Raw genomic sequence first — 57,358 nt, forward strand, 5'->3', positions numbered from 1 at the left:
ACGAAACGGGTTCCCGCATCGTGCCACAGCCGGGCGTCCGGGGTGCTCATTCGGCATCGCGGCCATCAGCGGTGTTCGGTCGGCAGGCGGCATCGTCCAGCACGCACGGTCGCGGCAGACCCCTGCGGACCGAACTCGATCGCCAGCAGCTCCAAGCGAGTACCGGCCAGTAACAACTTGAGATGTGGTCTGCGATCCGGAAGAGTCGTGACTTCCGACCACACGATGGACACCAGGGAGGACATCGCATGCAAGACGAAGAACCGAAGGCCGACGGCCCGCCGGGCGCCACCCCGGCAACGGCGATCACCGACGACGGCGCTGCGCCGGAGACGAAAACCACAGCCGCGCAGACGCCCGAGGAAGCGGCGCGCCACGAGAGCGAGTCGTCGGACCCTCTGCCCTCCGATCTGTTTGACGCCGCGCAGATCGCCGAGGACGACGACGACGAGGTCATCGCAGAGAAGTTGCGACGCCAGGGCGTGCGCCTCGGCAAGGGCGGAGTCGCGCCACGCGTCTTCTGGCCGGCACTCATCGTCATCCTCGCGGTGGCCGTGCTCGGCGTCGCCTTCCCCGACGGCACCGGTGAGGTGCTGACGAACATGCAGTCATGGATCGTCACGAACTTCGGCTGGTACTACATGCTCGTCATCGGCGGGTTCATCGCCTTCGCCGCCTTCATGGGTCTCAGCCGCTACGGCTCGATCAAGCTCGGCAACGACGACGAGAAGCCCGAGTTCGGGGTCTTCTCCTGGTTCGCCATGCTGTTCGCCGCGGGCATGGGCATCGGCCTGGTCTTCTACGGCGTCGGTGAGCCACTCACCTACGCGACGACGATGCCGAAGCCCGGCTGGCCCGAAGGCGAGGCCGAGCGTTCACAGCTCGCGATGGCGCAGACCTTCGTCCACTGGGGTCTGCACCCGTGGGCGATCTACGCCGTCATCGGGCTGGCCCTCGCGTACGCGATCCACCGTCGCGGCCGCCCCATCTCGATCCGGTGGGCTCTCGAGCCGATCCTGGGCGAGCGCGTCAAGGGTTGGATGGGCGACCTCGTCGACATCCTGGCCATCTTCGGCACCGTGTTCGGTGTCGCGACATCGCTGGGTCTCGGCGTGCAGCAGATCGCCTCCGGTCTGAAGTCCATCGGCATCCTCGACAGCACGGACAACACGACCCTCGTCATCCTCATCGTGTGCATCACGTTCCTGTCGACGCTGTCGTGTGTCTCCGGCCTCGGCAAGGGGATCAAGTGGCTGTCGAACATCAACCTCAGCCTCGCCGGTCTGCTGCTCATCTCGGTGCTGCTGCTCGGCCCGACGCTGTTCCTGTTCCAGAACCTCACCGAGGCGCTCGGTGCCTACCTCGCCAACGTGCTCGGCATGACCTTCGACGTCGGTGCCTACACGGGGGAGAAGGGCGCTGACTGGAACTCTGCGTGGACGATCTTCTACTGGGGGTGGTGGATCAGCTGGGCGCCGTTCGTCGGCGTCTTCATCGCCCGCATCTCCCGCGGGCGGACGATCCGCGAGTTCATCGCCGGCACGCTTCTCGTGCCCACGCTCGTCGGGTTCGTCTGGTTCGCCGTCATGGGCGGCGCCGGCATCCACCGTCAGCTCTTCGGCGACGGCGGTCTCGTCGACAAGACCGACGGTGTCGTCGCGGAGAAGGTGCTGTTCACGGTGCTGCAGGACATGCCGCTCGGGCAGGTGCTGTCCGTCATCGCGATCCTGCTCGTCGCCGTCTTCTTCATCACCTCCTCCGACTCGGGTTCACTCGTCGTCGACATGCTCGCCTCCGGGGGTCACCCCAACCCGCCGACGTGGTCGCGTGTGCTGTGGGCCCTCATGGAAGGTGCCATCGCCATCGGCCTGCTCCTCGCCGGCGGGCTCAAGGCGCTGCAGGCGGCGTCTCTCGCGACGGCATTGCCGTTCAGCGTCGTGCTCGTGCTCATGTGCGTCGCGACGTTCAAGGCGGTGCGCTACGACTACCGCCGTCGTGAGGAGAAGGAGTTCCTCGGTCGCGTCGAGTACGTGCGTCAAGAGTTGCAGTCGAACTTCGACGAGCACTTCGGCCGCCAGGTCGACCACCGCGTCGACAACCGCATCGACTACCGCATCCGTCGCACGACGGGCCCGTGGCGCGGCGGCAAGCACGCCAAGGATGACGGGCGCTCCTGAGCAGCGCGCCGTTCGGCCGAGGCCCCCCTGGAGTTCACCTCCACGGGGGCCTCGCGCCGTTCAGCCCCGCAATCATTCACCCGTTCAATCGGCGAGTGAGGGCCTGCGCGCTCGCTCGACACGCCGCGACGAACCGATCGTGTCGCTCGGCCGGATCCTCACCGTGGCGCGCGAGACGCCCCTCGTCCCACGTCACCGCGAGGCTCGCGGCCGGCAGCTCGTTGTGGTCGAGTACCGCGCACCCCACGGACGCGAAGCCCTCCGTCACCGAGCCGTTCTCCCAGGCATGGCCGCGTTGGCGCACCTGCGTGAGTTGTGAGCGCAGCTCCTTGAGCGTCCCCGGCGCATTGCCGCTCTCACGGCGTCGGACGAGGTCGTCGCTGCGCGGAAACAGCGCACGCACCTGCGCAGCGGGCAGGGCCGCGAGAATCGCAAGGCCACTCGCCGTCACGGTCGCGGGCAGCCGCACGCCGACGTCGGTGACGAGTGGCGGCACCCCGAGCGGTCGCTCCTCGAGCACGTACACGACGTCGCGCCCGTGCAGGACGGCCAGGTGCGCGCAGGCCCCCGTCCGCTCCGCGAGGTCGGTGACGATGCTCTGCGCGGCGCGCTGCAGCGGCGCCTGACGCCGGTAGGCCGAGCCGAGTTCGTGCGCGGCCGGCCCCAACCCCCAGCGTCGTGTCCCCTCGTCATGCGTGACGAACCCTGCGGCGCGCAGCACACCGAGCAGCTTGTAGACGGATGAGCGGGGCAGGTCGAGCTCGCGGGCGAGAGCCGCCGCCGGTGCGGGCGAGGGGCGCGCGGCGATGCGCTGCAACAGCGCGAGGACGTGCTCGGCGGCGGGGACGGACGACGACATGCGCCCAGTGTCTCGTACCCGAGACAAAAAGCGCGTCCTGGGTCACTCACGAGTGTGGTCACGGGCGAAGGTGGTGTCATGACGAACGCCTCGACGCCTCAGCACCATCACGACCCCGCCGCGACGCCCGGCGCCGACGTCACGCCCCCTGACATGAGCGCTGCCTGCGAGGTCGAGGTCGGCATCGGCGCCCTCAACATCGACGACGTCGTTGCCGTCGCCCGCCATGACGCGCGCATCGTGCTCAGCGAGGCGAGTCGCGCGGAGGTCGCGAAGAGCCGCGCGATCATCGACGCCCTCGCCAACGACCCGGTGCCGCGCTACGGCATCTCGACCGGTTTCGGTGCGCTCGCGACGCAGCACATCCCGCTCGAGAAGCGTCAGCAGCTGCAGCGCAGCCTCGTCGCCTCGCACGCCGCGGGCAGCGGTGAACCGGTCGAGCGCGAGGTCGTGCGCGCGCTCATGCTCCTGCGTATCTCGACGCTCGCGACCGGGCGCGCCGGCATCCGTCCCGAGACGCTCGACGCGTACGTCGCGATGCTCAACGCCGGCATCACCCCGGTCGTGCGCGAGTACGGCTCGCTCGGTTGCTCCGGCGATCTCGCGCCGCTCGCGCACTGCGCGCTCGCGCTCATGGGCGAGGACGAGGTGGTCGACGCCGCCGGCCACTTGACGAACGCCGAGAACGCGCTGCGCGCCGCCGGCATCGAGCCCGTCCAGCTGCAGGAGAAGGAGGGCCTGGCGCTCATCAACGGCACCGACGGCATGCTCGGCATGCTGTGCCTCGCAATCGCCGATCTACGCATGCTCTTGACGAGCGCCGACGTCGCCGCCGGCCTCAGCGTCGAGGGCCTGCTCGGCTCGGACGCCGTCTTCGCCGACGACCTGCAGCAGCTGCGCCCGCACCCCGGCCAGGCGCTCTCGGCGGCGAACTTGCGCAAGGTGCTCGCGGGCAGCGGCATCCGCGAATCCCACCGTGAACCGGGCGCCTGCACCCGCGTGCAGGACGCCTACTCGCTGCGCTGCTCGCCGCAGGTCATCGGCGCGGCCCGCGACACCCTCGAGCACGCGACGACCGTGGCGACCCGCGAGCTCGCGGCCGCCGTCGACAACCCCGTCGTGACGCTCGACGGCCGCGTCGAGTCGAACGGCAACTTCCACGGAGCACCCGTCGCGTACGTCCTCGACTTCCTCGCCATCGTCATCGCCGACGTAGCGTCGATGAGCGAGCGCCGCACCGACCGCTTCCTCGACGTCGCCCGCAACCACGGCCTGCCGCCGTTCCTCGCCGACGACCCGGGCACCGACTCGGGCCTCATGATCGCGCAGTACACGGCCGCGGGCATCGTCAGCGAACTCAAGCGGCTCGCGAGCCCCGCGAGCGTCGACTCGATCCCGAGCAGCGCGATGCAGGAGGATCACGTCTCGATGGGCTGGGCCGGCGCCCGCAAGCTGCGTCGGGCCGTCGACGGTCTCGCCCGCGTCCTCGCCATCGAGACGCTGACGGCGACGCGCGGCATCCAGCTGCGCGCACCGCTGACGCCCGGGCCGGTCGCGGCCGCCGTCATCGCCGCGCTGACGGACGAGGCCGGCCAGACCGCCGGCATGCCGGGGCGGGATCGCTACCTCTCGCCGGAGATCGAACGCGCCGTCGCGCTCGTCAAGAGTGGCGCCGTCCGTGACGCCGCCGCCCGCGCCGCGGGCTCGCTCGACTGACGCGTCCTGGACGGTTGCTCACGCACACCCGCGGTCGATCGTCCCTCCACCCTCCGCATCGACCCACCCGCAGTTCCGCCGAACCTGACCGAGGAGCACCCCATGGAAGGCGCCCGTCCCGTCCGCGCACCCCGCGGCACCCAGTTGAACGCTCGCAGCTGGGCCACCGAGGCCCCCTTGCGCATGCTCATGAACAACCTCGACCCGGAGGTCGCCGAGCGCCCCGACGACCTCGTCGTCTACGGCGGCACCGGCCGCGCCGCACGTGACTGGCGCAGCTTCGACGCGATGGTGCGCACACTCGAGACTTTGAAGGCCGACGAGACGATGCTCGTGCAATCGGGCCGGCCCGTCGGCGTCATGCAGACGCACGAGTGGGCGCCGCGCGTGCTCATCGCGAACTCGAACCTCGTCGGCGACTGGGCGACGTGGCCCGAGTTCCGCCGCCTCGAGCAGATGGGTCTCACGATGTACGGCCAGATGACGGCCGGGTCGTGGATCTACATCGGCACCCAGGGCATCCTGCAGGGCACGTACGAGTGCTTCGCGGCGATCGCCGAGCGCACGTTCGGTGGCACCCTCGCGGGCACGCTGACGCTCACCGGCGGCTGCGGTGGAATGGGCGGCGCCCAGCCCCTCGCCGTCACGCTGAACGGTGGCACGTGCCTCATCGTCGACGTCGACCCGGCGCGTCTGCACCGCCGCGTCGAGCACGGTTATCTCGACGAGATCGCCGACGATCTGGACGACGCCATCGACCGCGCCGTCGCTGCGAAGAACGCGAAGAAAGCCGTGTCGATCGGCGTCGTCGGCAACGCCGCCGAGGTCTTCCCGGAGCTGCTGCGCCGCGACGTGCCCATCGACATCGTCACCGACCAGACGAGCGCGCACGACCCGCTGAGCTACCTGCCGATCGGCATCGACGTCGCCGACTGGTTCGAGTACGCCGCGAAGAAGCCCGAGGAGTTCACCGAGCGAGCGCAGGAGTCGATGGCGCGTCACGTCGAGGCGATGGTCGGTTTCCAGGACAAGGGCGTCGAGGTGTTCGACTACGGCAACTCGATCCGCGACGAGGCGCGCCAGGGCGGTTACGACCGCGCGTTCGAGTTCGAGGGCTTCGTGCCGAAGTACATCCGCCCGCTGTTCTGCGAGGGCAAGGGCCCGTTCCGCTGGGTGGCGCTCTCGGGCGACCCGAAGGACATCTACGCGACGGACGAGGCGGTGCTCGACCTGTTCCCGGACAACGAGCGCCTGCACCGCTGGATCAAGGGCGCCCGCGAGAAGGTGCACTTCGAGGGCCTGCCGGCGCGCATCTGCTGGCTCGGCTACGGCGAACGCGACAAGGCCGGCCTGCGCTTCAACGACATGGTTGCGAACGGCGAGGTGAGCGCCCCTATCGTCATCGGGCGCGACCACCTCGACTGCGGCTCTGTCGCCTCGCCCTACCGCGAGACGGAGGCCATGCAGGATGGCTCCGACGCCATCGCCGACTGGCCGCTGCTCAACGCCCTCGTCAACACGGCGAGCGGCGCGAGCTGGGTCTCGCTGCACCACGGCGGCGGTGTCGGCATCGGACGCTCGATGCACGCGGGGCAGGTCTCCGTCGCGGACGGCACGCCGCTGGCCGCGCAGAAGCTCGCGCGTGTGCTGACGAACGACCCCGGCATGGGGGTCATCCGCCACGTCGACGCAGGCTACGACACCGCCGAGAACGTTGCCGCCGAGCGCGGCGTCCGCATCCCGATGAGCGAGGGCTGAGCGGGACGGCGTCGGACGCGGGGGCGTGGCGTGCTCGGCATGCCCCGCCCCGCTTCCGAGCCGGACATGTCCGATGACGACGAGGACCCGGAGGGTTTCGATGACCAAGCGCACGTTCGAGGGCCTGTGGGCCGACCTCGCCCCGGTGGGGCGCGACAAGCACAGTGGCGGATACCGCCGATTCGCTTGGAGCCGTGAGGATTCCATGCTCCGCGAATGGTTCGACGGCGAGTGTGAAGCGCTCGGTCTCGACGTCGTCGAGGACCGCGCAGGCAACCAGTGGGCGTGGTGGGGCGAGCCGGATCGGACGCCTGGCGTCGCCACCGGATCGCACCTTGACTCGGTGCCCGACGGTGGGGCGTTCGACGGACCCCTGGGCGTCGTCTCGTCGTTGCTCGCGGTGCGCCGACTCAAGGAGTCGGGGTTCGCGCCCGCGCGCCCGATCGGTGTCGTCAACTTCGTCGACGAGGAGGGCGCGCGCTTCGGCGTCGCCTGCGCGGGCTCGCGCCTCATCACCGGAGCGCTGACGGCCGAGCGCGCCCTCGGCCTGCGCGACACCGACGGTGTCACGATGGCACAGGCGTGGGAGCGCGCTGGGCGTCAGCCGTCGGATCTCGGGCGGGACGACGCGGCCCTCGCGCGCCTCGCGTGCTTCGTCGAGGTGCACGTCGAACAGGGGCGGGCCCTCGTCGACCTGCCCCGTGACGCAGCGGGCGATCCGTTCGGCGCCGCCGTCGCGGTCGGCACCGACATCTGGCCGCACGGACGGTTTCGCGCCGACCTGCCCGGGCGCGCCGACCACGCCGGGACGACGGCGCTCGGCGACCGCGACGACGCGCTGGTCAAGGCCGCCCGGTTCATCGGGCAGGTGCGGGCGGCGGCCACCTCGCGTGACGACGGTGCCGCGCGCCGCGTCGTCGCGACCGTCGGCAAGCTCGACGTCACGCCCGGCGGCATCAACGCCATCGCCTCCCACGTGACGGCGTGGGTCGACGCCCGCGGCGTCCGCGAGGACGACGTGCGCGCAGCGATCGACGAGATCGCAGGTCGCGCAGCGGAACTCGGTGGCGAATGGCGGGAGGAGTCATGGACGCCGACGACCCCGTTCGACGCCGACCTCGTCGCGCGCGTGCACCGCACGCTCGGTGAGGGTGTGCCGATGCTCGGCACCGGTGCCGGCCACGACGCCGGCATCCTCGCCAACCACGGCATCCCCAGCGTCATGTTGTTCGTGCGCAACCCGTCGGGCACGTCGCACTCGCCCGAGGAGTTCGCGCAGACCGACGACTGCCTGCGCGGCGTCGACGCACTCGTCCGCGTGCTCGAGGATCTCGCCTCATGACCATCTACCACGTGCCGTTCGTGCACCTGCCCGACGGCCTCGCGCGCGACGTCCGACTCGTCGAGGAGGACGGGCGATGGGTCGAGGTGACGGCGAATGCGTCACCGAGAGATGGGCTGTCGGGTGGATCGACGGGCGGGACGCCGAGTGGCGTGTCCTCTGACGACGCATCCTCGGACGACGTGATCAGGCTCGACGGGGTCGCACTGCCCGGTTTCGCGAACTGCCACAGCCATGCGTTCCACCGCGCATTGCGCGGGCGCACGCATGACGATGGCGGCACGTTCTGGACCTGGCGTGAACGTATGTACCGCGTTGCGGCGCAGCTCGATCCGTCGACATACCTCGCACTGGCGCGCGCCGTGTACGCCGAGATGGCGCTGGCCGGCGCCACGGCGGTGGGGGAGTTCCACTACGTCCACCACCGCCCCGACGGCACGCCCTACGACGACCCGAACGCCATGGGTTCTGCGCTGCGTCAAGCGGCCCGCGAGGCCGGCATCCGGCTCACGCTGCTCGACACGTGTTACCTCCACGGAGGCCTCGGCACCGACGGCCACGCCGCGATGAGTGCTGAGCAGCAGCGCTTCAGCGACGACTCCGTCGAAGCCTGGGCGCGGCGTCACGCGCAGTTGCGGGATGACGCACTCAGTGACGAGAACACCGTGGTCGGCGCGGCCATTCACTCGGTGCGCGCTGTCGCTCGCGACGAACTGGCGGACGTCGTCGCCGCGACGCCGGGGGAGATCCTCCACGCCCATGTCTCCGAACAGCCTGCGGAGAACGCCGCCGCACTGGCCCACTACCAGCGCACGCCCGTGGGTCTGCTCCACGAGTCCGGCGCACTGAGCGAGCGCTTCTCCGCCGTCCATGCGACGCATCTGAGCGACGACGACGTCTCGACGCTCGCCCGCGCGGGCGCGACGGCCTGCTTCTGCCCGACGACCGAACGCGACCTCGCCGACGGCATCGGGCCGGCCGTTGCACTGCACGACGCGGGCGCCCGGCTCAGCCTCGGCAGCGACCAGCACGCCGTCATCGACATGTTCGAAGAATCCCGCGGCCTCGAGATGCACGAGCGGCTGACGAGTAACGAGCGCGGTCGCCTGAGCCCGCGCGACCTGCTCGCCGCGGCGACGCGGCACGCGGGCATCGGCTGGCCCGACGCCGGCGAGATCGTCGTCGGAGCGCGCGCCGACCTCGTCGTCGTCAACGCCGAATCCCTGCGCACCGCAGGCTGTTCGCCTGACCAGATCCTGCTCACCGCGATTGCGCAGGACGTCACGGACGTCATCGTCGACGGACGCGTCGTCGTGCGCGGCGGGCGCCACCGCCTCGAAGAGACGCTCGCGCCCGGCGGCATCGGGCGGCTCCTGCACGACGCCATCGACCCCTTCTGGAGGCAGACATGACGACGACGCTCGTCACCGGCATCGCCGAACTCGTGACGAACGACCCGCAGCACGCCCGCGCTGGCGCGAGCGAGGACGAGCGCCTGCTCGGCCTCCTCACCGACGCGGCGATCGTCGTCGAAGACGACCGCATCGCCTGGGTCGGCGGGGCGCGCCGAGCGCCGGACGCCGACCGCCGCGTCGACGTCAACGGCGCCGCACTGATGCCCGGCTTCGTCGACAGCCACGCACACCTCGTCTTCGACGGCGACCGCTCGGCCGAGTTCGCCGCCCGCATGGCGGGCGAGCCCTACGACGGGGGCGGGATCGCCACCACGGTGGCCGCCACCCGCGACGCTGACGATGACCGCCTCACCGCGCTCGTCGCGCGGCGCATCGCCGAGATGCGCGCGCAGGGCACGACGTGCGTCGAGGTGAAGTCGGGCTACGGGCTGACGGTCGAGGACGAGGCGCGAGCGCTGCGCATCGCCCGCGAGTTCACGCCGGAGACGACTTATCTCGGTGCCCACGTCGTGCCGAGCGGCAGCGATCGTGCCGCCTACGTCGACCTCGTCTGCGGCGAGATGCTCGGGGCGTGCCACCCGTACGCTCGCTGGGCCGACGTGTTCTGCGAGCCGGGCAGTGCGCACGCCTTCGACGGCGACGAGAGCGCGACGATCCTGAGCGCCTGCCGAGACGCGGGGCTCGAACTGCGTGTGCACGGCGGCCAGCTCGGGGAGGGACCGGGCGTCCAACTCGCCGTCGAGCTCGGTGCGGCGAGCGTCGACCACTGCACCTATCTGTCGGCGAGTGACGTTGCGGCACTGGCCGATTCGTCGACCGTCGCGACGCTTCTGCCCGGCGTCGAGTTCTCGACCCGCTCGCCCTACCCGGATGCGCGGCGCCTCATCGACGCGGGCGTCAGCGTCGCCATCGCGACCGACTGCAACCCGGGCACGTGCTACTCCGACTCGATGCCGTTCATGATCGCCCTCGCCGTGCGCGAGATGGGCATGAGCGCCGCCGAAGCCGTGTGGGCTGCGACGGCCGGCGGCGCGCAGGCGCTGCGGCGCGACGACGTGGGCGTCATCCGCCCCGGTGCGCGCGCTGACCTCGCCGTTCTCGACGCGCCCAGCCACCGTCACCTCTGCTACCGACCGGGCGTGCCGATCGCGCGGACGCTGGAGGTCTGAGGAACGCCGAGCCCCAGACACGACGAAGCCCGCCCGGTACGCGACCGGGCGGGCTTCGTCGTGGCATGCCGCGCAGGCAGCCGTCGAGCATCAGTCCTGGAAGCTCGTGATGTCGGCGCCGAGGGCGTTGAGACGCTCGTCGAGCTCCTCGTAGCCACGGTTGATGACGTAGATGTTGCGCAGCGTCGAGGTGCCGGGGCAGGCGAGCATGCCGAGCAGGATGACGACGCCGGGGCGCAGCGCGGGCGGGCACATGACCTCGGCGGCGCGCCACTTGGCGGGGCCTTCGATCATGACCCGGTGCGGGTCCATGAGGTGCACCGTCGCACCGATCTTCGTCAGCTCGTTGAGGTAGATCGCGCGGTTCTCGTACACCCAGTCGTGGATGAGCGTCTTGCCCTCGGCGCACGCAGCGATGACGGCGAAGAACGGCAGGTTGTCGATGTTGAGGCCGGGGAAGGGCAGCGGGTGAATCTTGTCCGTCGGCGCCTTGAGCGGGCCCGGCTTCGTCGTGATGTCGACAAGGCGCGTGAAGCCGTTGTCCGAGGTGTACTCGTCGCTCATCTCGTACTGGAAGCCCATCTCCTCGAGGATGGCCAGTTCGATCTCCATGAACTCGATCGGCACGCGCTTGATCGTGATCTCGGACTTCGTGACGATGGCGGCTGCGATGAGGCTCATCGCCTCGATCGGGTCCTCGCTCGGGAAGTACTCGACGTCCTCGTTGATCTCGGCGACGCCGGTGATCTTGAGCGTCGTCGTGCCGATGCCCTCGATCGTCACGCCGAGCTTCTCGAGGAAGAAGCACAGATCCTGGACCATGTAGTTGCTCGAGGCGTTGCGGATGATCGTCGTGCCCTCGTAGCGGGCTGCGGCGAACAGGGCGTTCTCGGTGACGGTGTCGCCGCGCTCGATGAGGACGATCGGCTTCGACGGGCGGATCGAGTTGTCGACCTCGACGTTGTAGTACCCGTCCTTCGCGACGACCTCCATGCCGAACGCGCGCAGCGCGTGCAAGTGCGGCTCGACGGTGCGCGCACCGAGGTCGCACCCGCCGGCGTTGGGCAGCTCGAACGAGTCGAACTCGTGCATGAGCGGGCCGAGGAACATGAGGATCGTGCGGGTGCGGCGCGCCGCGACCTCGTCGATCGTCGACAGGTCGATCTTGGCCGGCGGCGTGATCTCGAGGTCGCTCGTGCCCGGCAGCCAGCGCGTCTGCACGCCGATGGAGTCGAGCACCTCGGTGATGCGGTTGACCTCTTCGATGCGCGCGAGGTTGCGCAGCGTCGTGCGCCCCTTGTTCAGCATCGCGGCGCACAGGCAGGCGACGGCGGCGTTCTTGCTCGTGCGCACGTCGATAGACCCGGACAGCTGCTTGCCGCCGATGATCCGAAGGTTCAGGGGCGCGTTGCTGGACACAGTGACAATCTCCGAATCAGTTGGTGCAGATGAACCCATCACGCCGAGGTGTGACGAGCGGCGACGCGACCCGGGGGCACGTCACGCGTCGGCGAGAAGAACACTGCGGTTCACCCCGTCATTCCCACGCGCACCGGTGCGAGCCGGCTGACCGGGCCGTGTGGCCGGTCGCGGTTCGCCGATGCGCAGCGGATTCAACGATGGTATGCCACCGCCGCGAGCGCCCCGAATCGTCGCGGTCGGCGTGTCGAGACGCGGGCGCGGGGCGCACCCCGTCAAGAGGTACGCCCCGCGTGGGCGGCTCACGCCGCCGTCAGGACCGCGATCAGCGGGCGACGCTCGCGGCGCCCTTCGGCAGGAAGCGCTGACCGGTGACCTTCTCGGCGATGCCGGTGCGGTCGAGCAGCGGCGTCACGCCACCGTTCCAGAACGGGAAGCCGGCGCCGGTGATCATCGCGAGGTCGATGTCCATCGGGGCCGCGACGACCTCCTCGTCGAGCATGCGACGGGTCTCGTCGGCCAGTGCCGACAGGGCCTGCTCGCGCACCTGCTCCTCGGTGAGCACCTTCGCGTCCGCCGGCTTGCTGAACTTCTCGAAGATCGAGTCGTCGAGCTTGCCGTCGGCGCCGTAGAAGCTCGGGATCCTCTCCTCGACGACCTTCGCGAGGTTCGGCGAGACGTAGAAGCGCTCCGGGAAAGCGCCGTGCAGCGTCTCCGAGTTGTGCAGCGCGATGGCGGGGCCGACGAGCGAGATGAGCATGAACGGCGGCATCGGGGTGACACCGGCGAACGCCTTCTCGACGACCTCGACGGGCGTGCCCTCATCGACGATCCTGCCCGCCTCGCCCATGAACCGGCCGAGGAGGCGGTTCACGACGAACGAGGGGGAGTTCTTCACGAGGATGCACGTCTTCTTCAGCGACTTGCCGGTGGCGAACGCCGTGGCGAGCGTCGCGTCGTCCGTCTTCTCGCCGCGGATGATCTCCAGCAGCGGCATGACGGCGACGGGGTTGAAGAAGTGGAACCCGACGACCCGCTCGGGGTGCTTCAGGTCCGCTGCCATCTCGGTGATCGACAGCGACGAGGTGTTCGTCGCGAGGACGCACTCGGGCGTGACGATCTGCTCGACCTCGGCCCAGACGCTCTTCTTGACACCCATCTCCTCGAAGACGGCCTCGATGACGAAGTCGGCGTCCGCGAAACCGTCCTTGCTCGTCGAACCCGTGATGAGGCCCTTGAGACGGTTGGCCTTGTCCTGCGAGACGCGGCCCTTGGCGAGCAGCTTGTCGATCTCGTCGTGGACGTAGCCGACACCCTTGTCGACGCGTGCCTGGTCGAGGTCCGTCATGATGACGGGCACGTCGAGGCGGCGGATGAACAGCAGCGCCATCTGGCTGGCCATGAGACCGGCGCCGACGACGCCGACCTTCGTCACCTTGCGCGCGAGCGCCTTGTCCGGCGCACCAGCGGGTCGCTTCGCACGCTTCTGGACGAGGTTGAACGCGTACAGACCGGCGCGCAGTTCGTCGCTCATGATGAGGTCGCCGAGCGCCTGGTCCTCACCGGCGAAGCCCTGCGCCCGCGTGTTCGTGCGGGCGGCCTCGACGAGGTCGATGGCGCGCAGCGGAGCGGGGGCGGCGCCACCGGTCTTCTGCATCGTGAAGGCGCGGGCCTTGTCGCACGCGGCCTTCCACGCGACCTCGTCCTTGTTGACCTCCGGGCGCTCGACCTTCTTCTCGCCGCTGATGACGGCGGCCGCGAAGCCGAGGGAGTCCTCGAGGAACGTGACGGGGGCGAGCAGCTCGTCGGCGACACCCAGCTTGAACGCCTGGGCGCCCGTCGCCATCTTGTTGTTGCTCAGCGGGTTCGTGATGATGAGCTGCAGCGCGTTCTCGACGCCGATGAGGTTAGGCAGCAGGTACGTGCCGCCCCAGCCGGGCACGAGGCCGAGGAAGCACTCGGGCAGCGAGTAGGCGGGCACGTCGGCGCTCATCGTGCGGTAGTCGCAGTAGAGACCGATCTCGACGCCACCACCCATGGATGCGCCGTTGACGAACGCGAACGTCGGCACGTCGAGGTCGGCGATCTTCGAGAAGACGCGGTGACCCTGCTCGGCGATGTCGACGGCCTGCTCACGGTCGGTGATCGACGGCAGCGCCATGAGGTCGGCGCCGACGGCCATGATGAACGGCTTGCCCGTCACACCGAAACCGACGATCTCGCCCTTCGCGGCGCGCTCGGCGGCGGCGTCGACGGCCTTCTCCAGCTCCGCGAGGCCCTGTGGGCCAAAGCTGTTCGGCTTCGTGTGGTCGAAGCCGTTGTCGAGGGTGACGAGCACGAACGTCCCGGCGCCCTTGCCGTCGGTCGACGGCAGCGTGATGTCCTGGCTGAGGGCGTGCGTGACGACCTCGGCGCGCGCGTTCTCGGCGCTCGACTGAGTCTGGTTGTCGCTCATCAGGCCGTCTTCTCCTTGCCGTAGTCAGGGTGGTTGGGGTTCTCCCAGATGACGCAGCCACCCATGCCGATGCCGATGCACATCGCGGTGACGCCGTAGCGCGCCTCGGGGTGCTCGGCGAACTGGCGCGACAGCTGCGTCATGAGACGCACGCCGGAGCTCGCGAGCGGGTGACCCGTCGCGATGGCGCCGCCGTAGGCGTTGACGCGCTCGTCGTCGGCGTCGATGCCGAAGTGGTCGAGGAAGGCCAGCACCTGCACGGCGAAGGCCTCGTTGAGTTCGAACAGGTCGATGTCGTCGATCGTCAGGCCCGCCTTGGCGAGGGCCTTCTCGGTGGCCGGGACGGGGCCGATGCCCATGACCTCGGGGTCGACGCCGACGAACGCGAAGTCGACCAGGCGCATGCCGACGGGCAGGCCGAGCTCCTTCGCGCTCTCCTCGGAGGCGAGGATGCACGCCGTCGCACCGTCGTTGAGACCGGCAGCGTTACCGGCCGTCACGTTGCCGTGGGCGCGGAACGGCGTCTTCAGCTTGGCCAGTTCCTCGACGGTCGTGCCGGGGCGCGGCGGCTCGTCGGCCGTGGCCAGGCCCCAGCCCTTCTCGACGCTGCGCGTTGCGACGGGCACGAGATCCTGCTGGATCTTGCCCTCCGCGTACGCCTTCGCGAGCTTGTTCTGGCTGGCGACGGCGAACGCGTCGCAGCGCTCCTTCGTGATCGCCGGGTAGCGGTCGTGCAGGTTCTCGGCCGTCTTGCCCATGACGAGCGCGCTCGGGTCGACGAGCTTCTCGGCGACGATGCGCGGGTTCGGGTCGGTGCCCTCACCCATGGGGTGACGGCCCATGTGCTCGACACCACCGGCGATGACGACGTCGTACGCGCCGAACGCGATGCCGGACGCGGACGTCGTCACGGCCGTCATCGCGCCCGCGCACATGCGGTCGATGGCGTAACCGGGCACCGACTTGGGCAGGCCCGACAGCAGGGCGGCCATGCGCCCGATCGTCAGACCCTGGTCGCCGATCTGCGTCGTGGCCGCGATGGCGACCTCGTCGACGCGCTCCGGCGGCAGGTTCGGCTGACGGCGCATGAGTTCACGAATGCACTTGATGACCAGGTCGTCGGCGCGGGTCTGGGCGTACATGCCCTTCTCACCGGCCTTGCCGAACGGCGTGCGAACACCGTCGACGAAGACGACCTCATGGAGCGTGCGGGGCACGATGCCTCCCGAAGCTAGACGAAGCTGACGTGCCCAGGCTAACGCGCTTTGTTACCGCTGAGTACGAAAGGGGGTGGATTCGTGCGCGGGAGGGGGGCTGGGTGGGTCACTCGGTGCTGCGTGCGTCAGTCACGCCTGACGCACGCAGCAGCACGTGACGCAGTTGCAGCGGGCGTTCGGTGGGCGTGCAGGCACGGCGGGGACCCGTGGGCCGGGCGTGCGGGGCGTCAGCGCGACGGGTGGTCGAGAGCCGCCTCGGCGAGCAGCGGAGCGACGATGTCGCACTGCCACGGGCGGGCTCCGCCGGCGCTCAGCGCCGCGCGCCAGCCGTCTTCGCTCGTGTCGGCGGGCGGTGACCAGATGACGCGGCGCAGCAGATCGGGCGTCACGAGATTCTCGACGGGTACGCGACGCTCCTCGCTGAAGCGCTGCAAGCCGTAACGGACGTCGTCGAGACGCCCGGCCGCTGCCGGGTTCTTGTCATGCCACGCACGGATCGGCGGGGGAGCCGAGGTTCGCTGCGTCGCCGTCGGCAGCTCGCGGTTCGGCAGGGCGTCGGCGGCCTTCAGCGCCGCGAGCCAACGCTCGCCGTAGCGCGCGAGACCCCGGTGCGCAGGACGCGGACGGCGGCGTCGCGCGGAACCGTCACCGACGCGCGGGCGGATGGCGGGCGGGCCGACGAGGCCGGAGGTGTCGTGCGGGTTGCGTCGTGCGAGGTCGATGATGAGGGCGTCGGGCAAAACGCGCCCGGGCGTCGTGTCGCGGCGTTGCGCGATGTCCTCGCGCGTCTGCCACAGGGCGCGCACGCGGGCGAGCTGACGCAGGTCACGCAGGGCGTGCAGGCCGGACGTGCGTCGCCACGGCTCTTTCTTCGGCGTCGGGCCCTCGAAGTCGAGCAGTGCCTCGAACTCCTGACGCGCCCACTCGGCCTTGCCCTGCGCCTCGAGGTCAGCGGCGAGCGCGTCACGCACCTGGACGAGCCGCTCCACGTCGAGCGCCGCATAGACGAGCCAATCGTGCGGCAGGGGGCGCGTCGACCAGTCGACCGCCGAGTGCTCCTTCGCGAGCGTCACACCGACGAAGTGCTCGGTGACGGCGGCGAGGCCGACGCGCGGCAGACCCGCGAGACGTGAGCCGAGTTCGGTGTCGAACAGCTTGCGCGGACGCAGGCCGAGGGCCTTGAGGCACGGCAGATCCTGCGTCGCGGCGTGCAGCACCCACTCCGCACTGCCGATCGCGGTGTTGAGGCTGCTCAGATCGTTGAGCGGGACGGGGTCGATGAGCCACGTACCCGAGCCCTCGCGGCGCAACTGCACGAGATAGGCGTCGTTGCCGTAGCGGAAACCCGAGGCGCGCTCGGCGTCGATGGCGACCGGGCCGTGGCCAGCACGAATGGCGGCGCAGCATTCCTTGAGTTGAGCAGCGGTCGTGATGACGTCCGGGACGCCGTCCGCCGGTGCTTCGAGGAGGGGGTACGCGGGCGTTTCCTGCGGTTCCGGGGATTCACTCGAGGAAGAGCGGGCCGATACAGGCTCGTCGCTCGCTCGCCGCGCTGGCGGGGCTTCGTCGCGGTGCGCCGCGGGTCGTGAGGTGGGGGAGTCGTTCATGGATCAGAAGCGCCCGGGAAGCGCCGTCACACCTTCCGGAACGGGGGGCAGACCGGCGACGGTGCACATGAGGTTCGACCAGCCGAGCAGGTGCGCGGCGATGTTCGACTCGTCGGGCGTCCATGACGCACGGACCTCGAGTTCGACGCTGGAGGGGCGCTCGCCGAGACCGCCGAAGCTCTCGTTGACGACACGGGTGACAGTGCCGGCCTCCGCGGAGTAGGTCGCGTCTGCGTCCTTGAGCGATTCGAGGAGCCAGTCCCAACCGACGGCGCCGAGCGCAGGGTCGGTCGCCATCTCGGATTCGAGTTCGGCGCGCGCGAACGTCACGATGCGCCAGGTACCGTGCCACGCCTCGGGGGAGGCGGGGTCGTGCAGCAGGACGAAACGGCCGGTGCCGAGGACGTCGTCAGCGTCCTTGGGGTCGACGACCTCCGCCGAGAACGCGACGGCGTGCGGGGCGATGCGACGCGGCGCGGGCGCCTCGGTGAGGTGCACCTGCGGGCGCACGGCGGCGGCCTTGACCGTTTCGACGACGTCGGCGAAATACGTCGCGTCATCGTGCCTCAACGTGTGCATGCCCATGGCGGTAACCCTAGGGGCGTTATCACGCGAAACCTGGGAGCCACGCCGCGCGGGTCGTCAAGGGCCCCGCCCGGACCCATCGGCGATTCCTGTCCCCATCTGCGATTTTCGTCCACGTGTACCAGGAGTGAATGTGGACCAAAATCGCAGATGGGGACAGGCGGTGCGCTGGGGTCTCGCCGGGCGTATGGCCTTAGAGTGGCGCGAATGGTGACGTTCGTGGCGCTGCTCTCCTCCGCCGTGTGGGGCACGGCCGACTTCGTGGGCGGGCTGTGGGCGAAACGCTTCCACCCCGTCAAGGTGGTGGCCCTGTCGCAGCTCGGGGGACTCGTCGCGGCACTGATCTTCTTCGGCGTCGTCTCCCTCGCCGGCACGCACGGCTCGTCCGACTGGACGTCGTGGGCGACGTGGGGCGTCGGCGCGGGGCTGAGCGGCGCCGTCGGGCTGATGTGTCTGTATGCGGCGCTGTCGAGCGGGACGATGGGTGTCGTCTCGCCGATCACGGCGCTGGGCGCGATCGTCCCCGTCGTCCTCGGCCTCGTGCGCGGGGACGCGTGGACGCCCTCGATCGGCATCGGGTTGCTCGTGGCGCTCGCCGGTGCGGTGCTCGCGAGCGGACCGGAACTGAGCGGCGACGTCGGACGACGCCCCGTCGTCCTCGCGTGCATCTCCGCGCTCGGGTTCGGGGTGTCGCTGTACTGCATGGACGGTGGTGCGCGGCACGACCTGTCGGGAGCCATGCTGGCGATGCGTTGCGGGTCGCTGACGCTGCTGCTGCCGACGCTGTTCGCCCTGCGCTCGAAGGGGCTCGCCCGTGAACCGCTGACGCGCCGCGACGTGCTCGTGCTGCCGCTGCTGGGCATGGGCGACCTGACGGCGAACCTGCTGTTCGCGGCGGCGTCCGCGCAGGGGCAGGTGTCGATCGTCGCCGTGCTCGGCTCGCTGTACCCCGTCGCGACGCTCCTTCTCGCCCGCGTCGTGCTCGCCGAGCGGCTGCGAATGGTGCAACTCGTCGGGGTAGCGCTGACGGTCGTCGGCGTGGTCCTCGTGACGCTGTGACGGGACGTCGGCTCGGCGCCGAGCGCGTCTCGGGGCTGCGCGAGTCCGTCGTCAGCTGACGAAGAACTCCAGTTCCTCGTCGTCATCGACGCGTGCGCGGCCGACGTGGTGCATGCCGATCCTGCGGGCCACCCGCTGCGAGGCGTGGTTGTCGAGATCGGTGACGGCGACGACGCGGCGCAGGCCGCCGGCGAGCGCTTCGTCGAGGATGGCGCGCGCAGCTCCGTCACCTAGCCGCGGCCGGTGTGAGCGGCGTCGACGTCGTCGTCATTCGTCCATCGACGCAGCGTCAGGCGCGGGGTGCGCAGTTCGTCAGCGGGACGTCGGGCGTCGTCGGCTTGCGGCGTCATGTCGGTCGTCATGGGGCCAGCGTGGGCAGGCGGCTGACGCGCCGCAGGAGCGGGACGGACTGGGAGCGACTTCGACAGGGCCCAACTCCATGTCGGACGAGACGTCACACCCTCGACGCGCGGATGACCGCGTCGCGGCAAGGGGCGCGTGAGAGAATCCACGACGTGACCGAAGTGAACGCAGACCCGCGCAACTCCGTCCTCATCAAGGCTGCCCGGGGCGAGGAGGTGCCGTACACGCCGGTGTGGTTCATGCGGCAGGCGGGGCGTTCGCTGCCCGAGTACCGCAAGGTGCGTGAAGGCGTCGGGATGCTCGAGTCGTGCCGCCGCCCCGACCTCGTCACCGAGATCACGCTGCAGCCCGTGCGCCGCCACGACGTGGATGCGGCCATCTTCTTCTCCGACATCGTCGTGCCGCTGGCTGCGGCCGGTGTCGACCTCGACATCGTCGCGGGCGTCGGCCCCGTCGTCGCCCAACCGTTCCGCACGCGCGCCGACCTCGCGCGTCTGCCCGAGCTGACGCCCGACATGGTCACCGACATCACCGAGTCGGTGCAGCTCATCACCGCCGAGCTCGGTGGCACGCCGCTCATCGGGTTCGCCGGCGCGCCGTTCACGCTCGCGTCGTACCTCATCGAGGGTGGGCCGTCGAAGAACCACGAGAACACCAAGGCGCTCATGTACGGCGATCCGCAGCTGTGGAACGACCTGTGCGCGCGCCTCGCGCAGATCTCGGGCGCCTTCCTGCGCGTTCAGGCAGCAGCGGGCGCGAGCGCCATCCAGCTGTTCGACTCGTGGGTCGGCAACCTGCCGCTCGACGACTATCTGCGCTTCGTCCAGCCCCACTCCCGCACGGCCCTCGCCGCCGTCGACGAGCTGCCCGGCATCGACGTGCCGAAGATCCACTTCGGCGTCGGCACGGGCGAGCTGCTCGGTGCGATGGGTGAGGCGGGCGCCGACGTCGTGGGCGTCGACTTCCGCGTCAGCCTCGACGCGGCCCGCGAGCGCACCGGCAACCAGTACGCGCTGCAGGGCAACCTCGACCCGGCGCTGCTGTTCGCGCCGTGGGAGCCGCTCGCGGCGCGTGTCGACGAGATCGTCGCAGCCGGGCGGCGCGCGAAGGGCCACATCTTCAACCTCGGTCACGGCGTCCTGCCGAGCACCGACCCCGACGTCGTCACCCGGGTCGTAGAGCGTGTCCACAGCGTTTCCGCGCGCTGAGCGCCCCGCCCAAGCGCTCACGACGAGCAAGGGGCTGACGGCGCGCGGCGTCGTCGGCTCCGCGCTCGCCATGCTCGGCGGGTTCATGACGAACGACCTGCCGCCGGGCCCGGTGCGCGACGTGCTCGCGCCGCTGCACTGGCTCTACCAGCAGCAGCTGGGGCGCGTCGCGGGCTGGATCATCGTCGCTGCCGGCATGCTGTTGCTCGCGTGGGCCTGGGTCGACCTCGTGCGCGCCACCCGGCACACGCCCCGCGACGGCGTCGCGCAACGCGCGGCGACGGCCGTCGTCCGGCGCCTGACGGCACTGTGGGCCTTGCCGTGGCTCATCGCGCCGCCGATGTTCTCCCACGACGGCTGGAGCTACCTCGCGCAGGGAGCACTGACGCAGTCGGGCCGCGACCCGTACGTCGTCTCCCCGGGGGAGATGCCCGAACTGCTCACCTCGATGGTCGACCCGATCTGGCGCTACACCCCGACGCCATACGGTCCGCTGCCCCTGACGTGGGGCGCCCTGTGCACCGAGGTCGTGAAGGAACCGACGGTTCTCGTGTGGCTGCAGCGCGTCCCGATCATCATCGGGCTCGTCCTCGCCGCCTGGGCCGTGCCGCGTCTCGCGCGTCGCCTCGACGTCAGCCCCGCGCTCGCGAGCGCCCTGACGCTGGCCTCCCCGCTCATGCTCGCCCACGGTTTCGGTGGCGAGCACAACGACGTGCTCCTCATGGGCCTCGTCACGGTCGCGCTCGTGTGGGCAGCGGCGGGGCGCTGGGTGTGGGCCACCGTCTTCGTCGGTGTCGCCGCAGGGGTCAAGTTCACCGCCATCGTGGCCGTCGTCCCCGTCGTGTTGTTGTCATTGCCGGTGGGCGTCGACCTGCGTCGACGCTTCGCCCGCCTCGCACAGGCGGGGCTGCTGGGGGCTCTCGTGACGGCGCTGTGCGGCATCCCGTATGGCCTCGGCGTCGGCTGGATCCGCGCGCTCAGCGTGCCGGGCGTCGTCGTCACGCCCGCCTCGATCCCCACGGCTCTCGGTTACCTGCCCCGCTACTTCTTCGGCTTCATCAGCGACGAGGCCGGCGACCTCGCGATGTCGCTCATCCGCGGCGCCGGCATGGGTCTCGCCGTCATCCTTGTCATCTGGGCGGCGCTGCGCCGGCCGACGGGCAAACTGCCGTCGGCGATGGTGACGAACGCGGGAGTGTTCGCCGCAGTCGTCCTGCTCGCGCCCGTCGTGCACTCCTGGTACGCGTTCACCGTGCTGCCGTGCGGTGTGCTGCTCGCGATGCGCACCCGCCGCATCCACCTCGTCATGACGCTCGGGGTGGCGTCCGCGCTCACCGTCATGTGGGACACGACGCTCGCCGGCGCGAGTCTGCTCGTTGCGGCCGTCGTCGTCGCGTCGCACCAGTTCGCGCTGACGCGCCGTCGCGACGACCTACCACCACGGGTGCGTCGCTGGCTGAGTGCCTGAGGTTCGGCGCTCGTTCTTGCGGTTGAGTCACTTCGTGCCACGTGAGTCAGTCCTGACTGACGCGGGTCGCACGAAGTGACTCAGCTGCGCTCGGGAGGCGGGCAGCGCGGTGAAGGTGGAGGGCGGCGGCAGTGGATCAGTGCGCTTCGGGGCCGACGTCTTCATGGGGCGTAGCAGCTCCACGGTGCAGGTCGACGATGAACCACGGCAGGAAGAACTGCACGAGCGGGCCGATGAGCAGGGCGTAGGCCACGGTGCCGAGCCCGACGACGCCGCCGAGCAGCCACCCGATGACGAGGACGCTCACCTCGATGCCGGTGCGGATGAGGCGCAGGCTCGCACCGGTGCGGTGGTGCAGGCCTGTCATCAACCCGTCCCGCGGGCCGGGGCCGAGCTGGCTGCCGATGTACATCGCACCGCCGATGCCGTTGAGGACCAGCCCGAGCGAGAAGACCGCCACCTGCCAGGCGACGCCGTGCACGTCGGGCGTGACGGCCAGCGTCGCGTTGAGGGCGAGCCCGATCCAGACGGAGTTCGCGATCGTCCCGAGCCCCGGCCATTGGCGCAGCGGCACCCACAACAGCAGCACTGCGAACGACGTGATGATCGTGACGGTGCCCATGTCGAGCCCCGTGTGTTCGCTGACGCCCATGTGGAACACGTCCCATGGGTCGAGGCCGACATGGCTGCGCACGAGCAGACCCATCGCGGCGCCGTACAGCGTCAGGCCGACGAACAACTGGGGCAGACGCAGCCCGAGACGCCCGGCGCGCAGTTGCTCGGCGGGCGTCAGGTTCGACAAGGTTCGGTGACGGCGCCGCACGCCGCCGGTCGAGGCCGCATCGGCAGGTGGCGGTGTGGGCATGCCCTGCTCTGGAACGTCGGCGGTCGGATGGGGCGTGCGCATGGCGTCACCCTAGGGGCGAGTCGAGTCTCGTGCGCGTCGTGTCCAGGGGCGCAGAGGCGGCGCAATGATGCCGGCGGGTACGCACGTAGGACCTTCGTCACCATCTGGGCCGCAGGCGCCCCTCGACGACGTGGCTGGGGATTCGAGGTGAAATGCTGGATCACATGAAGGTCGGCATCATCGGTGGTGGCATCTCAGGGCTCCTCGCAGCGTGGCACGTCAGCACGACGCACCCGGACACGCAGGTGACGGTGTTCGACGCGGACGAACGCGTCGGGGGCAAGCTGCGCCAAGAGGTGATCGCCGGGCACGCCGTCGACGTCGGCGCCGAGTCGGCGCTCTGGCGTCGGCCCGAAGTCGTCGCGCTGCTCGCCGAGCTCGGCGTCGATTCCGTTCACCCGCAACGCTTTCCAGCGATGCTGTGGTCGCGAGGCTCGCTCGAGGCGCTGCCCGCGGGCACGCTCATGGGCATCCCGTCCGACCCACACGCCGCCGCCGGTCTCCTCGACGACGCCGAGGTCGCGCGCGCCGCCGACGAACGGGCCGTCAGCCTCACCCTCGACGATGCTGAAGCCGACATCAGCGTCGGTGACGCCGTCGAGCAGGCACTTGGCTCGGCCGTCGTCGACCGCATGGTCGAACCGCTGCTCGGTGGCGTGTACGCCGGCCACGCGCGCGAGCTGTCGACGCGCGCCTGCGTCCCCGCCCTTTACGCCGCGCTGCGCGCCGGCACCCCGCTGACGCAGGCTGCTGCGGCGGCGTCGTCGGCCGTTTCGTCGAACGACGCCCGCCAGGTGTTCGGCGCACCCGCCGGGGGCATGGGGTCGTTGCCCGAGAAACTTCGCGAAGCCCTCGACGCCAGGGGAGTGGCGATCCGCACCGGGGCCACCGTCACAGACCTGCGTCGCGCCCTCGCGCACCGCGCCGGCTGGCACGTCGAGGTCGACGTCGAGGGCCTGCCCGAGCCGCATACGTTCGACGCCGTCGTCCTCGCGACGCCGGCGCCCGTCACAGCCCGATTGCTCGCCGACCTCGCGCCCGAGGCGGCCGACGCGCTCGCCGAGATCGAGTACGCCTCGATGGCCATCGTCACCTACGCGTTCGATTCGGCTGTCGCACAGCAGCTTCCGCAGGGTACGGGCTTCCTCGTCCCGCCCGTCGACGGCCGCACGATCAAGGCGTCGACGTTCTCGTCGATCAAGTGGCCGTGGCTCGCTGAGGCTGCCCCCGACGTCACGTACGTGCGGGTCTCGCTCGGGCGTCACCGCGACGACGCGATCCTCGAGGAGGGCGACGACGCCCTCGCCGCAGCGGGCTTGGCCGACCTCGAGCACGCCCTCGGCCACCCGCTGCCGACGCCGCGCGATCAGCACGTGCAGCGCTGGCAGGACGGGCTGCCTCAGTACGCCCTGGGCCACCTGGCGCGCATCGAACGGGCTGAGGACGCGCTCGCCGACCTGCCCGGACTCGCTGTCGCAGGGGCCGCGATGCACGGTGTCGGCATCCCCGCGTGCGTCGCGACGGCCCGCGCGGCCGCCGATCGCGCCGTCACCTCGAGCGCGCCCCGCGCCTAGACTCTCCACCAGAATCCGAAGAAGTGCCACGACAAGGAGGCGGACGATGACGTCCGAGACGAACACCCCCGCAGACACCGCGAGCAAGGCCGAACCGAAGCACGTCATGGTCGATCGCATCAACGGTTCGCTCGTGTACGCGATGTGGTCGGTCTTCTCCGTCTCCAAGGAGATCGACGGCGACCGCGACGCCATCGCCACCGAGGCGCAGGCTTTCCTGGACTCGCTCGCCGACAAGGGCGTCACCGTCCGCGGCGCTTATGACCTCGCCGGCCTGCGCGCCGAGGCCGACCTCATGCTGTGGATGCACAGCGAATCCGTCGACGAACTGCAGAGCGCCTACCGCGGATTCCTCGCGACGCAGCTCGGGCGTCACCTCACGCCGTTCTGGTCGAACATGGCGATGCACCGTGTCGCCGAGTTCAACCGCGGGCACATCCCCGCGTTCATGGCCGACGAGCGTGCCCGCGAGTACATCTGCGTCTACCCGTTCGTGCGCAGCTACGACTGGTACCTGCTGCCCGACGAGGAGCGCAAGAAGATGCTCCACGACCACGGCATGGCCGCGCGCGAGTACCCCGACGTGCGCGCCAACACGATCGCCTCGTTCGGTCTCGGCGACTACGAGTGGATCCTCGCGTTCGAGGCCGACGACCTGCACCGCATCCTCGACCTCATGCGCGAGATGCGCTACACCGAGGCGCGCCGTCACGTGCGTCACGAGACCCCGTTCTTCACCGGCCCGATGACGACGATGGACAAGTTCGTCTCGCGTCTGCGCTGACGCTCTCGCGTGGCCGCGCGGGGCGAGGCAATCGTCGCCCGGTCATGACGAAGGCCCGGTTCGAGTTCTCACTCGAACCGGGCCTTCGTCATGCGGCCTCACCGCGCGTCCCGTCACGTCAGCACGTCAACGACGCGGGGGAGGCTGCGTCAGCGGGCGGCCTCCGTCGCGACGGCGTCGACGGAGCCGACCCACCACTGGTAGTGATCGAGCACGTCGTGCGCGATCTGTTCCTTCGTGTACGTGTCGATCTCGTACGTGCCGCCGCCGGGCACGACGACCTCGAGCTGGCACGAGGTGTCGTCGGCCTCCACCATGCGCGATCCGTACGAGGCGACCTTCACCCGTCGGATGTGCGTGAAGTAGTGGAAGTCGTCGAAACCGGGCCCCTGCGCGTGGACGGTGAGCGTCACCGTCCGCGCGACGTGACGGCTCGGATCCGCGTTCGTCTCGACGACGGCGTCGACGCCGCTGTTGCGCAGTTCGGCCGCGACCTCCTCGAGGGCCGGTTCGACGACACTCGTCATGCGCGTCTCGAGCGTGCGCAGCGAGACGGTGCCGAACTGGCGTGCCAGCCGGTTGCGCCACGAACCCTGCGTCGGCGCGGGTGGCGCCGACACGATCGACGAGCGCAGCGAAGCGCGCAGCGCGTCGCTCTGACGCCGCTCGCCCTCGAGCGCGCGATGCAACCCGATCATGACGAGCACCATGACGACCGCGAACGGCAACCCCATGACGACGGTCGCCGACTGCAGCGCCTTGATGCCGCCGACGACGAGCATCGCCACCGTCAGCAGACCGGTCGCGGCGGCCCACAGGATGCGAACCCACGGCTTCGCGTCCGTCTCCGGGTCGGGCAGCGTCGACGAGAGGTTCGCCATGACGAGCGCGCCGGAGTCGGCCGAGGTCACGTAGAACAGCAGGCCGACGAACGTCGCGAGCCCGATGATGAACGTCGCGGCCGGGTACTGCTGGAGCAGGTCGAAGAACCCCGTCTCCGGCGCGTTGACGGCCGATTCGCCGAACGCCGCGTCCCCGCCCCGGATGCGCTCGATCGCGCTGTTGCCGAACATCGTCACCCACATGACGATGTAGAGGAACGGGATCGTCAGCGTGCCGGTGACGAACTGCCCGATCGTGCGCCCCTTCGAGATGCGCGCGAGGAACATGCCGACGAAGCTCGCCCAGGCGATCCACCAGGCCCAGAAGAACAGCGTCCAGCCGTTCATCCAGTCGGCGGGGTAGTCGTAGGCCATCGTGTCCATCGTCATGCCGGGGAACATCGAGACGAAGTCGCCGACGTTCATGACGGCGGCGCGCAGCAGGAACGACGTGTCGCCGAACACGAGCACCCAACCCGCGAGCAGCAGCGCCAGGATGACGTTGAGCTGGCTGAGGATGCGGATGCCCTTGTCGACGCCGGACGTCGCCGAGATCGTCGCCATGACGACAGCGAGGACGACGAGGCCGATCTGCACCGGCAGGCCCTGCGGCGCGCCGAACAGCACGTCGAGGCCGACGTTGAGCATGACGACACCGATACCCAGGCTCGTCGCGACACCGAAGATCGTGCCGAGGACGGTGGCGATGTCGACTGCGTTGCCGATGCCACCCTTGATGCGCTTGCCGAAAAGCGGATACAGCGCTGAACGGACCGCGAGCGGCAGCCCCTTGCGGTGGGCGAAGTAGCCGAGGGCGAGGCCCATCAGCGTGTACATGCCCCACCCGGTGATGCCGTAGTGGAACAGCGTCCACACCGTCGCCTCACGCGCTGATTCGACGGTGCCGCCCTTGCCGGTCGGCGGGTTGAGGTACTGCGTCGCCGGTTCGGCCACCGCGAAGAACATGAGGTCGGTGCCGATGCCGGCGGCGAACAGCATGCACGCCCACGAGAACGTCGAGTACTCGGGCCGGTCCGAGTCGGCGCCCATGCGCACCTTCGAGTGACGCAGCGCGATGTACGCGACGAAGACGAGCGTCGCCGTCGCGAGCAGGATGTAGAACCAGCCGAACCAGTCGCCCATCCACGCCGTCAGATCACCGAGCTGCTTCTCGGCGGTCTTGGGCGCGACGAGGCACCATCCGGCGACGAGGACGATGAAGACGGCCGTGCCGCCGAGGACGACAGGCTTGACCTTGGGGTCGACGACCTGTTCGTCCTCGGCGGTGACGGTGGCGGGGCTGCTCACGGCTGCTCCGCCATCACCTTCGCGGCGCTCGGGATCTCGTCCTTGGCGTCCCAGGCGTCGTTGCGGGGGTCACCCTGGGGCCACAGCGGCATCCCGGCCTTCGCGCGGTAGACCGGCGGGTCCTGCGGCTCGAGCATCGTGTTGCCGGCGATGAGGTCGGCGGCGCGCTCGGCGACCATCATGACGGGCGCGTAGATGTTGCCGTTCGTGATGCTCGGGAAGACCGAGGCGTCGGCGACGCGCAGGCCCTCGGTGCCGTGCACCTTCATCGAGTTCGGGTCGACGCACGACATCTCGTCGGTGCCCATCTTGACCGAGCAGCTCGGGTGCAGGGCCGTCTCCGCGTCCTTCGCGATCCAGTCGATGATCTCCTGGTCGGTGGCGCAGTCGGGCCCGGGGCTGATCTCGCCGCCGTCGAACGAGGCGAACGCGGGCTGCGACAGGATGTGACGCGCGGTGCGCACGACCTCGACCCACTCGCGACGGTCGTTCTCCGTCGACAGGTAGTTGAACAGGATGCTCGGGTGCTGCTTCGGGTCGGCGTTCTTGATGCGCACGTGACCGCGCACGTCAGAGTTCATCGGGCCGATGTGCACCTGGTAGCCGTGCTCGTGGTCACCGCCGGTGCCGTCGTAGCGGACGGCGACGGGCAGGAAGTGGAACATCAGGTTGGGGTACTGGACGTCCTCGTTCGTGCGGAGGAAGCCGCCGGCCTCGAAGTGGTTGGAGGCGCCGACACCGGAGTTGAGGAACAGCCACTGCGCACCGATGTACGGGGCCTTCCACTTCTTCAGCCACGGCTGGATGGAGACGGGCTGCTTCGACTCGTGCTGCAGGTACACCTCGAGGTGGTCCTGGAGGTTCTCACCGACTCCGGGCAGTTCGACGCGCGGCGTGACGCCGGCCTCGCGCAGGTACTCGGGGTTGCCGACGCCCGAAAGCTACAGCAGCTGCGGGGTGTTGAACGCTCCACCGCACAGGATGACCTCGCCGGCGTCGACGCTGTGGTGACGACGGCCGCCGCGCACGAAGTCGACACCCGTGACGCGGTTGCCGTCCCAGCGCAGCTTCGTGACGAACGACAGCGTCGCGATGTCGAGGTTCTTGCGGTTCTTGATCGGCCACAGGTACGAGCGCGACGCGCTCATGCGCGAGCCGTTGAACGTGTTGTGGTCGAAGGGCGCGAAGCCCTCCTGGCGGTAGCCGTTGACGTCGTCGGTCAGCGCGTAGCCGGCCTGCTGCGTCGCCTCGAAGAAGGCCTGGAACAGCGGCGACGACGCGGGGCCGCGCTCGAGCACGAGGGGGCCGGAGCCGCCGCGCCAGGCGTCAGCGCCGGCGAGCGTCGTCTCCATGCGCTTGAAGTACGGCAGGCAGTGCTTGTAGTCCCAGTCCTGCATGCCCTCGAAGGACGCCCACTTCTCGTAGTCGCCGGGGTTGCCGCGCTGGAAGATCATGCCGTTGATCGAGCTCGAGCCACCGAGCACCTTGCCGCGCGTGTGCGCGACGCGGCGGCCGCCCATGTAGGGCTCCGGGTCGGTCTCGTACTTGTAGTCGTACAGCGGGTTGCCCGAGGGGAACATGAGCGCGGCGGGCATGTGGATGAGCGGGTCGAACTTGAAGTCGGCGCGCCCGGCCTCGAGGACGAGGACGCTCGTGCCGGCGTCCGCCGAGAGGCGGTTGGCGAGGGCGGAACCGGCGGATCCACCGCCGACGATGACGTAGTCGTAACGCTTCTTCATGGTGTCTCTCCTGATCGTTCGATCGGTCTCGGTGTCGTGGGTGCGCTCAGGCCTGCTCGCGACCGGAGAACCAGTCGGCGGGCGCGGGGCGCGTGTTGTGCCAGATGTGCTTGGTCTCGACGTACTCGCCGAGGCCGGCCTCACCGAGTTCGCGGCCGATGCCGCTCTGCTTCATGCCGCCCCACTCGGCCTGCGGGACGTAGGGGTGGTAGTCGTTGATCCAGATCGTGCCGTGACGCAGACGCTTCGCGACGCGCTCCGCGCGGCCGGCGTTCTCCGTCCACACCGCGCCGGCGAGGCCGTAGATCGTGTCGTTCGCGATGGCGACGGCGGCGTCCTCAGCCTCCTCGCGCGTGGCGCCGGAGAACGTCTCGACCGTGAGGACGGGGCCGAACGACTCGTCGTGGACGCACGCCATCGAGGCGTCGCACGCGTCGAGGATCGTCGGGAGGTAGTAGGAGCCCTTCGCGAGCTCACCCTCGCCGCGCTTGCCTCCGGTGCGCAGCACGGCGCCGTCGGCGACGGCCCGCTGCACGTAGGCGTCGACCTTCTCGAGGTGGGCCTCGCTGATGAGCGGGCCCGTCTCGGCGTCGTCGTCGAACGGGCCGCCGAGGCGGATCAGCTCGCAGCGACGCACGAGTTCGTCGACGACCTCGTCGTGGATCGACTCCTCGACGATCAGACGCGCACCGGCGGAGCACACCTGGCCCGAGTCGAGCATGATCGCGGTCAGGGCGTTGTCGATGGCGGCGGGCAGGTCGGCGTCGGCGAAGACGACGTTGGGGTTCTTGCCGCCGAGTTCGAGAGCGACCCGCTTGACCGTCGGGGCGGCCGCGGCCATGATCGCGCGGCCGGTGACGACGCCACCGGTGAAGGAGACGAGGTCGACCTCCACGTTCTCCGTCATCTCGACGCCGACGCTCGAGCCCGGGCCGAGGACGAGGTTCGCGACGCCCGCGGGCAGGCCGGCCTCGGCGAGGGCGTCCATGAGCCACATCGCGCTCTGCGGCGTCAGTTCGGCGGGCTTGAGGACGAACGTGTTGCCCGCCGCGAGCGCCGGTGCGACCTTCCACGCCGTCTGCAGCAGCGGGTAGTTCCACGGCGTGATGAGCGAGCACACACCCACGGGCTCGGTGACGACGCGGCTCGACACGTCCGGCATGCCCGTCTCGACGACGCGGCCGGCGTGCTGCGTCGTCAGCGCCGAGAAGTGGCGGAAGACACCGATGATGTCGTCCATGTCGATGAGCGACTCCGCGTAGCGCTTGCCCGTGTCCTGCGACTCCATGCGCGCGACCTTCTCCTTGTCCCGCTCCAGCAGGTCGGCGAGTTTCGCGAGCAGGGCGGCGCGCTCGGGGGCGGGCGTGTTCGGCCACTCACCCGAGTCGAACGCGCGACGTGCGGCGGCGATGGCCTTCGCCGCGTCCTCGGCCCCGGCCTCGTCGACGACGATGACCTCGCTGCCGTCGGCCGGGCAGGTGATGGTGCGCTTCTCGCCGGACGCTGCGGCGACCCATTCGCCGTCGATGTACAGGGTGTTCATTCGGCCTCCTCGTGCTCGGTGCGTGACGCAGGCGACGAGCCGGCCGCCCTGGGTGCGGGTGTCTCGTGACGTGCGCGACGCGGGTCTGGCCTGCCCGTGCGACGGGACGGGCGGGTGGCCAGAGGGAATATAACGTGCGTTATCGACACCAGGATAACGCACGTTATATTCTGGTGATGTGAACACCCGAACACCCGTGCGCGAACGGCTGCTGGACGCGGCCGATTCGCTCCTCTTCATCGAAGGTGCCTTCGCGACGCCCGTCGACACGATCCTCAAGCGCGCGGGCGCATCGCCGCCCAGCCTCTACGCCCACTTCGGCAACAAGGAGGGGCTGATCGCCGCGGCGCTGCGACGTCGCCTGAACATCTGGACCCAGGTGTGGGACGACGCGATCGCCGCCGCCGCCGATGATGAGGAACGCCTGCTCGCGCTGTGGCCGGCGCTCGCGACCTACCAGGCGGAGCGCCTGCCCGAGCGGTGGTGCGCGTTCAGCGGGACGAGCGCCGCCATCGTCAACCCTGGCCCAGATCTGCGCGCCGTGCTCGAGGAGGAAACGGCGCTACTGCGCGACAGGCTGCTGGCGTACAGCGAACCCGTTGCAGGGGCGGCGGCGGCGCACCTGGCGTCAGCGCTCATGACGATCTACGCCGGGACGCTCGCGCTCATGCTTCGCGAACCGTACGAGGACGCCCTCGAGGAGGGGCGACGTGCCGCCGAGATGCTGGTGCGCTCGTATCGCGTCGCGCGGGAGCGGGCGGTCTGAGATTGGAGCGCCGCTCGTGCTCGCGCGTGGGCCGGCGGACAGGGCGCGGTGACGCAGACTGCACGAGAAATGCGCATCTGCACGAGGAATGTGCGGCACATTCCTCGTGCAGATGCGTAATTCTCGAGCAGATCCTCCGCGGCAGGGTGGGGCTACGTCAGGATCGGGTGTGGCGACCGTCAGTTCGTGGCGGGCCGCAACGTCATGCTGATCGAGTTGATGCAGTAGCGCTCGTCGGTCGGCGTCAAAAAACCTTCACCGCGGAAGACGTGGCCGAGGTGGCTGTCGCACTTCGCGCAGCGCACCTCGGTGCGTACCATGCCGTGGCTGCGATCCTCGATCAGACGGACGTTGTCAGCATCGGCGGGCGCGAAGAACGCGGGCCAGCCGCATCCGCTGTGGAACTTCTCGCGGCTCGTGAACAGTTCGGCGCCGCAGGCGCGGCACGCGTAGACGCCCTCTGTCTCGGTGTCGGTGTACTCGCCACGGAAGGCCGGCTCGGTGCCGCCCTCGCGCAGGACGGCGTACTCGGCGGGGGAGAGCGTGGCTCGCCAGTCCTGCTCGGACGTCGGGGTGGTCGGGTCGCTCATCGAAGAACCTCCTGGACGAGGGCGTCGGCGCCGCCGAGTGGCGGGCCGTGGGGTGTCGAGTCATGGTTGGTGGAGCGGTGAGCCCTTTCGCACGGCTGGCAGCGTCCCCCGAGCAGGGGGCGGCCTGACATACGGTTCGGGCCCACGTCAGCGTCAACCATGTTGGGCGCCGGTTCGTTCCCGCAGGACGCAGTCGCCGCAGACCACGTCGCGTGAGTTGCCCGGCAGTCGATAGAGCTGACAGCAGCTGTGACGGCGAAAGCTCACCGTCCCGATGCGGCCGTCGGTCAGCGGTCGGCCCCGGGCTGCGGTCAGTGCCGTGAGGCAGGCGTCGGCGATCTGTCTCACCGCCGTCGACTGGCCGGGATCGACCCTGACAACGGTGCGCGCCGCGCCATGGAGCGCCGACGCCACGTTGCCCCAGGCAATCGAAGCTGACGGCGTCAGCGCGGTCGACGTCAGGGGAATCGCCAGTCGATCGACGAGGGCGCGGGCGAAGTGATCGACCCTCGTGTTGACGGTGGCGCTCGCGTCGCTGGCGGCGTGCGCGACGGGGGTGGCGGCCACCGGCCGGGCACTCCATTCGGGGGAGAGCGCCAGCGGAAACGTGGTCGTGCCGTCGTCCTGCCAGAACAGTTGGTCGAGCGTGGGGACGCAGGCACCTCTCGAGCCCCCGGAGGATGTATTCCGCAGCGCTGACGCGATCCACGGCGACAGCACCCGCGCGCACACCCCGAGGTGCAACACGGCGCGGAGCGCACGGACGTCGACATCATCGGAGTGAGGAGAACCGGCAGCGGCCGTCCGCTCGCGAGCTCGGTCGATCCACGCGCCCAGGGCGCCACGGGACGCGAGGTCGGCGCCGAGGAGCCGCCAATCCGCCCCCGGCGTCATGGCATCCACGCGGAAGAACGGGCCCAGGTCGGGCTCGCTCACGCGGGAGGCGGAGGGGGACGGCATGCCTCAACCCTGCCAAGGCGAGTGGGGCGAGGCAACGCGGGGCGGGCATCCGTCGCCTACGCTTCGAGCATGGCGTCCACCGCAGTGACCCTCGAGATTCCCGGCCCCGACGGCGAGGAGCGCACCGTCAGGGTGTCGAGTCCCGACCGCGTCGTCTATCCCGACGACGGGGTGACGAAGCTCGACCTCGTCGAGTATGTGCTCGCCGTGGCCGAGCCGTTTCTGCGCTGGAGCGGCGATCGGCCTGTCGCGTTGGAGCGTTACCCGAAGGGGCTGGCGGACAAGCCGTTCTTCAGCAAGAACCCGCCCAAGGGTGCGCCGAGTTACGCGCGCAGTGTGATGTGCACGTACCCGAGCGCCCGGGCGCACGAGCAGCTCGTCCTCGACGAGCCTGCGATGCTCGCCTGGTGCGTGCAGATGAACACGGTGACGTTTCATCCGTGGCCCGTGCGCGCCGAGAACAACGACAATCCTGACGAGCTGCGCATCGACCTCGACCCGCAGCCGGGGCGCGATTTCGCTGATGCGGTCGAGGCGGCGTTCGCGCTCAAGGAGCTCATGGAGTCGCTGGGGTTCACGCCGTTCGTCAAGACGTCCGGCAACCGTGGCGTCCATGTGTATGCACGCATCGCGCCGACGCGGGAGTTCCTCGACGTGCGTCACGGTGTCATCGGCATTGCGCGCGAGTTGGAGCGTCGGCTGCCCGATCTGGTGACGACGGAGTGGTGGAAGGAGCTGCGCGGCGAGAAGGTGTTCGTCGACTTCAACCAGGCGAACCGCGACCGGACGATCGCCGCGGCGTATTCGCCGCGGCCGCTGCCGGGTGCGCCGGTCTCGATGCCGGTGGCGTGGACGCAGCTGCGTGACGTCACGCCGCCCGACTTCACGGTGCGCACCGTGCCCGGCATCGTCGCTGCGGACGGTGACGAATGGGCGCCGGCGCCGGGGGAGTCGATGAACGACCATGTCGGTGACGTCGACGCGGCCATCGCGCTGTGGGACGCCGACGTCGAACGCGGCCTGCCCGAGCTGCCGTTTCCGCCCGATTACCCGAAAATGCCCGGTGAGCCGCCGCGCGTGCAGCCGAGCCGCGCCAAGAAAGACGCGCCGTGACGCCGTGGCTCGAGACCGAGCGGCTCGTGCTGCGCGAACCGTCGGACGCCGACGTCGAAGCGTGCTGCGCGAACCGCCGGACGCCGACGTCGACGCGTGCTGGCGCATCCACGGGGATCCGCGGACGTATGCCCATCTGCCGTCGGGGCACATGAAGGAGGCCTCCGAGGCCGTCGACCTCATCGCGTCGTGGCGCGCGCCCTGGCGTCAGCACAGGTTTGGGTACGCAGCGGTCGTCGACGACACGGGCGAGGTCGTCGGTTTCTGAGGCGTAGAGCTGCGTGACCTCGGTGGCGAGCCCGTGCTCAACCTCTACTACCGCTTCGACGCCGACCACTGGGGCCCGGGTTACGCGACCCAGGCCACCAGCGCCGTCGTCGAATGGGCGCTGCGCCAGGGGCCTGACGCGCCGCGCGTCGCCGTCATGGCGACGAACAACCCGGCGTCAGCGCGGGTGGCGGAGCGCGTGGGGCTGTAGCTCAGCGACCGCCAGCACGATCGCGACCCCGTCGAACACGTCATCTGGGAGGCGCCGCGAGCGACGTAGTCGTGCGACGCGTGCGTTGCCACGTCGAGCCCAGCGGCGAGGTTGCTCGCGGTCGCGCGACGCGATGGGCGACAGCCGTAGGGGTGCGTGGAGTATTCGATGGGGTGCGGCTCTGTGACCCAGTCAACTCTAATTGACACGCCCTGCTGCGCGACCTAGCCTCAAGGCATGCCCAAGATCAGTAAGCCCCTGCCCCAGGAACTGCGCGGAATCTCCGAGAAGTCCGTCGAAGAGGCGGCCGCGCGCATCATGGAGGGCTTCCGGGTGCAGACGCACCTGTTCACCAAGGACGAGCTCGAGGGGCTCGCCATGCTCAACAACCTCATGTCCGACACGATCAAGTGGGTCGTCGCCGAGCGTCGCGCCAAGGGCGACTCGTGGGCCCAGATCGGCGAGAGCCTCGGCATCAGCAAGCAGGCGGCGCAGCAGCGCTTCGGCAAGAAGGCCGACAAGCCCGTCGTCGACGAGAACATCGCGCTGGCGGGCTGACGCGCTCGCCTGTGCACATCTGCGATCTTCGTCCATATTCACGCCGGCGTCCGTTGGGGCCTGCTGGCTTGCGAATGTGGACGAAGATCGCAGATGTGGACGCAAATCGCGAAAGGAAACGGGATTCGCGAAGGGGACAGGAATCGCAGAACGGTCGTCGTCGGGGGAGTAGGGACGACGGGGGAACGATGACGACGGGGATGCCGGGGCGCTGGGCGTGACGACGAACGGGCGTGACGGCGAACCAGGCGCGGCGTGGTCAGCCGCGTCGCAGCACCTCTCCGAGGTCGTAGTCGGGGGCGCGTTCGACCTGCTCGAGAGTGCAGGAAGTCGGCTCGCGGTCGGGGCGCCAGCGCAGGAACGTCACGGCATGACGGAAGCGGTTGCCCTCCAACTGATCGAACGCGACCTCGACGACGCGTTCGGGGCGAAGGGGCACGAACGAGACGTCCTTCGAGCTGCTGAAGCGTGAGCGATCCGTCTCACCGTGCGCGGCGTTGCCGTCGGCGTCGCGCACGACGAGCGGGGCGAGTTCGTCGACGAGTTCGCGCCGTCGCGCCGCCGTGAACGCGCTGATGCCCCCGACGTTGTGCAACTCGCCGTCCGCGTCGGCGAGCGCGAGCAGCAGCGATCCGACGCCATCGCCGCTCTTGTGCACGCGATAACCGACGACGACGGCTTCGGCCGTGCGCTTGTGCTTGATCTTGAGCATCGTGCGCTTGCCCGGCTCGTAGACGTCGGAGCGACGCTTCGCGACGACGCCGTCGAGCCCCGCGCCCTCGAACTGCTCGAACCAGCGACGTGCCTCGTCGGCGTCGCGCGTCGTGCGCGTCAGGTAGACCGAATCGCTCGTCGGCCACTGCGCGAACAGCGCCTCCAGACGCGCGCGACGTTTCTCGAACGGCTCGCCCATGACGTCGTCGTCGCCCTCGGCGAGCAGATCGAACGCGACGAACTGCGCCGGCGTCTCGGCGGCCAACTTCTCGATGCGCGACGCGGCGGGGTGGATACGTGCGCTGAGCGCGTCCCAACTGAGCCGCTCATGCCCGGGCGAGCCCTGACGCAGCACGATCTCACCGTCGAGGACGACACGCTCGGGCAGCGCCAACTTCAGCGCCTCGACGAGTTCCGGGAAGTAGCGCGTCAGCAACTTCGAGCCGCGTGAGTGCAACTCGACGTCGTCGCCGTCCCGCGCGACGATGCAGCGGAAACCGTCCCACTTCGGTTCGTAGGTGAACTCGTCACCCTCCGGCACGCTCGTGACGGCCTTCGCGAGCATCGGTTGGACGGGCAGTGTGATGGGCAAGCTCATGCCACCCATTGTCGCCCCATCCGTGTCGCCGCGGCCCGTGCTTCGGCGCTGCGCCGATCCGAGATGAGGCGTCGCTCATGACCAGCACGACCGGAACGCGCGCAGCGGCACACCCCCGGCCACGGGCGAGCGAGCGAGCGGTCGCCGAAGCCGGAAGCGTCCCGACAGCGGGGTGGTCGGCGCGACGAACACCGTCGATCACCGATGAACGAACGGGGCGCTCGAGGCAGCTGAAGGCGCCCGACGGCGTGAGGCCGCCGCGATGAAACAATGGGGGAGTGAAGCGTTTCAGTAGCCGCCAGTCCGTCGTGCTCGGTCTCGGAACGGGCGCGGCGCTCGCCGCGATGACGAGCGCGGCGTCCGTCACCATCGCGGCGGTCTTCGCGCGCAAGCTCGTCACACCTGAGAAGGAAAAACCGAACGACGCGAACGTCGTGACCGTCCGTCACGGCCTCGACGGGGTGGCCACGAGCGCAGTCTTCGCGCCGAGCGTCGAATCCCTCGCGCCCGGCCGCTACGGGCTGTACTGGGACGACGAACGCGGCCACGCTCGCATCGGCGAGATCCTCGGTCACACCGACGCGGGCTGCGTCATCCGGGCCGTCGACGCCGTCACGCGTGGCGAGCTCCTCCCGGGCCCCGCCCGCTGGAGCGGCTGGTACGTCGACGGTTCGCCCCAGGACGCGTACGGCATCCGAACCGAAGAACTCGCGCTTCCCACCGTCAACGGCCGCGCGCCGGCGTGGGTGACGCGCGCCGGCGACGGCACCCGCTGGGCGGTTCTCGTCCACGGCCGCGGCGCCCGTCGCGGGGAGACGTTGCGCGCCGTCCCGGTGCTCACCGACCTCGGCATCTCGTGCATCATCCCGAGCTACCGCAACGACTCCGACGGGCCCGCCAGCAGCGACGGCAAGTACGCCCTCGGACTCACCGAGTGGGAAGACGTCGATCTCGCCCTCGAGTTCGCGCTGCGGGAGGGCGCGCGCAGCATCGACCTGCTCGGCTGGTCGATGGGCGGCGCGATCGTCATGCAGGTACTCGCGCGCAGCGGCCACGCGGGGGCGGTGCGTCGCGTCGTCCTCGACGGGCCGGTGCTCGACTGGGCCGACGTCATGGCTCACCATGCGCGCGCCAATCGGCTGCACCCGCGCCTCGCCGACCTCGCGGCACGTCTGTTGGGCGGCAACCGATCGAGCCGGCGGATGACGGGGCTCGCGCAGGCGATCGACGTCACGCTGACGAACTGGGTCGCGCGCGCCGACGAGCTGACGAAGCCGATGCTCGTCATCCACTCCGTCGACGACGAGTTCGTGCCCTACGGACCGAGCGCGGAGCTCGCACGACTGCGCCCTGACATCGTCACCTGGCGGCCCTGGGAGCAGGCCCGACATGTGCGCGAGTGGAACACCGACCCGGCCCGTTGGGAGCGATACGTCCGCGAGTTTCTCGCTCGCTGAGGGCCGTTCGTACGCCTGATCGCTGCGGAACGTGCGGGTGGTGGTCGCTCTGTCGCCGACGAGCGTTGAATCGGCGTCCTTCGAAAGCGTTGCGCCCCAACGGATCACCGTGATCTCGCCGAATCGCTTGTCCGTGCGGAAGCGAAGTGCATGACAACGCCGGTCGCGTCTGCCACGATGACTGGTATGTCCAAGAAGGCCAAGAGCGAGTCGCCCGAGGCGCCCGAGAAGGCAGCGAAGAGCGCCTCCGCGTCGTCGAAGGCCGCCACCAAGAGCGACACGACCAAGTCGGCGAAGGAGGCGGGTACGTCGTCGAAGACGTCCGCCAAGACTACGGCCGTCGGGGGAGCGTCCACGAAGACCACGACGTCTGACGCGCAGCCGAAGAAGAAGTCCGCTGACAAGGCGTCGAAGAAGTCGTCCTCGAGCAAGAAGTCGGCTGACACGACGGCGAAGTCCGACGCGACGAAGAAGTCCGAGGCGACGAAGAAGTCCGAGGCGAGCGCGGCCAAGACGGCGGCCACGTCGAAGACCGCCGAGACGGAGGCACCGACGGCGAAGGGCGAGAAGAAGGCGGAGAAGTCGGCGTCCGACGCCACGTCCGAGGCGAAGAACGTCGACACGTCGACGAGCACGGCTCGCCTTGCGCCCGCCAAGGTGGCTCGTCTCAAGCAGGCCGAGGAGGTCATCGCCAACGTCGGCCGTGACAAGGCGACGCGCAAGGAGACGAAGAAGTTCAAGGCCGTCAAGAGCGACTTCGCCTCGGCGCTGCGCGTCGGTGAGGGGTTCGTCCTCGCCGACCTGGACGCGTCGTCGACGCCCGCGTTCGACGGCGGGCCCAAGAAGGCCGAGAAGGTCATGCGCAAGACGGGCGACGAGCTCGCTGACCTGCAGGAGCGGCTCTACGCGAGCGAGCGTCACCCCGGCGGGCGCAGCGTCCTGCTGCTCGTGCAGGGCATGGACACCTCCGGCAAGGGCGGCATCATGCGTCACGTCGTCGGCACGATGGACCCACAGGGCGTCGAGCTGACGGCCTTCAAGACGCCGACGAAGGAAGAGCAAGCGCATCCGTTCCTGTGGCGCATCCGCAATGCGCTGCCCAAGCCCGGTTATGTCGGGGTGTTCGACCGTAGCCAGTACGAGGACGTCCTCGTCGTGCGTGTCCACGACCTCGTCTCGCGACCGGTGTGGATGCGTCGCTACGGCCAGATCAACGCGTTCGAGGAGTCGGTCGTCGCGAATGGCACGACGATCATCAAGGTGATGCTCCACATCTCCGCCGACGAGCAGAAGGCGCGCCTTGCCGAGCGTCTCGAGGACCCGGAGAAGTTCTACAAGTTCAACCCGGGCGACCTCGTCGAACGCTCCTACTGGAGTGAGTACCAGGAGGCCTACCAGGCGCTGCTGGAGAAGACGTCGACGGACGTCGCGCCGTGGTTCGTCGTCCCGGCCGACAACAAGTGGTATGCGCGTCTTGCCGTGCAGCAGCTCGTCCTCGAGCACCTGCGCGCCCTCGCCCTCGAGTGGCCGGAGGCGACGTTCGACGTCCCCGAGCAGCGCGCTCGCCTCGAGAAGCTCTGACGTCCACGCCGCGGGCCGGGTCCGTACGAGCACGGCCGGCGGCGCGCCAGGCACGAGAAGACGAACATGACGAGGGGCTGACCGGTTCGATCGAACCGGTCAGCCCCTCGTCATGCGTTCGTCAGCTCTCTGTGCGCGGCGCCTGCAGCACCGCGAGGGTGCGCGGGGGCAGCTTGACGGTGTCGCCGCCGCTCAGTTCGACGCCTTCCTCGGCGTCCTCGGGCAGGCTGGAGATGGCGAAGCTCCACTCCGAACCCTTCTTGACGACCTCGGGGATGACGAAGTGCGTCTCTTCGTGGCCGGGGTTGAACAGCAGCAGGAAGTGGTCGTCGACGACCGACTGGCCCTTCGCATCCTGCGCGTGGATCGCGTCACCGTTGAGGTAGACCATGATCGTGCCGGCTCCGGAGGCCCAGTCGCCGTCCTGCATCTCCTCACCGTTCGCGCCGAACCAGACGATGTCGCCCCAGTCGCTGCGCCCACCGTGCTCGGCGTCGCCGGCGAAGAAGCGTCGACGCTGGAACGCCGGGTGCGTGCGACGCAACGCGATGAGCTGCTGCGTGAACTCCAGCAATGAACGGCGACGGTCGTCGAGATCCCAGTCGATCCAGGAGATCTCGTTGTCCTGGCAGTACGTGTTGTTGTTGCCGCCTTGCGTGCGTCCCAGCTCGTCACCGTGCAGCAGCATCGGCACGCCCTGGCTCAGCATGAGCGTCGCGAGGTGGTTGCGAATCTGACGATCCCGCAGCGCGAGCACGCTCGCGTCGTCGGTCTCGCCCTCGACGCCGCAGTTCCAGCTGCGGTTGTGCGATTCGCCGTCGTTGTTGCCCTCGCCGTTGGCGTCGTTGTGCTTCTCGTTGTAGCTGACGAGGTCGCGCATCGTGAAGCCGTCGTGCGCGGTGACGAAGTTGATCGACGCGATCGGTCGACGCCCCGAGTGCGCGTACAGGTCGCTCGAACCCGTGAGACGGGAGGCGAACTCGCCGAGCGAACCCGGCTCACCACGCCAGTAGTCGCGCACGGTGTCGCGGTACTTGCCGTTCCACTCCGTCCACAGCGGCGGGAAGTTGCCGACCTGGTAGCCGCCGTCACCGACGTCCCAGGGCTCGGCAATGAGCTTGACCTGGCTGATCACCGGATCCTGCTGGATGATGTCGAAGAAGGCGCTCAACCGGTCGACCTCGTGGAACTGACGCGCGAGCGTCGCAGCGAGGTCGAAGCGGAAACCGTCGACGTGCATCTCGTTGACCCAGTACCGCAGCGAATCCATGATGAGCTGCAGCACGTGCGGGCTGCGCATGAGCAACGAGTTGCCCGTGCCCGTCGTGTCGAAGTAGTGCGCCTTGTTGTCGTCGACGAGGCGGTAGTAGTTCTCGTTGTCGAGGCCGCGGAAGCTCAGCGTCGGGCCGTTCTCGTTGCCCTCGGCGGTGTGGTTGTAGACGACGTCGAGGATGACCTCGATGCCCGCCTCGTGCAGCGCCTTGACCATCGCCTTGAACTCGGTGACCTGCTGACCGCGTTCACCACTCGCCGAGTACGCGTTGTGCGGCGCGAGGAAGCCGATCGTGTTGTAACCCCAGTAGTTCGTCAGGCCCTTCTCGACGAGCGTCGTGTCCTGAACGAACTGGTGCACCGGCATGAGCTCGATCGCCGTCACGCCGAGGTCGACGAGGTGCTGCACGATCGCGGGGTGACCGATCGCGGCGTACGTGCCACGGATCTCCTCCGGCACGTCCGGGTGCGTCATCGTCAGACCCTTGACGTGCGCCTCGTAGATGACGCTCTGGTGGTACTCGTGCTGCGGCGGGTGGTCGTGACCCCAGTCGAAGTAGGGGTTGATGACGACGCTCAGCATCGTGTGAGCGAGCGAGTCCTCGTCGTTGCGCTTGTCCTGCTCGAGGAAGTAGTAGCTGAACAAAGACTCGTCGCCGTCGATCTGACCCTCGATCGCCTTCGCGTACGGGTCGAGCAACAGCTTGTTGACGTTGCAGCGCTGCCCGTTCTCGGGGTCGTACGGGCCCTCGACGCGGTAGCCGTACCGCTGACCGGGCTGCACGCTCGGCACGTAACCATGCCAGACGTGACCGTCGACCTCCGTCAGCTCGATGCGCGTCTCGACCATGTCGTCGTCGACCAAACAGAGGAAGACCTTCTCGGCCGCTTCCGAGAAGATTGCGAAGTTGACGCCGGTGCCGTCGAACGTGGCACCGAGGGGGTAGGGCTTGCCCGGCCAGATATCCATGGCGTCTACCTAACCATGAAGTAGGACGCGCTCGTCGCACGCCGGTTCGGGCGTGGACACGGCTGCGGCGAGCCTCCCCGCCTTCCGCGACGAACGCCGCTAACGTGCTCGGGTGAGCGAGCAGGCGGAGCAGGATCAACCGTCGATGCTGCGTACCCGCGCCCGCCGCGTGGCGCGCCGCGTGCCCGGCCTCTACGCCGTGTGCCGCCTCGTGCTCGAGACGCTGCGTCAGTGCATGAGCTACCGCGTCACCGGCCTCGCCTCCGAGGCGGGTTTCTTCGCGTTGCTGTCCTTCCCGCCGCTCGTCTACGGCCTGCTCGGCGTCATGGGCTACGTCGGCGGCGCCCTCGGAGGACGTGCCGTCGACGACATTGTCCGCTCGATCGAGCGCTACCTCGAGGGGATCCTGTCGGGGGAGGCGCTGCAGAACGTCGTCATGCCGACGCTGCACGACGCGCTCGAGGGCGGACGCCCCGACGTCGTCTCCATCGGCTTCCTGCTGTCGCTGTGGTCCGGTTCGCGGATGATCAACGTCATCGTCGACACCATCTCGATCATGTACGGCCAGGGCGGCGTGCGCGGCATCGTGCGCGCCCGTGCGCTGTCGGTGACGTTGTACTTCGTCTCGTTGCTGTTCATCGGCGCCGTGCTGCCACTCATCGTCATCGGCCCGGATCTGCTCGGACGCATGCTGCCGCCCGGTCTGCTGTTCCTGCTGACGCTGTACTGGCCCGTCGTCGGCGCCATCACGATCGTCGGGTTCGCGACGCTCTACTACATCGCGACACCTGTGCGCACGCCATGGGTGCGCGACCTGCCCGGCGCCGGATTCACCCTCATCGCCTGGGTCATCATCTCGCTGTTCCTGCGCAGTTGGTTGTCGGCGTCCGTCGGCGGCATCTCGATCTACGGCCCGCTGGCGGCAGCGATCATCGCGCTGATCTGGCTGTACTCGTTGTCGATCGCCGTGCTCATCGGTGCCGCGCTCAACAGTGCCGTCGCGCGGCTGTGGCCCGTCGCCGCCGCGCCCGTCGGAGTGCGTGCGCGGACGCGTGGGCTCATCGAGGAACAGGTGGCCAAGGTGCGTTCACGGGCGGGCGACGACGCCCCGTACGACCAGGAGAACGAGACGTCGGCCGGCGCCAGGCATGGGCGCCCGTACGGCGAGCGAGCTGCCGTGGTGGATCGTGGGGCGCGGCCCGACGGTGGCGTGGTGACGCAGGGCGAAGCCGCCGCCGAGTCTGCTCGCCCCGACGACATGGCGCAGCGTCGCAGCGCGTGACGCGGCGTCCGCGCCGCCCACGTTGCGCGTGAACGTGAGCATCGGTTAGTGTGTCCTCTCGTTGCAGCGCGACAGCGCCGTAGCAGGCGGACATAGCTCAGTTGGTAGAGCGCAACCTTGCCAAGGTTGAGGTCGCCGGTTCGAGCCCGGTTGTCCGCTCTGTGTCTTCTTGGACACGCACGGTGCGAACCGTGTTCGGTGGAGTGGCCGAGAGGCGAGGCAACGGCCTGCAAAGCCGTCTACACGGGTTCAAATCCCGTCTCCACCTCGGGCGATTGGCGCAGCGGTAGCGCGCTTCCTTGACACGGAAGAGGTCACTGGTTCAAACCCAGTATCGCCCACCAGAACCGAACACAGCCACGATGCTCCCACGGCCCGGCCGTCGGGAGCATCGTGGCTGTTCCGCTGCAGGCTGCCAGCTGCCGGCTGGGCGAGAGATCCCGGGCCGGTGTGCGGGGGACGCCGTGGGCACGGGGCCCGGCGGCCATCGCCCGGAAAAGCGTCATGGATGACGCGTTGTGGGGCAATGTCGAGCGGCGCAGGCGGGCGGCGGCCATCGACCGACGTGCAGCGGGCCGGCCGGCTTTCCTTGGTGCGGCTCATGTGCGCATGATGGCGTCATGACGAATGAATCGAACTTCGACCTCGGCCCCATGGACGGCTACGCGGATCAGGCCCAGGCCGCCGACGACGTCACGGGCGAGGCGTACGAGAACATGCTCGACCAGGGGTTCACGACGCCGGAGCGCGAGCCGAACGTCGAGCGCTGGGAGAACGAGCATGAGACCCTCGACGAGCGCCTCGAGGAGGAGGTGCCCGACGTCGACCCCGACTCGGCGTACGGCAACCCCGACGGCGTTCCGTCACCTGACGACGAGTTCGACGACACGCGCGTCGGCCGCGTCGTCGCCCCCGACGAGGGCCTGGCGGAGGATCGCGAATCCGAACTCCTCGCCGAGGACGACGGTTTCGCGGGTGGCGCCTCGAGCGCTGAAGAGGCTGCGCTGCACTTCACGGACGGTCGCGACGCGGCGGGTTTCGACGACGGCATCGTCGACGAGCCCGGCGCCTGATCGAGCGGACGCAGAGTGCGAGGCCGCCGGAGCGTCGCGGTGCGCCGCCGTCAGCGGGATCCGAGCGTGAGGATGAGGTCGGCCATGCGCTGAGGGCGGTCGAGCATGACGAAATGGCCGGATCGCTCGAGGACGGCCTTCCGCACGTCTGCATCGGCGGCGATTTCGCGCGCCTGGCGCAGCACGGCGCGCACCCAACGGGTTGGCGTGCGTCGCTGCAGGCGCCCGTTGGCGGCGACGACGAGCGTCGGCAACTGCGGCGTCAGCGGTGACGTCGTGCGCAGCGCATGCAGCTGACGAACGCAGGACGAATATGCCGACAATTCGTGAAGACAGGTCTCGAGCACGCTGATCGACGCCATCTCGTCGCGCAGGCCGGGGACCGATCGCGCGAGTGAACGACGCGCGGGCACCGTCAGCGTGAGAATCGTGGGGCCGCAGACCCGCCAGGCAGCGACGGCCGGGCGGCTTCGCAGGGCCGCCACCAGGAGTCGTGCGCGTCGGCCCGATCGAGGCGTCTCGGGCTCGGCGGAGCCGTCCTCGGCGAGTGACCCGTCGAGCAGGACGAGGGCCGCGGCCCGCTCCGGGGCCATGCGTGCCGCGGCTTCCGCCACGACAGCCCCGAATGACCGACGAATGTGACAGGGCCCGTCACGCCCAGCGCGTCGAGCGCGTTCAGCAGGTGCGCTGCGTCGTCCTCGAGCATGGTCGGCGCGCCGGCCGTCGCCTCGGGCCGGTCGGCGTCCGCGCGTTCGACATCGGGACGTGCGGCCGCGCCAGGGTGCTCGACATCAAGGCGTTCGGCGTCAAGGTGCCCGGTGGCAAGTCGCTCGTCGGCGGGACGTTCGACGACGATGACGCGATGGGTGGCCGACAAGCATTGCGCGACAGGCGCCCAGTCCCACACGAACGACGCGATGCCGGGGGAACAGGCGAGCGCGGGCCCGTCGCCTGCGTCGAGAACGCGCGTCGCGCGCCCGGCCACGCTGATCATCGGGAAGCGCGCCGCGAAACGGCTCAGCAGGGGAGGCCGAGGATGACTCGGGACGCCCAGCGGTGCCCGGCCCGGCGAGTCGACGCGGCCCGCACCGTGGCGGCGCACCACGTCCGCACGGCGACGCGTTCGCGACGGCGGGTCGAGACGTGACCGACGGCCGCTGCGGCGTCGTGGTCGAGGCGCAGCCCCCGCCACACGATGCGCAGGCGGGCGTAGGACAGCGCGGAGATGACGACGAGCAGCACTCCCGAGAGGCCGTCGGTGGTGCGCAGGAGCGTCGCGGCTGGGCGTCCGGAGACGAAGTACGCCGAGGCGTACGACGGTCCACGGATGCAGCTGCGGATCGAGCGGCGGCGCGATGAGCCAGGTCAAGTACGCACGGCCGTGATGAGGCACAGTCGGCGTGAAGCCAGCGACATCCGTCGTCGCGATCGCGCACTCGTCGATCGGCGTGGGCGGGCCGCCGATCCCCGTCGACGCCATCGCTGCAGCCCATCGAGGGAGCGTCGGCGCGCAGGTCTGATCCTCGGATTCCGCGCGGGCGACCAGCGGACCGGCCGTCGGGCCGGACTCGAAGCGCCCGTCGTACCGGCCGTCGGGCCAACCTTGATCCGCCCGGATGCACCCCGGAGGCACGCACACGGGCAGTCCGCCGTCGACCCGGCCATGCCGATTTGGTGAACGCGCGATGAACCGGGTAACGTTCTCGTCGTTGCCGAGGGCGGAAAGCCCGAGGAAACAGGCGGACATAGCTCAGTTGGTAGAGCGCAACCTTGCCAAGGTTGAGGTCGCCGGTTCGAGCCCGGTTGTCCGCTCCATTCCCATATCTGGGGCGATTGGCGCAGCGGTAGCGCGCTTCCTTGACACGGAAGAGGTCACTGGTTCAAACCCAGTATCGCCCACCATCACATCAAGGCCTTCGGCGTGTCGCCGGAGGCCTTGATGCACATTCGGCCAAGACTGATCGAGACTCGCTCTCGCAGGAACCGTCTCCCTCAGGCAAGGGCCGAGCACGCAGCGTCCGTGACCGCCGCACGATCCAAGGGGAGCGCATGAGCGCCGAAGCCACGCACCGACCAGGAATCGCCCAGTGGACGACGTGGGCTCCGATCCTCGGAGCCGTCGTCCTCGCGGCCACATGGGAACGCAGCCTGCCGGGCGTCGTCGCCGTCCTCGTCACCGCGGCGTTGTTCGGAGCTGTTCTCGCCGCCGTCCACCACGCCGAGGTCATCGCCGCGAAGGTGGGCGAGCCGCTGGGGTCGATCGTCCTCGCGGTCGCCGTCACCGTCATCGAGGTGGGGCTTATCGTCACCCTCATGGCCTCCGGCAAGGACGGCGTCGAGACGCTTGCGCGCGACACGGTGTTCGCGGCGCTCATGATCACGATCAACGGCATCGCCGGTCTGTGCATCTTCCTCGGCGCGGGGCGCCGCGGCTTGGCACGCTTCAACCCGGAAGGGTCGGCGGCCGCGCTGGCGGGCGTCGTCACCGTCGCGGGGCTGTGCCTCGTGCTGCCGACGTTCACCTCGGCCCGCAGCGGGCCGGAGTTCTCGCCGTCGCAGCTCGCGTTCGCCGCGATCAGCTCGATCGGTGTGTACGCGATGTTCGTCCTCACCCAGACGGTGCGTCACCGCGACTTCTTCGTGCCCGTCGACCGCGCCGGCAAGCCGCTCGACGACGAGGGAGACGAGGACGCCCACGGCCCGGCCCCGTCGACGCGCGCCGCGCTCGTCAGCCTGGGCCTGCTCGTCGTGGCGCTCGTCGCTGTCGTCGGTCTGGCGAAGGTGCTGTCGCCGTCGATCGAACAGGCCGTCGACGCCGCGGGCTTCCCTCAGAGCTTCGTCGGCGTCGTCATCGCCCTCGTCGTGCTGCTGCCGGAGACGCTCGCCGCCGCGAAGTACGCGCGCGCTGGACGCGTTCAGAACAGCCTCAATCTCGCGTACGGCTCGGCGATGGCGAGCATCGGCCTGACGATCCCGACGCTCGCGGCGCTGTCGCCGTTCCTGTCGTCACCGCTCGAACTGGGCCTCGGCAGCATGCACATCGTGCTGCTCGTGCTCAGCCTCGTCGTCGGCATCCTGACGATCGTCCAGGGCCGCGCGACGCGGTTCTCCGGGTGGATCCTGCTCGTGCTGCTGTTCGCGTACGTTTTCCTCGCCGCGAATCCGTGACCCGCGTCGGGATAGCGCGCGACGGCGTGCGTCCTCGGTAGGTCGCCACGTGGCCGGGCTCATCCGCTGCGGCGCATCCGCCTGCGCGTGACGCGGCCGGACTACTGTGGCCTCTCGTGATCGACGCTCTCGCCGCCAGCACGGATCGTGCGCTCTTTCGCGACGTCACGGCGTGGGACGTCGAGGCGGTGACGTCGGATCCAGACGATCTCGAGCACGGTTTCCACGTCGTCGTGCAGATGTTCGAGGGCGAGCTGCTGGCCGCGCGCATGCGATCGGTGGTGTGGCACCCGACGCAGCCGTGGCGGGGGAGTGCGGCCCTGGCCGAGCCGCAGTCAAGGCCCGCGGAACGTGACGTCGAATGGCGATCGTCGCTGTCGCGCGACGCCTACTGCGACGGCGTCGAACGGATCCGCGAGCACATCGCGGCCGGCGACGTGTACCAGGTGAACCTCTGTCGGACGCTGACGACGGACGCCGCGCTCGACCTCGACGTCCTGTTCCGCGGCGTGCTCGCCCACAACCCGGCGCGTCACGCCGCGCGTATCGACATCGCGGGCCTGCCGCAGATCGTCAGCGCCTCGCCGGAGATGTACCTGGCGCGCGAGGGCGCCGTCATCAGTTCCGCGCCGATCAAGGGCACGTCGACGTGTCCGGAGACGATGCTCGCGAAGGACGTGACGGAGAACGTCATGATCACCGACCTCGTGCGCAACGACCTGCAACGTGTCTGTGTGCCCGGTTCGGTGCGCGTCGATCCGCTGCTCGAGATGCAACAGCACCCCGGCCTCGTCCACCTCGTCTCGACGGTGTGGGGCGAGGTCTGTGACGACGTGACGTGGGCGCGGCTGCTCAGCGCGACGGGGCCGCCCGGCTCGGTGTCGGGCACCCCCAAACGGCGGGCTCTCGACGTCATCGAATCACTCGAGGTGGGGGCGCGCGGGCCGTACTGCGGCGCCATCGGGTGGATCGACGCCGATCGGGGCGCCGCGGAGCTGGCCGTCGGCATCCGTACGTTCTGGCAGAAACCCGCCGGGGGTGGGGCTGCGGCCGCGAACGGGCACGGGATATCGTCTCCGTCGACCCACTTCGGGGTGGGCGCCGGGATCACGTGGGATTCGGTGCCTACGGCAGAATGGGATGAGACCGAACTGAAGGCACATCGCCTGCTCGCCATCGCGCGGGGCGCGGCACTGGAGGAGACACCATGAGCATCCGGATCTGGGTCGACGGTCGCCGCGTCGACGAGGGCGCGGCCATCTCACCGATCGACCACGGCATCACCGTCGGCGACGGCGTGTTCGAGACCGCCAAGATCGACGGCGGCCGCGTGTTCGCGTTGTCGCGTCATCATGATCGGATGGATCGCAGCCTCGCCGGCCTCGGCCTGCCGAAGCTCGATCGCGACCGCATCGACGAGGGCGTCAAGGCCGTGCTCGAGGGTGAGCACATCGACTTCGGGCGCCTGCGCTACACCGTGACCGGCGGCGTCGGCCCACTTGGTTCGGATCGCGGCGACGCCCCGCAGACGTACATCGTGACGGCGGGCGCCGTGCCGCGACCCGCGCCGACGACGAAGGTCGCGACGGTGCGCTGGACGCGCAACGAGAACTCGGCCGTCGCCGGGTTGAAGACGACGTCGTACGCGGAGAACGTCGTCGCGCTCGCCGCGGCGAAGGAGGCCGGCGCGAGCGAGGCGATCTTCTCGAACACGCTCGGCAACCTGTGCGAGGGCACCGGCTCGAATATCTTCGTCGTGCTCGGTGAGCGCGTCGTCACGCCGCCGCTCGAGGACGGCCCGCTCGCCGGCATCACGCGCGCGCTGACGATCGAGTGGGCGCGCGAGGCCGGCGTCGAGATCGCCGAGGAACACCTGAGCTTCGACGTGCTCGACGAATGCGACGAGGCGTTCGTCACCTCCTCGACACGCGACGTGCAGGGCGTGCACGCCATCAACGACCGGGCGCTGTGCGACGAGGGCACCCCCGGACCCATGACCTCGCGCATCGCGGCGATCTTCGCCGAGCGTCAGGGCGAGCTGCTCGGCTGACGGCGTGTTCCCGTCGGGTGTGCCTCGGCGCGGGGTCCCCTCGACACGGGACGGCGCGATGTCGTGGCGGTTGATGTGGGTTGACGTCGGTTCACGCCCGGCCGTGAAGTCTCCCGCGCGCGGCGTTGGAATGGTCGGCTCAGGCGCCCCCCGTTAGGCTTGGCTGTCATGAGCTCGACGACCTCCGCCCGCGACGCTGATTCCCGCGATTCTCGAGAGCCCGGGCAGGGCGAGGAGCACGACTGGGAGTGGCGTCGACGCATCCGCGCCAACCCGAAGAGCGCGCGACTGTACCGCATCGGCGTCGGTGTGCTCGGCGCAATCGTCGTCATCGTGGGCATCGTGCTGCTGCCGTTTCCGGGGCCGGGCTGGCTCGTCATCTTCCTCGGCCTCGGCATCTGGGCGAGCGAGTTCGAGCGCGCGCAGCGGCTGCTCGGCTGGGTACGCGCGAAGGTGCAAGCGTGGTGGGACTGGCTCGAACGCAAGGGCTGGTGGGCGCAGGCGCTGGCCGGTCTCGCGACGTTCGCGCTCGTTGTCGCGATCTTCTGGGCGATGTTCGCGGTGTCCGGGGTGCCGGGATGGTTGCCGGACTTCGCCGAGAACTGGCTCGACGACGTGCCGGGGCTCAGCGGCTGACGCACCGGCCCGTTTGGTGTTCATCGACGCCGTGGGCTAGTGTTTCCCGCGCACCACACGGATGTATAGCTCAGTTGGTTAGAGCGTTCGCTTCACACGCGAGAGGTCAGGGGTTCGAGTCCCTTTACATCCACCATCAGGACGCGGAATCATTGGATTCCGCGTTTTTTGCGTCCCGCGGACACCGCTGGGCCACCGATGGAAGGAGCGCCCATGCCCGTCCTGCTCGCCGCCGTCACCGACTCGCACCTCGACGTCGACGCCCACGCGCGCGCCGTCGACGACGCACGTCAGGGCGCGTGCGTGACGTTCGTCGGGACGGTACGCAACCACGACCCGGAGGCTGACGGCGAGGTCGTCGCGCTCGATTACACCGCGCACCCGAGCGCCGCGGCGACGTTGCGCGAGGTGGCGGAGGCCGTCGTCACGCAGCTGGATCCGGACGGTGAGACACGCGTGGCGGTCACCCACCGCATCGGACGTGTCGCGGTGGGGGAGAGCGCCATCGTCGCCGCCGTCAGCTCCCCGCATCGCGCGCTGGCGTTCACGGTGTGCGGCGAACTGGTCGACCGCATCAAGCACGACGTCCCGCTGTGGAAACAGCAACACCTGCGCGACGGCAGCGCGGTGTGGTCCGGGCTGCCGTCATGATCGACCTGCCGACACCCCGCGTGCGCCGTGCCCTGCGCGGCGAACTCTCCACCGCTGCAGGCGTTTCGGATGACGGTCCGCTCGTCGACTCGTTCGGGCGGGTGCATCGTGACCTACGCATCTCGCTGACCGACAAGTGCAATCTGCGTTGCACCTACTGCATGCCCGCCGAGGGTGTGCCGCTCGCGCCGCGCGACACGTTGTTGGCGAGCGACGAGATCGTCACGGTGGCTCGCATCGCCGTCGAGGCCGGCATCGACGAGATCCGCCTCACGGGCGGCGAACCGCTGCTGCGCCCCGACATCGTCGACCTCGTCGAACGCCTGGCGGCACTCGAGGGGCCGGGTGGGCGCCCCGAGTTGTCGATGACGACGAACGCCGTTCGGCTCGCGCAGTTGGCGAAACCGTTGCGCGACGCGGGCCTGGCGCGACTCAACGTCAGCCTCGACACGCTCTCGCCCTCGCGTTTCGCGACCATGACCCGTCGGGATCGACTCGACGACGTCATGACCGGTCTCGACGCGGCGCGCTGCGCCGGTTTCGCGCCGATCAAGATCAACACGGTGCTGCTGCGCGGCGTCAACGACGACGAGGCGCCCGCACTGCTCGCCTGGGCCCTCGCTGAGGGGCACGAACTGCGTTTCATCGAACAGATGCCGCTCGACGGCGGGCACGTGTGGAACCGCGCCGAGATGGTGACAGCTGCCGAGACGCTCGCCCTGCTGCGTCGCACGCACTCACTGGACGCGCTGCCCGGACGCGGCGCCGCCCCGGCCGAGCTGTACGAGGTCGACGGAGGCCCGGGCCGCGTCGGCATCATTGCGAGCGTGACGATGCCGTTCTGCGGCGCGTGCGACCGGCTGCGGCTCACCTCCGACGGCCAGCTGCGCTCGTGCCTGTTCGCGCGCGGCGAGACCGACGTGCGCTCGGTGCTGCGCAGCGGTGGCACGGACGCCGATGTCCGCGCCCGCATCCGAGCCTGCCTCGCCGGCAAGCAACCCGGCCACGGCATCGACGAACCCGGATTCCTCCAGCCGCCGCGGCCGATGAGCGCCATCGGCGGCTGAGCGATCGATGGCGTGCCTAGGTCGGGCAGTCGGGTCGGTGCACACGTCGATGCCAGGCTCGCGCTGCGGGGCGCCGGCGCGTCGTCCCGCCGCCCCAGGCCTGCCGACTGAGTAGTTATGCACTGTTTTGGCATAACTACTCAGTCGGGGTATTCTGAAGGCATGTCCAAGGTCTTGACTTCCCTGCCCGTCGGCGAACGCGTCGGCATCGCCTTCTCCGGTGGCCTCGACACCTCCGTGGCCGTCGCCTGGATGCGCGACAAGGGCGCCGTCCCCTGCACCTACACCGCCGACCTCGGCCAGTACGACGAGGACGACATCGAAGGCATCCCGGGCCGTGCCGGCCAGTACGGCGCCGAACTGTCGCGTCTCGTCGACTGCAAGAAGGCGCTCGTCGAGGAGGGTCTCGCCGCCATTGCGTGCGGCGCGTTCCACATCCGCTCCGGCGGGCGCACGTACTTCAACACGACGCCGCTGGGTCGCGCCGTCACCGGCACGCTGCTCGTGCGCGCCATGCAGGCCGACGGTGTGTCGATCTGGGGCGACGGCTCGACGTTCAAGGGCAACGACATCGAGCGTTTCTACCGCTACGGTCTGCTCGCCAACCCGGGCCTGCGCATCTACAAGCCGTGGCTCGACGCCGACTTCGTCAGCGAACTGGGTGGGCGCCAGGAGATGTCCGAATGGCTGACGGCGCACGATCTGCCCTACCGCGACTCGGCCGAGAAGGCCTACTCGACGGACGCCAACATCCTCGGCGCGACGCACGAGGCGAAGACGCTCGAGCACCTCGACGAGTCGATGGAGATCGTCAAGCCGATCATGGGCGTCGCCTACTGGGACGACGCGGTGAAGATCGACACCGAGGACGTCGTCATCCGCTTCGAATCGGGGCTGCCCGTCGCGATCAACGGTGACGACTTCGGCGGCGACGTCGTCGCCCTGTTCCAGGAGGCCAACGCCGTCGGCGGACGCCACGGGCTCGGCATGAGCGACCAGATCGAGAACCGCATCATCGAGGCCAAGTCGCGCGGCATCTACGAGGCGCCCGGCATGGCGCTGCTGTTCATCGCCTACGAACGGCTGCTCAACGCCGTCCACAACGAGGACACCATCGCCGCGTACCACAACGACGGACGGCGCCTCGGGCGGCTGCTGTACGAAGGACGCTGGTTCGACCCGCAGTCGCTCATGATCCGCGAGGGTCTGCTGCGTTGGGTGGCGTCCGCCGTCACGGGTGAGGTGACGCTGCGCCTTCGTCGCGGCGAGGATTACTCGATCGTCGACACCCAGGGCGACAACTTCTCCTACCACCCCGACAAGCTGTCCATGGAGCGCACCGAGAACGCCGCATTCGGCCCCGTCGACCGCATCGGGCAACTGACGATGCGCAACCTCGACATCGCCGACACGCGTGGCAAGCTCGAGTTCTACGCCGCACGCGGCGGGCTGGGCAAGGCGCAGACCGACCTCGTCGGCCAGCTCGAGCCCGGTGGCGCGCAGCAGATCGCGTCGAACCCGAACGTCGACGCCGACGCTCTCGCACTCGACGAAGCGGCGATGGAGTTCGGCACCGACTGACCTGCCGAGACGTCGGCGCCGATCGACCAGGACATCGGCGCTGATCGACCAAGACCTCGGCATCGGTCGAGGAAGGTTGCACGCTCGGCGCGATCGAGGAGGCCGCCCACTGGATGGTGGGCGGCCTCGTCGCGTCCGGACGGCAATGTGGTCGTCGGCTGGACACGGCGCCGTCGACGACCGTCACCCAGGTTGGTAGTGGCGGCCGAACCTCGCGAGTGTGGACGCCGGTCGCCGAGGTGTAGAGGAATCGCGAATGTGGACGCAAATCGCAGATGAGTACGGGCCCCTGACCCACCTGCGATTTTCGTCCACATCGGCGATCTACGTCCACATTCGTAGGAGATCCTCAGCAACGCCCGCCTCGCATCACCGCGGGCGACCAACGTCACGCCTGGGTGGTGCCGGCGGCTCGGCGTGGGGTGGTCGGGGCACCCGGTAGCCTTGGCCGCACGGGCCGTGCCATTCGTACGTGTGCGGCCGAGTCTGCACGTCACGAACAAGGAGCACAGCCGTGTCCGAGAACATCACCCTGACCGTCAACGGCGAACCACGCGAGGTCGAGCAGGGCACGACGGGCGCGGACCTGTTCGGCGGCGACAAGGCCGTCCTCGTCATGCGCATCGACGGTGAACTGCGCGACCTGTTCCGCGAGATCCCGGACGGCGCGTCCGTCGAGCCCGTCACCGCGCAGGACCCCGAGGGCCTCGCCGTCCTGCGTCACTCCGCGGCCCACGTGCTCGCGCAGGCGGTGCAGCAGATCAACCCGAGCGCGAAGCTCGGCATCGGCCCGCCCGTCACCGACGGTTTCTACTACGACTTCGACGTCGCCGAGGCGTTCACGCCCGACGACCTCAAGAAGCTCGAGAAGGCGATGCAGAGGATCGTCAACGAGGGCCAGACGTTCAACCGCCGCGTCATCACCGACGCCGAGGGCCTCGAAGAACTCGCGCACGAGCCCTACAAGTGCGAGCTCATCGGCCTCAAGGGCAACGCTGCGAATGCGGCCGAGGGCGCGGAGGCCGAGGTCGGTGGCGGTGAGCTGACGATCTACGACAACGTCCGCCGCGACGGCACCGTCGCCTGGGGCGACCTGTGCCGCGGCCCGCACGTGCCGTCGACGAAGGTGCTCGGCAACGCGTTCAAGCTCATGCGTTCGGCCGCCGCGTACTGGCGCGGCAGCGAGAAGAACCCGCAGCTGCAGCGCATCTACGGCACTGCGTGGCCGACGAAGGACGAGCTGAAGGCCTACCTCGAGCGCCTCGCCGAGGCCGAGAAGCGCGACCACCGCAAGCTCGGCGCCGAGCTCGACCTGTTCAGCTTCCCCGAGAACATCGGCCCCGGCCTGCCCGTGTTCCACCCCAAGGGCGGCATCATCAAGCGTGAGATGGAGGACTACGTCCGCCGCCGTCACATCGAGGAGGGCTTCTCCTACGTCGGCACGCCGCACATTGCGAAGGAAGACCTCTTCTACACCTCGGGTCACCTGCCGTACTACGCGGACGGGATGTTCCCGCCCCTCGACGTCGACGGGCAGAACTACCGCCTCAAGGCGATGAACTGCCCGATGCACAACGAGATCTTCCGTTCGCGTGGGCGCTCCTACCGTGAGCTGCCGCTGCGCTTCTTCGAGTTCGGCACGGTGTACCGCGACGAGAAGTCGGGCGTGCTCTCCGGTCTGACGCGCGTGCGCATGATCACCCAGGACGACTCGCACAGCTACGTCACGCCCGAACAGGCGCCGGGGGAGATCAAGCACCTGCTCGACTTCATCCTCGGCCTACTGCGCGACTTCGGCATGAACGACTTCTACCTCGAGCTCTCGACGCGCGACGTCGACGGCGACAAGAAGGACAAGTTCATCGGCACCGACGAACAGTGGGACATCGCGACGAAGGTGCTGTCGGACGTCGCGCTCGAGTCCGGCCTCGAGCTCGTGCCGGACCCGGGCGGTGCCGCGTTCTACGGCCCGAAGATCTCCGTGCAGGCGCGCGACGCCATCGGCCGTACCTGGCAGATGTCGACGATCCAGTACGACTTCAACCAGCCCGCTCGTTTCGGCCTCGAGTACCAGGCGGCGGACGGTTCGCGTCAGCAGCCCGTCATGATCCACTCGGCGAAGTTCGGCTCGATCGAACGCTTCCTCGGCGTGCTCGTCGAGCACTACGCGGGCGCGTTCCCGGCGTGGCTCGCGCCGGTTCAGGTGCTCGCCGTGCCCGTCGCGGAGGAGTACTACGACTACCTGCAGGACGTCGCGACGAAGCTGCGCGAGGCCGGCGTGCGTGTCGAGGTCGACATGAGCGACGACCGCTTCCCGAAGAAGATCCGCAACGCGTCCAAGTCGAAGGCGCCGTTCATCCTGATCGCCGGTGAGGAGGACCGCGACAACGGCGCCGTCTCGTTCCGTTTCCGCGACGGGTCGCAGAAGAACGGCGTGCCGGTGGCCGACGCGATCGCCGAGATCACCCGCGTCATCACCGAACGTCAGAACACCGACCCGACGGCCGGCTGACTCCTGCCTCGACGACGACGCGCGCCCCCGAACCTCGCGGTTCGGGGGCGCGCTCGTGTGTTGGCATGTGCACCCGAGGGCCGGCGTTCGACACGGCCGGATGACCACGCTCGGGGTACGAAACCCGGCTGCGTCACCCGTCGCGGGGACCCACCTCAGCGCATGGTCATTTCGCTGCGGCGAAGCCCTTCTCGAGGTCGGCGATGATGTCGGCGGAGTTCTCGATGCCGACGCTCAACCGCACGAGGCCGGGCGTCACGCCGGCGCCGCGGCGGTCCTCGTCGCTGCCCTGGGAGTGCGTCGTCGACGCAGGATGGATGGCGAGGGAACGGACGTCACCGATGTTCGCGACGTGCGAGTGCAGTTCGAGGGCGTCGACGAACTTCTTGCCCGCCTCGACGCCACCGGCGATCTCGAACGACAGCACGGCGCCGGAGCCGGCGGGCAGGTAGCGGTCGGCGAGTTCCTTGTAGGGGCTCGACGGGTCGGAGGCGTAGAACAACGCTTCGACCTGCGGCTGCGACTTCAGGAACTCGACGACCTTCTTCGCGTTCTCCACGTGTCGCTCCACACGCAGCGACAACGTCTCGAGGCCTTGCGCGATGAGGAACGCGTTGAACGGGGAGACGGCCGCGCCGAGGTCGCGCAGCAGTTCGACGCGCGCCTTGAGGATGAAGGCGAGGTTCGCGCCGAGCGGCGATCCGACGCCGAGGTCGCGGGCGAACACGAGACCGTGGTAGCTCTCGGACGGCTCGTTGAACTGCGGGAACTTCGCCGGGTCGGCGGCGTAGTCGAACGTCCCGGCGTCGACGAGCACGCCGGCGATCGACGTCCCGTGCCCCCCGAGGTACTTCGTCGCGGAGTGGATGACGACGTCCGCGCCATGCTCGATCGGGCGCAGCAGGTACGGCGTCGCGACGGTGTTGTCGACGAACAGCGGCACCCCGGCGTCATGCGCGACGTCGGCGAGGCCGCGCACGTCGAGCACCTTCTGGTCGGGGTTGCTCAGCGTCTCGCCGAACAGCAGCTTCGTGTTGTCGCGGATGGCGCCGCGCCACTCGTCGAGATCGTTGATGTTGTCGATGAACGTCGTCTCGACGCCAAGCCGCTTGAGCGTGTACTTGAGCAGGTTGTACGTGCCGCCGTACAGCGCGGACGACGCGACGATGTGGTCGCCGGCCTGCGCGACGTTGAGGATGGCGAACGTCGTCGCCGCCTGACCCGACGCGAGCAGCAACGCCCCGACGCCGCCCTCCAGCGCGGCGATGCGGTCTTCGACCGCCTGCGCCGTCGGGTTGCCGATGCGCGTGTAGATGGGGCCGAGATCCGACAGGCCGAAGCGGTTGGCCGCGGTCTCGGCGGAGTCGAAGACGAACGACGTCGTCTGGTAGATCGGCAGCGCCCGGGCGCCGGTGTCGCCGTCGACGTTCTGGCCGACGTGGATCTGCTTGGTCTCGAAGGCCCAGTTCTCGGAGCTCATGATGATGTCCCTCTCGAGGAGTGCGTGGACGCACGGGCGGCGCACCGTACGTGTGGTGCCCGAAGGGGAATCCCTCCGCGCTTGCCCGGACGCGCTCGGCGCCGGGCCAGGTCGTCACCCGGAGCACCCCGCCGCGGTGGGAGGGTTGCCGGCCAGCAAACCGGGGTTTGACGCTGGCGCTCGTGACCTGCGGCCACTCTAGGCCGGGTGGTGTCATCAGGCGGGAATGCTGTCTCACATTTTGGTCG

Annotated in this window: 45 protein-coding genes, 6 tRNA genes, 2 pseudogenes and 1 riboswitch; of the genes and pseudogenes, 34 read left to right on the forward strand and 19 right to left on the reverse strand. The window is 69.4% G+C overall.

What is annotated here, in order from left to right; all coding sequences use genetic code 11:
• Positions 1-248 precede the first annotated feature (248 nt).
• Positions 249-2,177, forward strand: coding sequence for a BCCT family transporter (locus ABH936_RS01235; RefSeq protein ID WP_081873635.1), 1,929 nt, complete (start codon positions 249-251; stop codon positions 2,175-2,177).
• 76 nt (positions 2,178-2,253) lie between these two features.
• Here ABH936_RS01235 and ABH936_RS01240 read toward each other — a convergent pair whose 3' ends face one another.
• Complete coding sequence (locus ABH936_RS01240; protein WP_038567879.1) at positions 2,254-3,036, reverse strand: IclR family transcriptional regulator; 783 nt, start codon at positions 3,034-3,036, stop codon at positions 2,254-2,256.
• A 153-nt stretch (positions 3,037-3,189) separates the two neighbouring features.
• Between ABH936_RS01240 and hutH the strand changes: the two genes are divergently transcribed.
• From hutH to hutI, 5 genes are all read left to right on the forward strand, one after another.
• Positions 3,190-4,752 (forward strand): histidine ammonia-lyase, encoded by a 1,563-nt coding sequence (gene hutH / locus ABH936_RS01245; RefSeq protein ID WP_038570757.1) that lies wholly within the window; start codon positions 3,190-3,192, stop codon positions 4,750-4,752.
• Positions 4,753-4,854: 102 nt separating this feature from the next.
• On the forward strand, positions 4,855-6,510 hold the full coding sequence (gene hutU / locus ABH936_RS01250; RefSeq protein ID WP_281712501.1) for a urocanate hydratase: 1,656 nt from the start codon (positions 4,855-4,857) through the stop codon (positions 6,508-6,510).
• A gap of 100 nt (positions 6,511-6,610) precedes the next feature.
• Positions 6,611-7,852 (forward strand): allantoate amidohydrolase, encoded by a 1,242-nt coding sequence (locus ABH936_RS01255; RefSeq protein WP_404602205.1) that lies wholly within the window; start codon positions 6,611-6,613, stop codon positions 7,850-7,852.
• On the forward strand, positions 7,849-9,264 hold the full coding sequence (locus tag ABH936_RS01260) for a formimidoylglutamate deiminase (protein WP_404602207.1): 1,416 nt from the start codon (positions 7,849-7,851) through the stop codon (positions 9,262-9,264). Before ABH936_RS01255 ends, ABH936_RS01260 begins: the two co-directional genes overlap by 4 nt.
• Positions 9,261-10,436, forward strand: coding sequence for an imidazolonepropionase (hutI, locus tag ABH936_RS01265; RefSeq protein ID WP_404602209.1), 1,176 nt, complete (start codon positions 9,261-9,263; stop codon positions 10,434-10,436). The genes ABH936_RS01260 and hutI overlap by 4 nt, the downstream gene beginning before the upstream one ends.
• A gap of 90 nt (positions 10,437-10,526) precedes the next feature.
• Here the strand turns inward: hutI and ABH936_RS01270 are convergent.
• The 5 genes and pseudogenes from ABH936_RS01270 to ABH936_RS01290 all read right to left on the reverse strand — a co-directional run.
• Positions 10,527-11,873 (reverse strand): annotated as a pseudogene (locus ABH936_RS01270) (UDP-N-acetylglucosamine 1-carboxyvinyltransferase); the annotation flags it as partial.
• 307 nt (positions 11,874-12,180) lie between these two features.
• Positions 12,181-14,310 (reverse strand): 3-hydroxyacyl-CoA dehydrogenase NAD-binding domain-containing protein, encoded by a 2,130-nt coding sequence (locus ABH936_RS01275; protein WP_404602211.1) that lies wholly within the window; start codon positions 14,308-14,310, stop codon positions 12,181-12,183.
• A complete protein-coding gene (locus ABH936_RS01280; RefSeq protein WP_404602213.1) occupies positions 14,310-15,527 on the reverse strand; it encodes a thiolase family protein in 1,218 nt (405 codons plus the stop codon). The genes ABH936_RS01275 and ABH936_RS01280 overlap by 1 nt, the downstream gene beginning before the upstream one ends.
• A gap of 227 nt (positions 15,528-15,754) precedes the next feature.
• Positions 15,755-17,134: an HRDC domain-containing protein gene (locus tag ABH936_RS01285; protein ID WP_404602215.1), complete on the reverse strand. Its 1,380-nt coding sequence runs from the start codon at positions 17,132-17,134 to the stop codon at positions 15,755-15,757.
• Positions 17,135-17,137: 3 nt separating this feature from the next.
• Positions 17,138-17,719 carry a DUF3000 domain-containing protein gene (locus ABH936_RS01290; protein ID WP_404602218.1) on the reverse strand — a complete coding sequence of 194 codons (582 nt, stop codon included), beginning with the start codon at positions 17,717-17,719 and terminating at the stop codon, positions 17,138-17,140.
• 207 nt (positions 17,720-17,926) lie between these two features.
• Between ABH936_RS01290 and ABH936_RS01295 the strand changes: the two genes are divergently transcribed.
• Positions 17,927-18,778: a DMT family transporter gene (locus tag ABH936_RS01295; protein WP_165584899.1), complete on the forward strand. Its 852-nt coding sequence runs from the start codon at positions 17,927-17,929 to the stop codon at positions 18,776-18,778.
• 51 nt (positions 18,779-18,829) lie between these two features.
• Here the strand turns inward: ABH936_RS01295 and ABH936_RS01300 are convergent, their stop codons facing one another.
• Together ABH936_RS01300 and ABH936_RS01305 are read right to left on the reverse strand one after the other, a co-directional pair.
• A complete protein-coding gene (locus tag ABH936_RS01300) occupies positions 18,830-18,988 on the reverse strand; it encodes a GNAT family N-acetyltransferase (RefSeq protein ID WP_404602373.1) in 159 nt (52 codons plus the stop codon).
• 20 nt (positions 18,989-19,008) lie between these two features.
• The gene (locus tag ABH936_RS01305; RefSeq protein ID WP_404602221.1) at positions 19,009-19,140 is read right to left on the reverse strand and encodes a hypothetical protein; all 132 of its coding nucleotides are present in this window, start codon (positions 19,138-19,140) and stop codon (positions 19,009-19,011) included.
• Positions 19,141-19,251: 111 nt separating this feature from the next.
• Here ABH936_RS01305 and hemE point away from each other — a divergent pair, with 111 nt between their 5' ends.
• Positions 19,252-20,349, forward strand: a complete 1,098-nt coding sequence (gene hemE, locus ABH936_RS01310; RefSeq protein WP_404602223.1) for a uroporphyrinogen decarboxylase — start codon at positions 19,252-19,254, stop codon at positions 20,347-20,349.
• On the forward strand, positions 20,324-21,817 hold the full coding sequence (gene mptB / locus ABH936_RS01315; protein WP_338813203.1) for a polyprenol phosphomannose-dependent alpha 1,6 mannosyltransferase MptB: 1,494 nt from the start codon (positions 20,324-20,326) through the stop codon (positions 21,815-21,817). The genes hemE and mptB overlap by 26 nt, the downstream gene beginning before the upstream one ends.
• Before the next feature lie 136 nt (positions 21,818-21,953).
• On the opposite strand, the gene ABH936_RS01320 is transcribed toward mptB, so the two are convergent.
• The gene (locus tag ABH936_RS01320) at positions 21,954-22,682 is read right to left on the reverse strand and encodes a YitT family protein (protein ID WP_404602375.1); all 729 of its coding nucleotides are present in this window, start codon (positions 22,680-22,682) and stop codon (positions 21,954-21,956) included.
• Positions 22,683-22,888: 206 nt separating this feature from the next.
• Between ABH936_RS01320 and hemG the strand changes: the two genes are divergently transcribed.
• Both hemG and hemQ read left to right on the forward strand, forming a co-directional pair.
• Positions 22,889-24,298, forward strand: a complete 1,410-nt coding sequence (gene hemG, locus ABH936_RS01325; RefSeq protein WP_241724617.1) for a protoporphyrinogen oxidase — start codon at positions 22,889-22,891, stop codon at positions 24,296-24,298.
• A gap of 106 nt (positions 24,299-24,404) precedes the next feature.
• A complete protein-coding gene (gene hemQ / locus ABH936_RS01330) occupies positions 24,405-25,082 on the forward strand; it encodes a hydrogen peroxide-dependent heme synthase (RefSeq protein ID WP_338127045.1) in 678 nt (225 codons plus the stop codon).
• A gap of 149 nt (positions 25,083-25,231) precedes the next feature.
• On the opposite strand, the gene betT is transcribed toward hemQ, so the two are convergent.
• The 3 genes and pseudogenes from betT to ABH936_RS01345 form a co-directional block, all read right to left on the reverse strand.
• On the reverse strand, positions 25,232-27,271 hold the full coding sequence (gene betT, locus ABH936_RS01335; RefSeq protein WP_165584903.1) for a choline BCCT transporter BetT: 2,040 nt from the start codon (positions 27,269-27,271) through the stop codon (positions 25,232-25,234).
• Positions 27,268-29,010: pseudogene (gene betA, locus ABH936_RS01340) on the reverse strand (choline dehydrogenase). Before betA ends, betT begins: the two are co-directional and overlap by 4 nt.
• 46 nt (positions 29,011-29,056) lie before the next feature.
• Entirely contained in the window at positions 29,057-30,553 is a 1,497-nt protein-coding gene (locus ABH936_RS01345) for an aldehyde dehydrogenase family protein (RefSeq protein WP_038567916.1), read from the reverse strand.
• A gap of 178 nt (positions 30,554-30,731) precedes the next feature.
• On the opposite strand from ABH936_RS01345, the gene ABH936_RS01350 reads away from it, so the two are divergent.
• Positions 30,732-31,319, forward strand: coding sequence for a TetR/AcrR family transcriptional regulator (locus tag ABH936_RS01350; RefSeq protein ID WP_038567918.1), 588 nt, complete (start codon positions 30,732-30,734; stop codon positions 31,317-31,319).
• 179 nt (positions 31,320-31,498) lie between these two features.
• Here ABH936_RS01350 and msrB read toward each other — a convergent pair whose 3' ends face one another.
• Both msrB and ABH936_RS01360 read right to left on the reverse strand, forming a co-directional pair.
• Positions 31,499-31,909: a peptide-methionine (R)-S-oxide reductase MsrB gene (gene msrB, locus ABH936_RS01355; protein ID WP_404602227.1), complete on the reverse strand. Its 411-nt coding sequence runs from the start codon at positions 31,907-31,909 to the stop codon at positions 31,499-31,501.
• A 153-nt stretch (positions 31,910-32,062) separates the two neighbouring features.
• On the reverse strand, positions 32,063-32,845 hold the full coding sequence (locus ABH936_RS01360; RefSeq protein ID WP_404602229.1) for a hypothetical protein: 783 nt from the start codon (positions 32,843-32,845) through the stop codon (positions 32,063-32,065).
• Between the two features lie 93 nt (positions 32,846-32,938).
• Here ABH936_RS01360 and ligD point away from each other — a divergent pair, with 93 nt between their 5' ends.
• From ligD to ABH936_RS01380, 4 genes are all read left to right on the forward strand, one after another.
• On the forward strand, positions 32,939-33,982 hold the full coding sequence (ligD, locus tag ABH936_RS01365; RefSeq protein ID WP_404602231.1) for a non-homologous end-joining DNA ligase: 1,044 nt from the start codon (positions 32,939-32,941) through the stop codon (positions 33,980-33,982).
• Positions 33,983-34,043: 61 nt separating this feature from the next.
• On the forward strand, positions 34,044-34,250 hold the full coding sequence (locus ABH936_RS01370; protein ID WP_051805829.1) for a GNAT family N-acetyltransferase: 207 nt from the start codon (positions 34,044-34,046) through the stop codon (positions 34,248-34,250).
• A 9-nt stretch (positions 34,251-34,259) separates the two neighbouring features.
• Positions 34,260-34,460, forward strand: coding sequence for a GNAT family N-acetyltransferase (locus ABH936_RS01375; RefSeq protein WP_081873637.1), 201 nt, complete (start codon positions 34,260-34,262; stop codon positions 34,458-34,460).
• A 237-nt stretch (positions 34,461-34,697) separates the two neighbouring features.
• Positions 34,698-35,018: a hypothetical protein gene (locus ABH936_RS01380; protein ID WP_038567925.1), complete on the forward strand. Its 321-nt coding sequence runs from the start codon at positions 34,698-34,700 to the stop codon at positions 35,016-35,018.
• 259 nt (positions 35,019-35,277) lie between these two features.
• Here ABH936_RS01380 and ABH936_RS01385 read toward each other — a convergent pair whose 3' ends face one another.
• Positions 35,278-36,330: an ATP-dependent DNA ligase gene (locus ABH936_RS01385; RefSeq protein WP_404602234.1), complete on the reverse strand. Its 1,053-nt coding sequence runs from the start codon at positions 36,328-36,330 to the stop codon at positions 35,278-35,280.
• Between the two features lie 278 nt (positions 36,331-36,608).
• Here ABH936_RS01385 and ABH936_RS01390 point away from each other — a divergent pair, with 278 nt between their 5' ends.
• Positions 36,609-37,787 (forward strand): alpha/beta hydrolase, encoded by a 1,179-nt coding sequence (locus ABH936_RS01390; protein WP_404602236.1) that lies wholly within the window; start codon positions 36,609-36,611, stop codon positions 37,785-37,787.
• A 186-nt stretch (positions 37,788-37,973) separates the two neighbouring features.
• A complete protein-coding gene (locus tag ABH936_RS01395) occupies positions 37,974-39,368 on the forward strand; it encodes a PPK2 family polyphosphate kinase (protein ID WP_404602238.1) in 1,395 nt (464 codons plus the stop codon).
• A 121-nt stretch (positions 39,369-39,489) separates the two neighbouring features.
• Here ABH936_RS01395 and glgX read toward each other — a convergent pair whose 3' ends face one another.
• The gene (gene glgX / locus ABH936_RS01400; protein WP_404602240.1) at positions 39,490-41,610 is read right to left on the reverse strand and encodes a glycogen debranching protein GlgX; all 2,121 of its coding nucleotides are present in this window, start codon (positions 41,608-41,610) and stop codon (positions 39,490-39,492) included.
• A gap of 112 nt (positions 41,611-41,722) precedes the next feature.
• On the opposite strand from glgX, the gene ABH936_RS01405 reads away from it, so the two are divergent.
• The 5 genes from ABH936_RS01405 (at position 41,723) to ABH936_RS01425 (ending at position 43,965) form a co-directional block, all read left to right on the forward strand.
• Positions 41,723-42,892, forward strand: coding sequence for a YihY/virulence factor BrkB family protein (locus ABH936_RS01405; protein ID WP_404602242.1), 1,170 nt, complete (start codon positions 41,723-41,725; stop codon positions 42,890-42,892).
• An 86-nt stretch (positions 42,893-42,978) separates the two neighbouring features.
• Positions 42,979-43,051: transfer RNA gene (locus tag ABH936_RS01410), tRNA-Gly, on the forward strand.
• 38 nt (positions 43,052-43,089) lie between these two features.
• Positions 43,090-43,160, forward strand: a tRNA-Cys gene (locus ABH936_RS01415).
• Position 43,161: 1 nt separating this feature from the next.
• Positions 43,162-43,236, forward strand: a tRNA-Val gene (locus tag ABH936_RS01420).
• A 276-nt stretch (positions 43,237-43,512) separates the two neighbouring features.
• Positions 43,513-43,965, forward strand: coding sequence for a DUF5709 domain-containing protein (locus ABH936_RS01425; protein ID WP_404602246.1), 453 nt, complete (start codon positions 43,513-43,515; stop codon positions 43,963-43,965).
• A gap of 50 nt (positions 43,966-44,015) precedes the next feature.
• Here ABH936_RS01425 and ABH936_RS01430 read toward each other — a convergent pair whose 3' ends face one another.
• Both ABH936_RS01430 and ABH936_RS01435 read right to left on the reverse strand, forming a co-directional pair.
• Positions 44,016-44,558: an alpha/beta fold hydrolase gene (locus ABH936_RS01430; protein ID WP_404602248.1), complete on the reverse strand. Its 543-nt coding sequence runs from the start codon at positions 44,556-44,558 to the stop codon at positions 44,016-44,018.
• Between the two features lie 424 nt (positions 44,559-44,982).
• Positions 44,983-45,207, reverse strand: a complete 225-nt coding sequence (locus tag ABH936_RS01435; RefSeq protein WP_404602250.1) for a hypothetical protein — start codon at positions 45,205-45,207, stop codon at positions 44,983-44,985.
• 497 nt (positions 45,208-45,704) lie between these two features.
• Between ABH936_RS01435 and ABH936_RS01440 the strand changes: the two genes are divergently transcribed.
• The 11 genes from ABH936_RS01440 to thrS all read left to right on the forward strand — a co-directional run bounded on the left by ABH936_RS01440 (position 45,705) and on the right by thrS (position 55,630).
• Positions 45,705-45,780, forward strand: a tRNA-Gly gene (locus tag ABH936_RS01440).
• Between the two features lie 12 nt (positions 45,781-45,792).
• Positions 45,793-45,867: transfer RNA gene (locus ABH936_RS01445), tRNA-Val, on the forward strand.
• Between the two features lie 147 nt (positions 45,868-46,014).
• Positions 46,015-47,133, forward strand: a complete 1,119-nt coding sequence (locus tag ABH936_RS01450) for a calcium:proton antiporter (RefSeq protein ID WP_404602252.1) — start codon at positions 46,015-46,017, stop codon at positions 47,131-47,133.
• A gap of 116 nt (positions 47,134-47,249) precedes the next feature.
• Positions 47,250-48,344: a chorismate-binding protein gene (locus ABH936_RS01455; RefSeq protein WP_404602254.1), complete on the forward strand. Its 1,095-nt coding sequence runs from the start codon at positions 47,250-47,252 to the stop codon at positions 48,342-48,344.
• Positions 48,341-49,183 carry an aminotransferase class IV gene (locus ABH936_RS01460; protein WP_259879796.1) on the forward strand — a complete coding sequence of 281 codons (843 nt, stop codon included), beginning with the start codon at positions 48,341-48,343 and terminating at the stop codon, positions 49,181-49,183. Before ABH936_RS01455 ends, ABH936_RS01460 begins: the two co-directional genes overlap by 4 nt.
• A 168-nt stretch (positions 49,184-49,351) precedes the next feature.
• Complete coding sequence (locus ABH936_RS01465) at positions 49,352-49,819, forward strand: TIGR02611 family protein (protein WP_074045398.1); 468 nt, start codon at positions 49,352-49,354, stop codon at positions 49,817-49,819.
• A 59-nt stretch (positions 49,820-49,878) separates the two neighbouring features.
• A tRNA-Val gene (locus ABH936_RS01470) sits at positions 49,879-49,955 on the forward strand.
• A gap of 77 nt (positions 49,956-50,032) precedes the next feature.
• Positions 50,033-50,470, forward strand: coding sequence for a molybdenum cofactor biosynthesis protein MoaE (locus ABH936_RS01475; protein ID WP_404602257.1), 438 nt, complete (start codon positions 50,033-50,035; stop codon positions 50,468-50,470).
• On the forward strand, positions 50,467-51,537 hold the full coding sequence (gene moaA / locus ABH936_RS01480) for a GTP 3',8-cyclase MoaA (RefSeq protein ID WP_404602259.1): 1,071 nt from the start codon (positions 50,467-50,469) through the stop codon (positions 51,535-51,537). Before ABH936_RS01475 ends, moaA begins: the two co-directional genes overlap by 4 nt.
• 162 nt (positions 51,538-51,699) lie before the next feature.
• On the forward strand, positions 51,700-53,118 hold the full coding sequence (gene argG, locus ABH936_RS01485) for an argininosuccinate synthase (RefSeq protein WP_006944507.1): 1,419 nt from the start codon (positions 51,700-51,702) through the stop codon (positions 53,116-53,118).
• Positions 53,119-53,632: 514 nt separating this feature from the next.
• Positions 53,633-55,630, forward strand: a complete 1,998-nt coding sequence (gene thrS / locus ABH936_RS01490; RefSeq protein WP_404602262.1) for a threonine--tRNA ligase — start codon at positions 53,633-53,635, stop codon at positions 55,628-55,630.
• 166 nt (positions 55,631-55,796) lie between these two features.
• Here thrS and ABH936_RS01495 read toward each other — a convergent pair whose 3' ends face one another.
• The gene (locus ABH936_RS01495) at positions 55,797-57,110 is read right to left on the reverse strand and encodes a bifunctional o-acetylhomoserine/o-acetylserine sulfhydrylase (RefSeq protein WP_404602264.1); all 1,314 of its coding nucleotides are present in this window, start codon (positions 57,108-57,110) and stop codon (positions 55,797-55,799) included.
• Between the two features lie 72 nt (positions 57,111-57,182).
• Positions 57,183-57,298: riboswitch (SAM riboswitch) on the reverse strand.
• Between the last annotated feature and the right edge of the window lie 60 nt (positions 57,299-57,358).

Origin of the sequence: Dermacoccus sp. GAS27A (genome assembly GCF_044909235.1) — a bacterium.
GTDB lineage: Bacteria > Actinomycetota > Actinomycetes > Actinomycetales > Dermatophilaceae > Dermacoccus > Dermacoccus nishinomiyaensis.

Excerpts from the sequence above, each read along its gene's own strand:
- ABH936_RS01235 (WP_081873635.1), top strand. The coding sequence starts at position 249 with ATGCAAGACGAAGAACCGAAGGCCGACGGCCCGCCGGGCGCCACCCCG.
- ABH936_RS01240 (WP_038567879.1), bottom strand. The coding sequence starts at position 3,036 with ATGTCGTCGTCCGTCCCCGCCGCCGAGCACGTCCTCGCGCTGTTGCAG.
- hutH (WP_038570757.1), top strand. The coding sequence starts at position 3,190 with ATGAGCGCTGCCTGCGAGGTCGAGGTCGGCATCGGCGCCCTCAACATC.
- hutU (WP_281712501.1), top strand. The coding sequence starts at position 4,855 with ATGGAAGGCGCCCGTCCCGTCCGCGCACCCCGCGGCACCCAGTTGAAC.
- ABH936_RS01255 (WP_404602205.1), top strand. The coding sequence starts at position 6,611 with ATGACCAAGCGCACGTTCGAGGGCCTGTGGGCCGACCTCGCCCCGGTG.
- ABH936_RS01260 (WP_404602207.1), top strand. The coding sequence starts at position 7,849 with ATGACCATCTACCACGTGCCGTTCGTGCACCTGCCCGACGGCCTCGCG.
- hutI (WP_404602209.1), top strand. The coding sequence starts at position 9,261 with ATGACGACGACGCTCGTCACCGGCATCGCCGAACTCGTGACGAACGAC.
- ABH936_RS01275 (WP_404602211.1), bottom strand. The coding sequence starts at position 14,310 with ATGAGCGACAACCAGACTCAGTCGAGCGCCGAGAACGCGCGCGCCGAG.
- ABH936_RS01285 (WP_404602215.1), bottom strand. The coding sequence starts at position 17,134 with ATGAACGACTCCCCCACCTCACGACCCGCGGCGCACCGCGACGAAGCC.
- ABH936_RS01290 (WP_404602218.1), bottom strand. The coding sequence starts at position 17,719 with ATGGGCATGCACACGTTGAGGCACGATGACGCGACGTATTTCGCCGAC.
- ABH936_RS01295 (WP_165584899.1), top strand. The coding sequence starts at position 17,927 with ATGGTGACGTTCGTGGCGCTGCTCTCCTCCGCCGTGTGGGGCACGGCC.
- ABH936_RS01305 (WP_404602221.1), bottom strand. The coding sequence starts at position 19,140 with ATGACGACCGACATGACGCCGCAAGCCGACGACGCCCGACGTCCCGCT.
- hemE (WP_404602223.1), top strand. The coding sequence starts at position 19,252 with ATGACCGCGTCGCGGCAAGGGGCGCGTGAGAGAATCCACGACGTGACC.
- ABH936_RS01320 (WP_404602375.1), bottom strand. The coding sequence starts at position 22,682 with ATGCCCACACCGCCACCTGCCGATGCGGCCTCGACCGGCGGCGTGCGG.
- hemG (WP_241724617.1), top strand. The coding sequence starts at position 22,889 with ATGAAGGTCGGCATCATCGGTGGTGGCATCTCAGGGCTCCTCGCAGCG.
- hemQ (WP_338127045.1), top strand. The coding sequence starts at position 24,405 with ATGGTCGATCGCATCAACGGTTCGCTCGTGTACGCGATGTGGTCGGTC.
- ABH936_RS01345 (WP_038567916.1), bottom strand. The coding sequence starts at position 30,553 with ATGAACACCCTGTACATCGACGGCGAATGGGTCGCCGCAGCGTCCGGC.
- msrB (WP_404602227.1), bottom strand. The coding sequence starts at position 31,909 with ATGAGCGACCCGACCACCCCGACGTCCGAGCAGGACTGGCGAGCCACG.
- ligD (WP_404602231.1), top strand. The coding sequence starts at position 32,939 with ATGGCGTCCACCGCAGTGACCCTCGAGATTCCCGGCCCCGACGGCGAG.
- ABH936_RS01380 (WP_038567925.1), top strand. The coding sequence starts at position 34,698 with ATGCCCAAGATCAGTAAGCCCCTGCCCCAGGAACTGCGCGGAATCTCC.
- ABH936_RS01385 (WP_404602234.1), bottom strand. The coding sequence starts at position 36,330 with ATGAGCTTGCCCATCACACTGCCCGTCCAACCGATGCTCGCGAAGGCC.
- ABH936_RS01395 (WP_404602238.1), top strand. The coding sequence starts at position 37,974 with ATGTCCAAGAAGGCCAAGAGCGAGTCGCCCGAGGCGCCCGAGAAGGCA.
- glgX (WP_404602240.1), bottom strand. The coding sequence starts at position 41,610 with ATGGATATCTGGCCGGGCAAGCCCTACCCCCTCGGTGCCACGTTCGAC.
- ABH936_RS01425 (WP_404602246.1), top strand. The coding sequence starts at position 43,513 with ATGACGAATGAATCGAACTTCGACCTCGGCCCCATGGACGGCTACGCG.
- ABH936_RS01430 (WP_404602248.1), bottom strand. The coding sequence starts at position 44,558 with ATGGCCCCGGAGCGGGCCGCGGCCCTCGTCCTGCTCGACGGGTCACTC.
- ABH936_RS01450 (WP_404602252.1), top strand. The coding sequence starts at position 46,015 with ATGAGCGCCGAAGCCACGCACCGACCAGGAATCGCCCAGTGGACGACG.
- ABH936_RS01460 (WP_259879796.1), top strand. The coding sequence starts at position 48,341 with ATGAGCATCCGGATCTGGGTCGACGGTCGCCGCGTCGACGAGGGCGCG.
- ABH936_RS01465 (WP_074045398.1), top strand. The coding sequence starts at position 49,352 with ATGAGCTCGACGACCTCCGCCCGCGACGCTGATTCCCGCGATTCTCGA.
- ABH936_RS01475 (WP_404602257.1), top strand. The coding sequence starts at position 50,033 with ATGCCCGTCCTGCTCGCCGCCGTCACCGACTCGCACCTCGACGTCGAC.
- moaA (WP_404602259.1), top strand. The coding sequence starts at position 50,467 with ATGATCGACCTGCCGACACCCCGCGTGCGCCGTGCCCTGCGCGGCGAA.
- argG (WP_006944507.1), top strand. The coding sequence starts at position 51,700 with ATGTCCAAGGTCTTGACTTCCCTGCCCGTCGGCGAACGCGTCGGCATC.
- ABH936_RS01495 (WP_404602264.1), bottom strand. The coding sequence starts at position 57,110 with ATGAGCTCCGAGAACTGGGCCTTCGAGACCAAGCAGATCCACGTCGGC.